Here is a 52,613-nt window from a genome sequence, read left to right on the forward strand (position 1 = left end):
AACTCAGAGCCCAAAATCATGACGATATTTCGATACTGGCAACTGATTCGCATGACCAGTGCAGGTGAGTATCAGGCCCATTTGCTGTCTCAGGTACAAGAGTGGCTTCAGCAAGCCTTCGCCGACTCGCTAAATTACACCGATGCTCAAACGAGCGATCTGCAAAAGGCGTTGCTCGATCGCTGGCGTTCGAAAGCAGCCCAGGCCGATCTGGCTTTGCTCAGTTTGCGCTGCTTTGTCAGCCACCAAATCCGCGATGCCTGCCACCGACTGGCGCAGAAATTTGGCCATCATTACGGCTTTACTACCGCCGAGCTGCTGGCAGTGGTGCTCGATGACGACGGGCGATCGCCCTCTCCCTATCGCCCCTTTACCCAGCAAATTTTAGAGAGCTACGACCCGGATAGGGCTGCCTTGAGCACCTGGAGCAGCCGCCTGACCTGCAACCACCCGGAGCTAGACCAACTGCTGCTCGAAAAAGGGCTTTACCGGATTAGCGATTGGGCAATTCTCAACGACACTAGCCTGGGGCAGGTGGAGAAAATTTTACGCACCTTTCATCTGTGCAGCGAGTACGAGGTGACGGCGGGGGTAGCGCTGTTGGAGCGGTATCAGCGGGTGTACTGTCGCGATCGCCTAGCTCAGCGCCAAAACGGTGGCGCCCGCCGCTGCCAGCCGCCCAAATCCGGGCAGCTGCGAGAAATGAACACGACCCTTGAGCAGCTCAAGCACCTGGCCGACCAGCTGCGCCAGTACCGCATCCATGTGCGAGGGGGCTCGAGTGGCCCCTACCGGCCCGAAGTCCCCGACTGGGATCAATTGCCCGACTTGACTCCTGTGCCCGATGAGCAAGAGGAATTTTTAGGGGCCTTTCGTCAGGCCGTTGAGCAAGGGTTAGAAGGGGCGATCGCCCAGGTGATTGCCGCCAACATTACCCGTCTCAGCCAAAAGAAAACCCCAGAGGACAGCGTTTACGTTCAGGGGCTGCACCGCTTCTACTGCCTCGGTCAAACCATTAGCGCTCTGGCAACGGAGTTGGGTCTCGGCAACTTTGCCAAAGCTCGACGGCTGCTAGACCTCCAGCGCCTGCGCGCCGATGTGCGCCATCGACTGATTCCTACTTTGTATGAACAGGTGCGGCAGGAGGCCGCTGACTACAGTTCCCCCGAGCAGCTCCAGCGGCTCGATCAAACCCTAGAGGCTATTTTGGCTGAGCACATCGACGGCCTGATAGCCGAAGACGCCGCCGTCGCCCAAAGCCCTAACCGCTCTGCACCCACAAGTCTATTTGCCCGCCAGCTCTGCGCCACAATCCACCAGTTCATGCCCGCCTTGGAGTAAGACCGTGCCTTTCCCTACCTTCGATTCACCCGCTAATCTAAACGCCATGAGCCCTTCCCCAGACCCAATCGATTTTGAATTTGAGCCGCAGCGGGCCACCACCGTCACCCTCTCGACCGAAGCTGTGAACTGGGCAGTGCAGCGATGCCAGCAGGTGTCGGATGGGGCACAGCAGTGGCCGACCTTTTTGCGGGCTATGGCGCTGCGAGGATTGCAGCAGTGGCTAGAATCGGGTGCCCTAGATTTAGCTCTCTACTACGATTCTCAGCAGCCCCCCACCCCTGGCGTTAACGGTCGGGTGGGCGACTATCGCCTCTGCCTGGTGGCCCAGGGCAGCCTCAGCGACGATGAGGTGGCCATTCCAGCCGCCACGGTGAACGACACCAACGGATTTGCTCACCTCTATATATTGGCTGAGGTACAGGAAGAGGTAGATCAGGTGACCATTTTGGCCGGGCTGCGGCGCGATCGCCTGCTAGCCCAGCGCCAAACCCTGGGCCTTACCCTCCAGCCCGACGGCACCTACCGCATCCCCATCCGCTGCTTCGACACTACTCCAGAAGACCTGCTGCTCTATCTCACCTGCCTCAACCCAGATCAGATCAGTGGCCCAGAGTCTACTTCAGCAGCTGCGATCGCCGTGCCCCAAACCGTCCCCCAGCCCACACAAACCCGTGACTCGATTAATGTCGGGAGCTGGCTACTCAACCAGCTCGACGCCGTAGCCGACAGTCTGTCCTGGACGCTAATGCCGCCGCTGGCCCCGGCCACCGCTATGCGATCCATGAGAACTCCTGTGGAGCAGCTTGAAGATATTCTGCGAGACTTGCGGCCCACGGGCGTGACTATTCCGCCTAATGCGCGCGGTGCTTACACCGACCTGCAAACCATGGGGCTGCCCTTTCGTCTCTATGCCTTGACCTGGACGTTAGTTGAGCCTCATCCCCCAGAATGGACGCTGTTTTTGTTCTTAGGCCCTGCCCCCGGCGAGCAGCTACCCCCCGGCACCCGTCTGATCGTGCGCGACGCCGCTGCCGTGCTGGCCGAGCAAACCCTGGCCCAGGGCAATGAACGCGGCTTTCTCTACGCCCAGGCGATCGGCACCTGGGATGAAGCGTTCACCGCCACCGTTGAGCTGCCTAACGGCAATACCCTCAACTGGCCTCCGTTTGTGTTTCAGCCTGAGGGGTAGAGGGGTAGGCGGGTGGATGGGTAGGGGGTGATGGAGTTTTGAGTTCTTAGTTTTGAATTTTGAGTTAAAACGCCGAATTCAAAACTCGATACTTAACCTTATCTTCTCCAAAAACGCTACTCGAATAAAACATCCCACCTTCTCCAAAATTCAAATTTTTCTTTTCCTACTCATCTACCCATCCACTCATCTACCCATCCACTCATCCACTCCCATGTCCTACCGCCTTACGGTTCACAAAATTGACCAGAGCTGCCTGTTTGAGCTGGCTTGGGGTCAGGGGCAGCGTCTGACCGCCAGTCTGGCGTTTCCGGCTCAGCTCTTGGATCTGTACGAGAGCTGGCGGCGGACCTATCTGGGTTACTACAAACAGTCGCTGCGGGGGCGGGCTGGGGCTATGGGCCAAGTCGCTGTCTTGGAGGTCGATTGGCACAGCCAGCTGGTGCAGGCCGAGGCGCGGCTGCTGTCGGAGTTTCACACCTGGCTCAAGCACGGCGACCTGTTTGACTTGCGGGAAGAGTTGCAGCGGGCGGCCCAGAGTAAGGGTAAAGGCCAGGCGCTATTTTTGACCTGTACACCGTTGGATTTAGCCCGACTACCTTGGGAAACTTGGGAGTTTGGCCCTCAGATGCAAATTGTACGATCGCCCGCCACTATTCGCTCTGCTACGGGCGATCGCAGTGAATTTCGCCGGGGTAAAGCCCGAGTGCTGGCCATTTTAGGAGATGAAACGGGGTTGAATTTTGCCGCCGAGCGCAGCGCCCTCAATGCCCAAAAGTCTCTAATGGATATTCACTACGTGGGTTGGCAACCGGGCGAAAATGCCGCCGACCTAAAGCAGCGCATTTGCCAAACCATTGCCGACCATCAGGGCTGGGACGTGCTGTTTTTCGCCGGACACAGCAACGAGGAGGCGCTGCTGGATGGACAGATTGCCATTGCGCCCAACACCGCTATTTCCACCAAAGAATTATCCCCTTACCTACAACAGGCCCAGCAGCGGGGACTGCAATGTGCCCTGTTCAACTCGTGTAGCGGCTTGGATATTGCCCAGGGGCTGGTCAATCTTGGCCTCAGCCAAGTAGTAATTATGCGCGAGCCCATTCACAATGAGGTGGCCCAGGCGTTTTTGGTGCAGCTAGTGCAGCGCTTAGCCCGCTACGAAAATGTGCAGGAGGCGGTGAGAGGAACCTGTGAATTTCTCAAGCTGGCGAAGCACCTCACCTACCCTTCGGCCTACCTGTTGCCCTCGCTGTTTTATCATCCCCAGGCGGTGCCCTACCAGCTTCAGCCGACGGGGTGGCGATCGCTGCGGCGACGGTGGCGACCTACGCAACGGGAGGCGATCGCCCTCGGCGCGCTGGCCCTGCTCAGCCTGCTGCCCCTGCCCCAGCAGTGGCTGCTCGATCAGCGAGTAGCGGTGCAGGCCATATATCGCGACCTCACGGGCCAGGTGGCCGATGGTACTACCCCGCCCGTAGTGCTGGTGCAGGTCGATCAGGCTACCTTTGTGCAGCAAGGCATCAGCGACTTCAAACCCATCGATCGCGCTCTGCTGGCCGATATCATCACCCGCTTAAACGAACTCAATGCTCCGGTCATTGGCATCGACTACCTTCTCGACCTGGCCCAAGCCGACCACGACGCCACCCTCAACCAGGCCCTGAGCGAGACCATGGCTAACCAGGCTTGGCCCGTTTTTATCACAACCCAAAACCCTGGCGGTGATTGGACTGAGCTGTACTTTCAGGTGGCTGACCCCTACCGGGTGCTGCACGGCGATGCTTGGGTACCGCAGTGGCACATTCTGCCGCTGCGGGCTTCGCCTGACTTCCGCACCCCTTTTAGCTACCAGCTAGCCTTGGCCTACCGGTTGAGTCAGCGATGGTCGAAGACCGGCCCTCAAGGGCCATCGCGCCCCAACCGTCCCCAACCCGGCCTCCCTGGCCCCCCGCTCGAAGCCCAGGTGCAGGCCTACCTGAGAGAGCACAACGATGTTACCCCATCCCCCTGGGCCAAACTGCACCCCATCACGCACATGTCTTATCGGTTTAGGCAGCGCTGGCTACAACCCCTGCTTGATTTTTCGATTCCCCCCGAACAGATTTACAGGTCAGTGTCCGCCGCCGCGCTGCTGGCAAGCCCAGAGGGTGAGGTGACACAACTCGATGGTGTTCGCCTAGAGGAAGCCGTGGTGATTGTGGCGGCAGGGGGCTACTACGCTGCCGGGGTTGCCGCCGACGGCGATGACAACCTGCCCATGCCACCGGCTCTCGGCTATTGGTTTGGGCAGCAGGGCGACAATCGCATCGACCTAACTGGTGGCGAGGCCCATGCCTACATGACCCACCACCTCTTGACCGACCGGCTAGTGGTGCCCATCCCCGACCTGTGGCTGATTTTGGTCGCCGCCCTGGGGGGCAAGGCCCTGGCTCTGTATCTAAGCGATCGCCCTAAACTAGGCCGGGTCAGGCTGGGGACTGCTCTAGGAACAGCCACAGCGGGCTACGGCTGGCTGAGTCTACAGCTTTACATTGGCGGAGCGGTGCTGTTGCCCTGGCTGCTGCCGTCACTAATGGTTTGGAGTTACGCACTACCGCATTTTAAGGAGGCTAACCGTGAGCAACAATAACTGGATACTGGCCGGATTGATGACAGCGGCAATGGTGAGCAACTTGGGTCTGCCGGTTGCGATCGCCCAGCCAGCTCCCGAGCCATCCCTAGCGTTTGAGCAGGTGTTCGACTTCTTTCGGGGCCAGGTTCAAGACCGCCGCCGGGGCCAGGTCAGCGGCTCTAGACCGGTGAGAGATAGCGCACCTCCCTGTCTCATTAACCCTGGCGATAGCGAAACTCTCTGGCACCAGAAGCCGTTGTTTTTGCTGCGGGGAGACATATCTCAAATTGAGGTACAGCCCCTAGGTGATTCCGCTGCACAGCTTTGGGATGCCGAACCAACTGCAACCGAGTCGGGCCTGTTAACTGCCGCCTACGACGGCCAACCACTGCGGCTGGGCAGCCCCTATCAGATGTTGATCTACGAAGACCAGCCGATTTTTGGGTCAGTGTTAACAGTGCAAATCCCCCTTCAGATTATGGCTGCTGGTGAGGAGCGCGATCGCATTGCCGCCGATCTTGACCAGCTCACCGCTGAGCTGGCTACTGAAAAGGCCGATGCTGAGGCGATCGCCCAAGCCAAAGCCGACTACTTTATCGAAAATGAGCTGCCTGCCGACGCTCTGCAAATTCTTTTCACCATTGCAGATCCCTCCGAAGAACTGATCGCGGCCCGCGAAGCCCTGGCCACCGACATTTGCAGTGAGGAGTTACGGCCCTAGCGCACGCCATCCCTATCATCTGTCCAAACCGCTGGTGTAAGCGGCCTCACCAGTAGCGATAAAGGCTGTTTGCAGAGGTTATGCCGCTGTGACGTTGTTCGATCGTTAAGAGTGAGCCGGACTCAGCTTAGGCCTGTGGTAGGGTTGCCATGAACTATGCTCTAAACCGCATCTATGGCTATTTTTCCTGCTTTGAGCAAAGCCTTGCTGACAAGGTCACTCCCGCTGACTATGACCCTGGTTTTGCTCGCAACAGCAGGAGCAACGCTCACAGCCCAGGCGCAAGTTATACCCGATGCCACCCTGGGAAGTGAAGCGTCTACCGTGACCCCTGATGCGTTGGTGCGTGGCAGCGAAGCCGACCTGATTGAAGGCGGTGCCCTGCGCGGCAGCAACCTGTTCCACAGCTTTCTAGAGTTCAATATTGATGCCGGACAGCGGCTTTACTTCGCCAACCCGGCGGGGGTCGCATCCATTCTCAGCCGCATTACCGGGGGCAACCCCTCAGCAATTTTTGGCACCCTGGGTGTCGATGGCGCAGCCGATTTGTTTTTGATCAACCCCAACGGCCTAGTGTTTGGCGAAACCGCCACCCTCGATATTCAGGGGTCGTTCTACGCCAGCACTGCCGAGGCGATTCCGATGGGCGATGGAGTCTACAGCGCTATCGCCCCAGAGCAGAGCACCCTGCTAACGGTGAACCCCAGTGCCCTCTTTAGCACCTACCTGAGCGAGTCGTCTGGCAATATCGAAAGCCGAGCCCCACTGGCCGCAGGCGAAAACCTCACCCTGGCCGCTAACCGACTGGACTTGCAGCGGCAGGTAGCAGCCGGAGGTGATTTAACCCTGCTAGGCAATACCGTGCAGATTCGCGACGCGGTAAATGCCCCATTTGTAGGATTCGCCGGGGGCGATCTGCTGGTGCAGGGCAACGAGCAGGTCGATATTGTGGCTCTCAGCCACCCCGACAGCGGGCTGTATAGCTATGGCGATATGGTGCTGCGGTCTGCAAACCCCGTCGGCGGCGACGCCCACTACTGGAGCGGCGGCAACTTCACTGTAGAAACCCTAGACGGCAGCGGCGGTAGCTTATTTAGCCCCATTGACCCCATCATCCGTACATTAGGAGATGTGTTTATTGAAGACTACCTAGGTAGTTCGCTTCATGTCTTGGCCGGGGGATCCGTTACGATTGGTACTGCTGAAATTACAGCACCAGATCCTGGCACTTTAGGCATTGATTTTTTGCAAGAAACTATTACCCTTTCAGACAAAACTGTTGTTCAAATAGATGGTGGTGCACAACCCACATTAGATATTAGGGCTGGAATCAGCCCCGACGCATTAGGAATTCCGCCTCTTGAATTTGAAACTGGCTTTGATCCTGCTACGGATAGTTTTTTTGGAGATAGATTTAATACAGAAGCACCTTCAAGTGCAAACATCGTCATTGGCGACGTTCTAATTACTGCCCCCAACGGTTTGGTTCTTTTGACAAATCAATATCAGGCCAACACAAATTTATCCGAGGGCAGTATTACTATTGACGGCAGCGGAATCTACCGCAACGGCATTAATACTAGCAGGCCGAGTGAACAGGGTGGTACGGTTTATCTTGACGCCCGTAGCGATGTCTCTGTTATCAACAGTTTTATTGATACTACTTCAATAGGAAATGTGGGTGATGTAGTGATTAATGCTAATGGCACAGCTCGCATAGATGGCCAAGATGGCAGTCGGGCTACCGGAATCTTTGCCAATATAAGCAGTAGTGATGTAGGAACTGGCGGCAATATTCGCATTAATGCAGCTAATCTTGAAGTGCTCAATGGAGCACAGCTTAACGCTTCAGTCTTTGGCAGTGGGCAGGGAGGTAATGTTGAGCTAATCATCCGCGACACTGCTCGCATCGCTGGCTTTAATCCAATAACTGGGCTACCCAGTCAAGTCGCTAGTACTCTTCAGCCTAGTGGGAGGGGTGCTGGGGGGAATATTCAAATAATGGCCAATGTCCTTGAGGTTTTGGATGGAGCACAGATTGATGCTTCGACTTTTGGAATAGGTAATTCAGGCACCATAGAATTAGGCATTAACGAGAGAATATATGTTGCTGGATTTAATTCCATAGTCAATATTCCAACTGGAGTTTTTAGCGCGATTGCATCTACAAAAAGCAGCACGGGTGGCAATATTGAAATAGCCACTAGAACTCTTGAAGTCTTTGATGGAGCGCAGATTAGCACCTCGGTTTTTGGAACAGGAGATGCAGGTGATGTAATTCTAAACATTACTGAACAAGCTCGTTTTGTCGGTTCTAATCGTACTGATGGCAGTGTTACAGGAGTTGTAAGCAGCATTCAATTGGGAAGTGAAGGCACAGGGGGAGATATTCGGATTAACGCCCGCAATCTAGAAGTTCTTAATGGAGCGGCATTAAGTACAGAAAATTCCGGAAGAGGAAACGCAGGCAACGTAATTTTGACAGTTGCGGAACAAGCTCGCTTTGAAGGTTCTAGTCCTACAGGCTTCGATAGTGGGGCTTTTAGCCTGGTTGGTCCTAATGGAGTAGGAGCTGGTGGAAATATACAGATAACAGCCAGAAATCTTGAAGTGCTCAATGGTGCCATACTTAGTGCCTCTACCTTCGGATTAGGCGATGCTGGCAGTGTAAATTTAAACATTACTGAACTAGTTCGCTTCGTTGGATTCAGCCCTATTGATGGGGACCTTAGTGGAGTCTTCAGTAGTGTTGAACCAGGCGTAGAGGGTGCCGGTGGAAACGTTCAGATAAGAGCTAGAAACCTTGAAGTTCTCGATGGGGCTGTGCTCAACGCCGCGACTTTTGGTCTTGGTGATGCAGGCAGTGTGGTTTTGGACATTTCCGAGCTAGCCCGATTTTCTGGCACAGATGCTATAGGTTCGCCCAGTGGAGCATCCAGCAGTGTTCAACCTACGGGAGAAGGCACAGGCGGAAATATTCAGGTTAGAACTAGAAACTTAGAAATTTCGCAAAATGCAACTCTGGACACGACTAGTTCAGGGGTAGGCAATGCGGGGAGTATCAATTTAGTAACCTTAGAGCAGCTATTAGTTGATGACGGAACTATAGCAACCTTTACGGTAGAAACATCAGGAGGGCAGGTAAATATCCAAGCGGGCCAGGTTATTCTCAGAAATAATGGAGATATTCAAACTTTTGTGGGTCGAGGTGATGGGGGTGGTGGCAATATTACGATCGCATCTAACTTCCTCATTGCCCTCGAAGACAGCGACATTCTGGCCTTTTCTGCCGATGGCCGGGGCGGGGTAATTGACCTCAGCCGCACCGCCTTTTTGGGGCAAAACCCTAGCATTGCTGCACGCAATCTGAGCCGAAATGAGCTGCTAGATTTAGACGGCAACGATCGCGTCGATATCAACGCCACGGGCGGTATCGAGTCGGGCCAAATTTTTGTGGGCGACGCCACCTTCGTCGAAAACGGCCTGACGGCCCTAACCGACGTCATTGTCGATACCAGTGCCCTCACAGCGGGGAGCTGCATTGCCCGCAGCCAAGACAGCCTGGGCTCCTTCGTAGTCACGGGGGGCGATGGGTTGCCTTCCACCCCTGGCGATGGGGGCATCTCGGCTTACCCCACCGGCACGGTGCGTGCCCTAGACGAGCCTACGGCCACCAGCATTCAAGAGCCCGATGGCGTGTACCAACTCCCCGACGGTCGCCTGGTGCTGGGCCGGGCCTGCGACTAGGGCACTACTCCTGCTCGGCCAGATAATTGAGGCGATCGCTAAATAGAGAGATGTCATCGTTGGGGTTTAATGCCTCCTGCTCGGCCAGCCCTGCCAGCAGGTCGCGGCGGTAGGCAGCGGCCTCTGGAGAAACCGGAGCCTCAGACAGTAGGGCGATCGCATCGTACCAAAGCCCCGCTGCGATCGCTTGCTCGGCGCGATCGACCAGATTGCCCTGGCCCGTCGGGTCCTGGTTCGTTGCAGCCACCACCTGTAGGTCGGCTTCATCTAACGCCACCTGGGAGGGTCGGCCTGGGTTGCACTGCAAGATTATCTTCCAGCGGTAGGTGCTGCCCGCCGCTAGCGCGGGTTCATCCTCAGGCAGCGTAAACGACCTGTACCCCAGCTGACTTTCTCCCAGATTAAATGTGTTAACCGGCGTCAGCTCGTCACCCTCGGCAGCCGCATATCGATAGAGCTGAAGCTGCATTTGGTAAGGGGTTTCGTCGGGCACATACCATACTAAAGTGGGGCGAGTCGCCGCCGTCGCGCCGATGTGTGACTGGGGGGCCAGCGCCGTGAGGTTGATGGGAGCACTGCCATCGCAGCCGCCTCGGGTGCCGCCCCCCACCGTGCGACGAGGTGCCCGAGAGGTGGGCGGCGGTTCATAACCACGGCGATTTGAGCTTTGAGCAATTAGAGGTGAGGAATTTAAGGTCACCTCATTGCCCCAGCTGGGGTTGCCCACCGATAGAAAAATGCAGGTCAGGCTGCTGAGGGCCGAAAGTGCCGCCGCGATCGCTGGTTTGTGCATCCCTAGTTACCGTTCTGTAGGTGTGCTCCTAAGATTAAATGAGCGGCTCAGCGAATCAGCAAAATTTTACGCCAGTTCATCGACGCTTAACGGTCAGCGGCCTTGCCGGTTTCGGCAAAGGGAGATTGCCCTGGGTAATTTGACTCCCATTACCTCATCGATTCAGCCTCCTGAACCCCAGACGGCGCTGGGCTACTAAGGGCCACCGCAGCTCGCAACAGGTACCGGCGCTGCTAAACTCGCGCTTAAACTGCCCCTTTAATCGCTGGGCTAGTTGTTTGGCCTGCCGGGTGCCCCAACCCGTGCCCGTCGGTGAGGTGTCAAGGGAGTATGGTCCCTGGCCGTTGTCGATCACCTGAATCAGGTTTTCGGTGTCATTGGCCTGGCAGACTACGGTGAGGCGGGTCACGTTTACCCCGTGTTTACCTACGTTGAGCAGCGCCTCTTCTAAAAACTGACAGAGACCCTGCCGATCGTCGGCCGAGAGGCCCAGGGTGCTGAAAGGTTCAAAGGTGACAACCTTGAGCTTGAGCGATCGCAGCCCCGGAAAGTCTTGCTCGCCCCGTGCCAGAGTCGCCGTGTAGGTGTTCCAAAGCTGTTCGTGCAGCGGAATAGCCTGATCGCTCCCTGGCAGCGCGGCGGGTAGACTCTCGCGAATGTCGCGCAGCTCCTGGTTGAGACGCTCTAGCCTGGGTCGGGTCTCCGCCCAGGAGGTAGGTTCGCTCTCCCGCAGCAGCAGGGCCAGGGTTTGCAGGGGACCGTTGTGAATGGCGCTGTAGGTTTGGTCAATAATTTGCTGGCGCTCTGCAATGCGCGATCGCAGGGTTTGGTCATACACATAAAACCCCGGCAGCACCAGCCCATTAACGCTAAACACCACTAGCGTCGGCACCAGCGGTATCCACCAGCCCCCCAGCCACAGCAGGCCAAAGCTCACCCCCACCAGACCCAAACCAATCAGGCCCATCGTCAACAGGTACCAAGAGGGCGATCTGACTCCCCAGATCAGCACCGTGCCCACCCCGCCCCACAGCACAATCCATAGATACTCCAGGCCGTCGGGACAGGGGCGCAGCAGGGGGCGATCGTCCAACACTGCACTCACCAACTGACTGGTGGCGTGGGCCTGCATCACCACCCCATACACCAGCCCCGGACTGTCCGCCGCCACCGCCGCCGAGTTGAGAAAGTCCTTCGCGCTTGACGAAGTAATGCCCACCAGCACAATGGCATCCTCAATCCAGGTAGGGTCTACGCTGCCATCGAGCACCTGCTGCAATGACGCCCGCCGAAAAGGCTGAGGGCCGCTGCGCCCGTTGAGCAACACCTGGTGCCCCCCCGCATCGGCCCCCACATAACCGCCCGCATGGGGATAAATTTGAGCAAACTCCGTAGCCCCAAAGCGCATAGCCCAGAGGTCGCGCAGGCCATTTTCCAGAGTCAGCCCCTCCGCCTGCAAATAGGTCTCCGCCAGCCGCAGCGCCAGCGAAAACCGAAACTCTCCCACTGCGTTGGGCGACCCCAGCAGAGCCCGGCGCACAAACCCATCGTCATCCTGGGGAAAATCCACAAACCCCACCTGCTCAGGAGGTAGGTAGGCTGGCCCCGCCACCGGCGGGTTGCTCAAAATATTCTCAATGGCGATCGCATAGGGCAGGGTCGTCAGAGTTTCGACCAAGGCCGCATGACCCGGCTCCACCGCCATATCGCGGTAGATGTCGATGCCCACCGCACGGGGCCGATGCACCGCCAGGGTTTGCAGCAGCTCGGCCAGCACCCCATCGGGCACAGGATAGGTACCCAGCCGTTGAATATCAGCTTCGTCAATGCCGACAATCAGCACCCGCTCGTCGGTAGCTTCAGCCGGTCGCCAGCGCAGCAGCTGATCCAGCATCTTCAGCTCCAGACCCTGAAACAGCCCCAGCAGCCGAGCACCTACCACCAGCCCCAACACCACCACACCGGGCACCACCTGCCGCCACGGCAGTTTCCCTGCTGGGGAACGACGCTGCCAACTGTGCCGAAGTTCGTCAAAGGGTTTCATAGGGCTGAGGGATTACGCGACGGTCAGGACGGGTGAAATCACCGCTAAGCCAAGCCTACAAAACCTTAGCGCTAGAACGTTGCAGAGTTACGTTAACCCACTTGCTGAAACCTACGCAATGTCGTCTATGGCAGGGCAAGTTCGTCAGGTTCGCAGATTCAAACCTGCTAAACCATGCGCTGATCTCAAGGTTCGACCGTCTCAAAACTGAGACAGATGCTAAAGTTTGGGTGCTTTTTCTCTGCCCCTGGTTATGCCCTACTCTCCCCTTCCTGTCTGCGGCATGTTGGTGTTAGGGGCGATCGCCACCCTCCCCGCCGCTCCCCCCACCCTGGCGCAGCTGGTGCCCGACGCCACCTTGGGGGTCGAAAGCTCAACGGTGACTCCCAATGCTCCGGTGCAGAATGGTTTCGCCGACCTGATTGGGGGCGGCGCGGTGCAGGGCGGCAACCTGTTCCACAGTTTTCTGGAGTTCAATGTGGATGCCGGGCAGCGGGTCTACTTTGCCAACCCCGCTGGGGTTGAGGCCATCTTTAGCCGCGTCACCGGGGGCAACCCGTCGAATATCTTTGGCACCCTGGGGGTCGATGGCGCAGCTGATTTGTTTTTGATGAACCCCAACGGGCTGGTGTTTGGCCCCGGTGCCCGGCTGGATGTGCAGGGAGCATTTACGGCCACGACGGCCAGCGCCATTCAATTTGGTGAACAGGGCAGCTTTGGCGCTGCCGATCCGAACCCGCTGCCGATTCTCATCGTTGACCCCTCGGCCCTCTGGTTTAATCAACTCAATCAGGGATCTATCACTAGCCAAGGAATCCTAGGGGTCGAGGCTGGACAAAATCTTGTGTTGGCAGGCGGAAATCTTACGCTGGATGGCAGCATTTTAGACGTAGGTTCTGCGGTTGGGGGCCGCATCGAGCTAGCTGCTGTGTCCGGAGACGGTGCCGTAGCATTCGCCCCTAACGGTAGCTTGATTTTTCCAGAAACCTTGGGACGGGCCGATATTCTGATTGGTAATGATTCAGTGCTGGATGTTACTGCTAATGACGGCGGCAGTATTGCCCTAACTGGACGCAACATTACTATTTCTGACAGTCAGCTGAGTGCGGGTATCCCCCCTGGGCTAGGCACTAGCCAAAGCCAAAGCGGCAATATACAGATCAGGGCAACTGAAACTGTACGCATTGAGGACAATAGCTTAGTCAACAATGTTATTTTTACAGACGCGATAGGCAAGCTTGGCAATATTGAAATTGAAGCTGGTACACTCACTGCTCAGCGATCGCAAATTAGCAACAGCGCCATCGGTTCTGGCAATGCCGGTAATATCAACATTCGGGTTGCGGAAAACATTGTTTTAGATGATGCCAATGTGTTTAGCCTCGGGGGCGAAGACGTAGCTGCAAATGGGGGGAATATCACGATTGATACGACCAATCTTTCACTGATTAATGGTGCTCAGATTAGTGCTAGCACATTTGGCATCGGGGTTCCTGGCAATGTGGTGATTAATGCTCGCGATCGCGTTAGCCTAGATGGTTTTCCCAGCGCCATTTTTAGCTCAGTTTTTGGCAGTTCTCAATCCCCAGGAGGTGACATTCAAATCACAGCCAGGGAGCTATCTCTGACAAACAGCGCCAAACTAGATACGAGCGTCAACGGTCAGGGCAGCGGCGGCAACGTCATCATTGATGTTCAAGATGGCCTAATTATTGACGGCATTATTCAAGGCAGGCCCGGCAGTGCCATTTTTAGTACTATTGAGGAAGAAGGTACGGGCACAGCAGGTGATGTTAGAGTTACTGCTGGTTTTGTAGCATTGACCAACAGCGGTACTATTCAATCCCTAACACGTGGTCAGGGCAACGCTGGCAATATCTCTATCCAAGCTCGTGATTTCGTTTTATTGGATGGCTTTGGCATTCGGGGCACTACAACTGTTCCAGGAACTGGCGAGCCTAATTTTCTCATAATTCCAAGTTCGATTCAAAGTATTGTTACTGACGATGAGAATGCCTCAGGCAATGGTGGAGATATCTATGTTCAAGCTGGCAACTACATTTCGCTAAGCAACACCGCAAGAATTGAAAGTAGTATTGATTCGGAAACGGCGATCGGCAATGCTGGCAACATCACGTTGGAGTCCGGTTCAATTCTTATGGATAGGGGTCGGATTAACACGACGACTTTTGCTCAGGGGAATGCGGGAGAAGTTACGATTAATGCTCGCGATCGCATTGCAGCAAATAATAGCTCTCGCATACAGTCCTCTACGTTTGGTGCTGGCAACGCTGGCAGTATTGCAATTTTGGCAATTGGCGAGATTTCATTTGATGATGACTCAACCATCTTTAGCACGGTAGAACGCAGTGGCAGGGGTTCTGCTGGCAATGTTTTCGTAGATTCAGCCTCGCTGTCAATCACCAGAGGCTCTCAGTTCCTTGCCTATACTCTGGGTACAGGAAACGCTGGAGACATCTTGATTTCTGTGGCAGATTCAGCAGTATTCAATGGGAAAAGCCCTGGTAATTTTTCGAGTGGAATTTTTGCATTTGCAGGAGAAGGAAGTGTCGGAGACGGAGGCGATATTCAAATTACGGCTCGATCACTTTCTCTCTCAGAAGGTCAGCTAACAGCTGTGACCTCAGGAAACGGAAACGGAGGAAATATTTTACTCAATATTCAGGAAGAAACAGCTTTAGATAACGAAACGCTTGTTTCAACAGCAGTATACACCGATGCCAGGGGGGATGCGGGCAACATTCAGGTAAATACCGGAACGCTAACCGCTACCAATTTCGGGGCGTTTGAGTCGGATACCGATGGGTTTGGGAACGCAGGTGATATTACGCTTAACGTTCGCGGTGATGCCCAATTTTCTGGTGCAGTTATCGCTAACAATCGCATTCGCTCAAGTGGGGCTAGCAGTTCTGTTAACAGAAACGGAGTCGGTGATGCTGGAACGATTCGATTGACGGCTAATTCAGTGTTGTTGACCGATTTAGCCGCTCTACAAACCAGCACTTTTGGTCAGGGAGACGGCGGCGATATTGTAGTGGAAGCCGCAGGTCGTGTCTTTCTAGATGACGCCCGGCTGGTTGCCATTGTGGGCGACGGAACGGGTCGATCTCGCATAGGCAATGGGGATGGTGGCACCATTCGCATTCAGGCCCAAGATTTATCTTTAGTAAATGGCGCACAGCTTCAAACCAGCACCTTTGGCAACGGCGATGCTGGGAATATTGAAATTGATGCCGCAAATACGGTGTCTTTGAGTGGCGAAATTCTCTTTCAGGATGATGATTTTTTTCGTAGTGCATTCTTTAGCACCGTAGGTATCACCGGCATTGGTGAAGGTGGCGATATTGCGGTGCGAACAGGGACTCTAGCGGTGGCTGAGGGAGCCGTTATTAGCGCCACAACCGTGGGACGTGGGCCAGCAGGCAATATTCAGGTGGAGGCGCGCGATCGCATCACAGTCGATGGCTATAGTACGCGATCGGGCTTTCCCAGCAGTCTCCAATCCTCTACCGAGTTTCCCCTTAGTGGGGCAGGCGGCAACATTGATCTCTCGGCCAGTCAGGTACAGGTGCTCAACGGTGGTCAAGTCTTAGCCAACAGCGAAGGCCGAAGTTCGGCGGGCACCGTGCGGGTTAATGCCACCGACAGTATTTTGGTGTCTGGCAGCAACCCAACCTTTGCGGCCCAAGCCGCTAACAGACCCAGCATCGCCCGCCTTTTTATCCCCCAAAGCACCATTTCGGTGCGCTCTAGTGCAGCGGGCGCGGCGGGCAACTTGATTATTGGCGATCTGGGCAACACTCCGCGCCTGGTGCTCGACGGCGGCCAGCTAATCGCCGAGTCGGCAGCGGTCGATGGCGGCAACATTGTCATCGACCTGAGTCAGGTGCTGCTGTTGCGCAACGGTGGCCTCATTTCGACTACAGCGGGCACCGCTCAGGCTGGGGGCAACGGCGGCAACATCACCGTTCGAGCGCCCTTCATCGTCGCCATTCCCAGCGAAAACAGCGACATTCGCGCCGATGCCTTTGCTGGGGCGGGGGGCAATGTATCTGTCACCGCACGGGGCATTTTTGGCATTGAACCGAGGCGCGATCGCAGCCCCCTCAGCGACATCACCGCCACCTCAGAACTGGGGGTAAGCGGAGTGATCGCCGTAGATACACTCGACACCAGCTTTATCGAAAGCAGCCTGACCCCGCTCGAAGATGCCTTGGTAGATACAGCAGCGCTGACTAGCGGTAGCTGCATTGCCCGCACTGAGCCGGGGCTGGGGGCGTTTACCGTCACGGGCGGTGGCGGGCTGCCGCTTAGCCCTGGGGATGGAGCAATTTCGGCCTACCCCACCGGCACCGTGCGCGTGGTAGAAGAACCCGCCGCGTTCGCTATTCAAGAGCCGGATGGGGTATATCAACTGCCCGATGGACGTCTGGTGCTCAGCCGTCGCTGTGCCGATCGCGCAGCCCCCAGCAGTTAGAGACTGAGGCCGCATAGATGCCAAACTGGCTGGTTTCTACATTGACTCCCCCACCAACATGCTGGATAGTTGGGCAGCCAGGGCGATCGCCGCTCACCCAGAGCCTGCCTCGGGTCGCCGTTGATTCTTTGACAAGAGACGCTACTGCTGTGATGCATCTATTTCGTGCTGGGCTGACTGCCCTGATAGTGGTAATGGCCCTTGATCTGGGGGCTCAGGCCCAAACGCCACCCAGCTTACCGCTGCCAGAACCTACTGAGCCCACCCGGCCTGCCCCACTAAATCCACCCTTGCCAGAGCCAATTCCGCCCGAGGAACCGCTGCTGCGACCCGAGCCCACCCCTGAGGAGACCAGTCCCCCGCCAGGTGAACTTGTGTTTACCGTTAACCGCATCGAGGTGGTGGGCAACACTGTTTTAGAGGATGAGATCGCCGCTCTAGTGGAGCCCTTGGAGGGGAATGCCCTATCGCTGGCCGATTTACTCGGGTTGCGCACCGCCATTACCGAGCTGTACCAGAGCCAGGGCTACGTCACCTCCGGGGCCTTTTTGCCCACCAATCAAGACCTGAGCAGCGGGGTAGTGCAGATTCAGGTGATCGAGGGCGGGGTCGAGACTATTCAGGTGAATGGGTTGGGCCGACTGCGAGAGGGCTACGTGCGCGATCGCATTGCCCTGGCCACCCAGTCGCCCCTGCAAATTGCCCAGATCGAAGACGCCCTGCGCCTGCTGCAAATCGACCCCTTGCTAGAGCGCGTCGATGCCGAACTCACCGCTGGCAGCCGTCCGGGACAAAACATTCTGATTCTCGACGTGGTGGAAGCTGACCCGTTGTCGGCTGCAATCACCCTCGACAACTCCCAGTCATCGAGCATTGGCTCGTGGCAGGCCGAGGCTCAGGTGCAGCACCGCAACGTGCTGGGACTGGGGGATGCGGCCAGCCTGCGCTACGGCCACACCCAGGGGCTAAACCTCTACGAGCTGCGCTACGGCCTGCCCCTCAACGCCCGCGACGGCACCCTGCAACTGCGCTACGAAAACGCCAGCAGCCGTATCGTCACGCCCCAGTTTGTCGATGCGGGCATTCGCAGTACCAGCCAAACGTTGGCGCTGAGCGTTCGTCAACCCCTGAGCCGCTCGATCAGCCAGGAGTTTGCCCTGGGCCTGGCCTTTGACCTGCGTCAAAGCCGCAGCTTTATTCTCAACGACATTCCCTTTTCCTTCTCAATCGGGCCAGAGAATGGGGTGGCGAAGGTGAGCGCCCTGCGATTTTCCCAGGACTGGCTGGCGCGAGATCTGCGGCGGGTGGTGGCGGCGCGATCGCAGTTCAGCCTCGGCCTCGGCCTATTCGATGCCACCGTCAACGACACCGGCACCGATGGCCGCTTTTTTGCCTGGCTGGGACAGTTTCAGTGGGTCGAGCGGGTTTCGCCCAACCTGCTGCTGGTCAGCCGCGTCAACGCTCAGCTCACCCCCGACTCGCTGCTGCCCCTAGAGCGCTTTAGCGTCGGCGGGCAAGACACGGTGCGCGGCTACGCCCAAAACCAGATCGTCACCGACAACGCCGTGGTCGGCTCGGTCGAGCTGCGCATTCCCCTGTCGGCCACCCCCAACCAGCTCTTGCTAATCCCGTTTGTAGACGCGGGCACCGGCTGGAACACGCAGACCGAAAGCCCCACCCCCTCGGTACTGCTGGGCACTGGTCTGGGGGTGCAGTGGCAGCCCATCCCCGCCACCAACCTGGGCTTTACCTACGGCATTCCCCTGATTGGTGTACCGAACCAGGGCAGCTCTTGGCAAGAAAATGGCTTCTACTTCACCTTTACCTATCAACCGCTGTAGAGCGTGGCGTTGCGAAGCTGGCGTTGGTTATGCCACAGCTAAAGGACGTTAGGTTCGATTCTCAACTGGCCACGGAAACGGCGTAGGTTCTAGCGTGAGCGGATCTCGCTTACATCTGAGGGCTGCCCTACAGCTTTAGAACTGGTCGTTAAGGAAAGAAGACCAGATTGCAGAAAAGTGCAAAGTCTCTGGTTGAAAATGCGGTTTAATTCTGGTTGAGTCGCCCTAGAGTATAGAGCAGCTAGGGAATCCATCTCGGCTGGCACAGCGAGGGAGCGCTTGTTTGACAAAGCTTGTTAAGCCCGTTATTGACTCGGCCTGGCTATTGCGCTGGTGGTACCGGCACCAGGCCCAGTGGCTAAACCGGGAAGCCGATGCCATTCGCAACGGTTTGCTGCAAGACCTGTTTGCGGTGCGGCGACAGCTAGAGCTGCTGCCTGGCGATGGTGGCCTGGCCGCCGTCGAGCATCTATACCAGTCGCTCGAAGACCTGGGCAACCGGCTCAGCTCGCCCTACCTGCACGACTCGCTGCCCTTAGCAATTCAGCAGGCGCTGGCCAACTGGCCAACCCAGGTGCCCGCCAGAGCCGAGTTGCCTGGTCAATGGCCGGTCGAACCGGTCGAGCACACCCTCCTGCTGCTAGCGGCGTTAAACCACCTGGGTCAAACTCTAGCGGCCCGGCCCAGCCTGCCTCAGAGCTGCGTTGTGAGTCTCGCCGCAGGCCCCGATCGCAAGCGATTGACGATCTCTATTGACTATGAAAACGCCGTTCCCCCTGCCCTGCTAGATCTAGATCAATCGGAGACCTGGAGGGCTTACCTCACCACCTTTGACCTGTTTAGCCAGGGCCAGGTCAGCGCTACCCACGGGCCAGCGACCCTGCGCTGGGCCTTTGACTGGTAGCGGGCCACCGCGATCGCCCCTTTGATCTGTTACTGCATCTTCTTAAACCTATGACTACTTCCCAACGCCAACAGCTGCTCGTCGTCGATGACCACGACGCTGTGCTCAGCGGCACCGTGAGCGCCTTGCAAAAAGACTATCCCGATGCCGATATTCGCACCGTGCGCACCGCCCAGGAGGCTGCGGCCAGCGTGGCGACGGTGCTGCCCGCTCTGCTGGTCGTCGATCTCTCGATTCCAGAAAAAGCTGGGGCACCCTCGCTGCCCGAGACCGGGATTGGCCTGCTGCGATCGCTCATGCAGCAGCACCCCGACCTCAACATCGTGGTGCAGAGCGCCCACGTTAAATCGTTGGTGCGGCTCAAACCGGCGATCGACGCTCACCAAGGGGGCTTTACCATTGTCGACAAAAGCCTGCCCCTGCACGAAATGCTGACCAAGGTGAGCTGGGCTATGCAGGGGTTAATTTACACCCCCAAAGATATGCGCAGCGGCCTGGAGGTCAAGCCCGAGTGGCTGCACGTGTTGCAGCTCGCCTTTAAAGAAGGGCTACAAGACAAGGCCATTGCCGATCGCATGAATGTCTCAGAACGCACCGTGCGCCACTACTGGAGCAAGGTGCAAGATGCCCTGGGCGTCTACCCCGACCCCGGCAAAAATATTCGCATTCAAACCGAGATTCGCGCCCGCGAGGAAGGGCTGATCGACTGAGCGATCGCACGTTCTTTTCCATCTCTAATCGTCTGAAACAGTAGATGATTTCTATCGGCGGCTCCATAATGGGGCCGCTTTTTTATTGCTGTAGTTTTCGGCAATTTACTTGGCGGGTTCAAACCACTTTGTTGGCATTTATACTCCCTGACTGGAGAGTTTGAAGACTCTAATCTAAGAACCATAGAGAGCCAAGTCGTTCAACAAAACGTCTGAATAAAGCTTCTCTTCATTGTCTTTCATGACCGCATTAAGCCCAGGCAGAGTTGCAAAACTCAACCACAATGCGGCTTAAACGTCTCATTCTTATTCTTTGGAGAAACCTATGGCTATTATCAACGGCAGTGTTTTTGGCGATGTTGTGACTGGCACCATTGGCAATGATTCTATTGCATCATTTGGGGGTAACGACTACATCTACGGCAGCTTTGGCAATGACCTAATCAAGGGTGGCTCCGGCGTTGACACCATCGACTACAGCATGCTTGGCCAGCCCATAACCCTAGAAGCCGGTGGATTCGTCGGTAAGGGAACCGCCGGAGTTGACAAAATTGTGTCTGTCGATAACGTGATTGGCGCAATTGGACAATTTAATACTATTGATGCGTCTTCTGGCAACAGCGGTATTGTATCAATCAACGTCGATCTTTCTATTAATAGCTTAGTGGTCAATGATATTCCCGGCATTGGCACTATTGGGCTAGGAGTCCAAAATTTCATTGATGTTGTTGGCACAACTCAAAACGATTTTATTGCTGGTGATTTTCAAAACAATATTCTTAACGGCAACAGCGGTGATGACTTTTTATTCGGCAACTCCGGCAATGATTGGATGATTGGCGGCAAGGGCAGCGACATCGTCCTGGGGGGCAGCGGCAGCGATGCGCTGAGCGGGGGTTCTGGCAACGACTTCCTCAATGGCTTCGGCTTTACCTTCGGCGAGTTTGATGTGCTTGAGGGCGGTTCGGGGGCCGATGTATTCGCCCTCGGCGATGCCAACAGCCTCTACTACCTCGACAATGGTTATGCCACTATTACCGACTTCAACTATTTGGAGGGAGACAAAATTCAGGTTACGGGTAGCGCTAGCAATTACGGCATTGCGTTCCAGGATCTCTCTGGAGGGCTAGCTACCGATACTCTGATCTTCTTTGGCGGCGATCTGATTGGCGTTGTGCAAGATACAACAAATGTGGTGCCTACGTTTGATTTCATCGCCGCCTAGGGCTAAGCGATCGCGCTGATTTTCGCTGATGCTTTCCTCTCTAGCAATGCGGTCGTGCCGCGTTGCTAGAGTTTTTTAGGGTCATAGCTGCAGTACTGACGACTCTCTACGCCACTCTCAAGAAGAACGGGCTGGTATCCTGCCTAAGATCCTCTGGTAACCTGGGGCTTAGCTGTTGCCAGGCTTCGGTAAAACCAGCCTAACAGGCGACTTTGCCATGTAAATAGGGGTGTGTCTCGATGCCAAACTATCTGCGTCGTCGCCTAAGGGGCCTGTGGGGCGTACTGTTTTTGGTGGGGCTGGTGCTGGCGATCTGGGGCGGCCACGGGTGGTGGTTACTGGGGCTGGCGAACGATGCGATCGCGCCTCAGGCTGGTACCCCAGAGCAGCTGGTGCAGACAGGGGTTTCCTTTTACCAAGCTGGCGACTATCAGAGCGCCATCGATCGCTGGCAACGGGCGCTGCAGAGCTATGGCCCTGGCGTTGAGTCATCGCAGCGAGCGCTGGTTTACGAAAATCTGGCCAGAGCCCATCAGCAGGTGGGGCAACCCGCTGAGGCACTAGACGCCTGGACTGCGGCGGTGACTCTCTACCGCGAGCTGGGCGACTCGCTGCACCTGGGGCGCACCTTGACCGAGCAAGCCCAGGTGCATTTGAGTTTGGGGCAGCACCGACGGGCGATCGCTCTGCTCTGCCTACCCCAGACCGAAGCTCCCACAGACTCTTGCACCCCCGGTTCAGCCCTGGCCCTGGCCACCGCCACCGACGACGCCCTGGGGGAAGTAGCGGCCCTGGGCAGTTTGGGCGAAGCCTATCGCCTGCAGGGCGACTACCCAGAAGCCGAGGCCATTTTGCAGCAAGGGCTAAAGCTCGCTCAGGCGTCGGGCTATGGTCAGTTTGAGGGAGCCTTACTCAACAGCCTGGGCAGCATTTTTCAGCGGCGATCGCGCCTTGACTACCGCCGAGCCGAGGCGGCCAGCCAGCTAGGACTGACCGGCATTGCCAACACCTTTAGCAGCCAGGCCCAAGGGCAATCGCAGCAGGCCCAGCAATTCTTAGAGCAAGCTCTTGAGAGTGCTCAGCAGCAGGCCAACCTGGCCGCAGAGTGGCAAACCCGACTCAACCTGCTGCCCCTCTATCGCCAGCAAGACGACCCAACCGCTGCGAATACGACCCGCCAGCGGCTGAGCGAGTTGGTGGCTCAGCTGCCCGCCAGTCGAATCCTGGCTTACGGAGCGATCGCCGTCGGTCGGTCGTATCAACCAGTGGGCACCACCTTTCGCTGTGCCCTACCCAGCGACGAGGCCCAGGCCCAGATCTGGTTAGACCAGGGCGCGGCGATCGCTACCCAAATCGGCGACCACCGCGCCCAATCCTTCGCCCTGGGAGAGCTGGGCCACCTGCGAGAGTGCCAGGGCCAGCTGGCTGCCGCTATGGCTCTGACCCAGCAGGCCCAGGTGGCCGCCACTCAGGGGTTGTCCGCCGCTGATAGCCTCTACCTGTGGCAGTGGCAAGCGGGCCGCATCGCTCGCCTCCAGGGCAACCCTGAGGCAGCGATCGCCGCTTATGCCCAAGCTGTCACCACCCTAGAGAGCATTCGTACCGAAATTTTGGTGGCCGATCGCGACGTGCAATTCGACTTTCGAGATACCGTCGAACCCCTCTACCGCGAGCTAATTGAACTCCAGCTCTCAGAGGTGGCAAGCCTTCAGGCGGCAGCCAAGCAAACCCTGCCCCCATCAGCCTCGGCCTTAGAGTCGGCCCTGGTCACTGCCGATGCCTTGCGGCTGGCTGAATTGCAAAATTACTTTGGCAACGACTGCATTCTCAACCCCGTCGCCCAAGCCCGAGTCGATCTGCTGGCCCAAAGCACCAATACCGCCGTCATCAGCTCGGTCGTACTGCCCCAGCGCACGGCCCTAATCGTCAATTTGCCCAACCAACCTCCACAGCTCGTCTGGATTGACAACAGCTCCCAGTTGCGAGACACCGTTGTGCAGTTTCGCCTAGGGTTGGAGGCCTTCTACACCGAGCCCTACGACACCACCGTGGCCGAACAGCTCTACGGTCAGCTGATCAAGCCCTTAGAACCGGCTCTACAAGCAGGCAACATTACCACCCTGGTGTTTATCCACGACAGCTTTTTGCGCAGCGTGCCCATGGCAGCGCTCTACAACGGTGACCAGTTTTTAATCGAGAAATACGCCATAGCCACCACCCCCGCCCTCACCCTGACCACCGCTGCACCCTCGCGTCCTGAGAATTTGCAGGCTCTGGTATTGGGCAGCAGCCAGGCGGTGATCGCGGCGGGGCGGCGGTTTCCGCCCATTCCGGCGGTGCCGACGGAGGTGGCCTCAGTCTTGGCAGCGCTGCCGGGCAGCCAGGCGCTGCTCGATGAGGCCTTTAGTCAGGCCCAGCTGGAGCAGGCCCTGCAAAAAACGCCTTTTTCCATTCTGCACTTTGCCACCCACGGGCAGTTCAGCCCCGATCCTGCGGAAAACTTCATCATCACCGGGCAGGGGGAAACCGTCACCTTTGGCCAGCTAGAGGCGTTCATTCAAGCGGGAAACCCCAAAAACCCACAAATTGACCTGGTCATGCTCACAGCTTGCGACACCGCCGCCGGGGATGATCGCGCTACCTTAGGTCTGGCCGGAGTGGCGATTCGAGCCGGGGCTAGAAGTGCGATCGCCTCCCTCTGGCAGGCCGATGACGCCACCACAGCCCAAATCAGCCAGGACTTTTATCGGTTTTTGAAAGAACCTGATCTCAACAAGGCCCAAGCGCTCCAGCAGGCCCAAATTCAAGCCATTCGGCGGGGCTCTAGTGTTACCCCAGGTAAGTGGGCACCGCTAATCTTGGTGGGAAACTGGCTTTGAACCCAAGAATTGTCGGCTTATAGAGTAGCAACTATGAAAACGAAGTTTTAATGCAGCGACTCTCATTGCCGGAGAATGAAGAGCATCTGTACTACCCTCCATTCCACTCACCAGGGCTATTGTCCGGATATTTCCCCAAACCCTTCAACGAAAGAATGCGAGCTTCAGCCTCTAAAAACGATAAATACGTGCATTGTACTACTCAGTTTTGAAGAAAATTAGTTCATGGCTAGTCCAAGTGGCGTACTACCTGAATCCCTTGCTGCTTAAAGAATTGAGAGGTAAGTTGCCCCAAATCGCAGCTTCGCCAGTTTTAGGCCTAAATGGATTGGGCTTTGACCTACGTTTGCTGTTTTAGGTACACCGCTACCAACGTAGCAATCCCCACCAGCCAGAGCAGATCAAAGCCCAGACCATTGTTACTACAATAAACTACCCTGGTGGAGCTGAACTTTGCAGTTCAGCAGTTGTTTGATGGCATGTATAACTTGTTAGATATAAATGTTTTAGATGCGTATAAGTTGTTGAAAATTACTAAAGAGTCTGCCGTTTGGTTGTGCCTTCTCAATAACTAAGAGTATTATTTGCTATATGGAGAGAACCAACTGAGTGCAGCACTAAGAAGAATGGCAAATGATGAAGAACGAATTTTGCATTTTGGTAGAGGCATACACTCAAGCTTCGAGTGACGGGGATACGGGTACTGCTGAAACACTGCTGAAAGAACTAGATGGCATAGTCGTGTTATCCCAACACGCTCGCGTGAATGCAGAAAAAAGTAAGGGATGAACAGTGGGGTAGTGCCTGTTGAGATTCGCCACCCCAAAGCAGACAACCACGCCAGCGAGGCATCAAAAATGAACACTGACATTCAGACCTTAGAGCAAATTCTCAACCGCATTCTGAACACCAAACCCGCCGACAAAGCCCAGGACGAACTACTCAGCAAAGCCTACTCGTGCCTCCTAAGCGCGATCGCAGCTCTGGAGAAATACCAAGCCCAGTAGTCTATGCCGCTGCTGACAGTACGAAATAATTGCCCGCCTAGAGCGTATTGAATCGCAGCAGCGTGAGATCCTCCAACGACTGCGCCATGGTGTGACCCCACCAGAGTGTGTCAACGGCGAGGCGTTGGCAATGTCTCCAGGTATCAAGCCTCGCGCCGTGGATGGTGAACTGCGAGCGCGTCTCCTAGCCAGCTGTGTCGGTATTGTTCGTTTTACCAGATAATACCGGCGCAGCTGCCGAGTTTTGAGCAGTATTTGTCTTTCTAGTAGATTTACTCCCAGCTAAATCAGTGCGAGGATGTGGACGCTCCCTGTCTCCATTTCGCCCAACCCACCCCATGCCACAACTCTTTCCCCTGGCGCTGTCTGCCGCCCTGCTGACAACTGGCACGATTGCTCGTACTGCCCTCGCCCAACCCTCCCTAGATGTCGTAGCTGAATTACAGCAAGCCCCCGGCAACCTGACCGTCACCCCCAGCGGGCAGCTAATTCTGTCGCTGCACCAGTTCTACAACCCGCCTTACCCCGTCGCCGAGTACAGCAATGGTGCGATCGCGCCGTTGCTACCCCAATCAGAAAATAGCCCCGTTACCGCCAGCGTACTTGGCCTTTTAAGCGACAGCACCGGCATTGTTTGGCTCCTAGACAACGCCATGGGGACTGACAGCCCCCCGCAGCTAGTGGGGTGGAATACCCAGCAAGGCGCTCTCCACAAAACCATTTCACTCGCCGATGTCACCCCTGCTGGCTCGTTCATTAACGACCTGCGCATTGACGAGACGACCCAGACCGCTTTCATCACCGACCCAGCCGGTGGCGACAACGCCGCCCTGATCGTGGTGGACCTAGAAGCAGGCACAGCCCAACGAGTATTAGAGGGCCACTACAGCGTTACCCCAGAACCCATTGACCTGTTTGTGGAGGGCAATCCATTACTGAGGCGTCAAGATCGCACTTACCAGCGCCCGCACGTCGGCGTAGATGCCATTGCCCTGGATGCCAACCGCGAATGGCTTTACTACGGCGCTCTGCACGGCACCAGCCTCTATCGAATTCGCACCGCTGACTTGAGGGATAGGTCTCTGAGCGCGGCAGAATTGGCAAGTCGAGTCGAGAAGTATGCCGACAAGCCAATTTGTGACGGCATTTTGATGGATGGGGCTGGCAACATCTACTTAGGAGAACTCGCAGCCAATGCGATCGGTGTGATCACTCCCGAGCGGGAGTACCGCCGTTTGATTGAAGATCCTCGCCTTAGCTGGGTTGATGACTTTGAGTTCTCTGCCGATGGTCAAACCATCTATGCGGTTACCAATCGACTGCACCTATCGGCCCCGCTAAATGCAGGGGTAGAATCGGGCACACCGCCGTTCTATATTTTTGCATTTGAACCCCTTGCTCCCAGAACCCAGTGGTAGGCATTTGCTGCCTAGGGGTGCCCCTCGTTAGCGACGCTGCACTAGAATTTGAATGTCGCTCCGCTTGATCGGGTCAGGAATGTAGAGTCCATCGTAGAAAAACGCCGGGCGCTTCACAGCCAAGGATTGCTTCGAACATCCCCAGAAGGTTGTAGCTGAATTTCTGTCCATCCTGTATAAACAGCAACGTAGCGCAGAATCCAAAACACACTACGCTCAGTCCTACTAAGTACTAAATCCATTGACGTGATTAGGTTTCAGCGGTTTTTATACTACTGCCCTTGGCTCAGTACCGAGGGCTTTTTGCTGCCTACGCCTATTGACGCTTGAGAAAACAGGGCAGGCGCGCGATCGTCAAAGCAGTCGGCACCAATAGTAGGACTTCCTGGGAAATCAGTCGTTCGATTCATGAATCCTAGTAGCGGCGAGGTAACACTCATAGATGGAGGAATCAACCTGACGCAGCACTAAGAGGGTTGGCAAATTATGAACACTGACATTCAGACCTTAAAGCAAATTCTCAACCACATCCTACGCACCGAGCCCGCCGACAAAGCCCATGCCGCGCTCCTAAATCAATCCTACGCGAGCATCAAAAGCGCTGTTGATACCCTGGAGAAATACCAGGCACAATAGCCCCAGCAGAATTTCACCTGAGCCCCTGGCCTTACCGCTGGGGGTTTCTTTGCATCTCTTCTTAACAGATCAGTGCCTCTAGCAGTGAAAATAAGGGAGTCCTCATAGCAATTGCAAATGGTTTGAGGTCTTCAGCCATCGAACATTAATTTCAAATGTACATTTAGAGCCAAATTAATCCAACTTTAGATTGATAAACAAATAGAGCGTTAGAGTAAGCATAAACATAAGAATTTAGTGGTACTAAAAATGGAAAATAAAAATTTGGGTAATGACAGTCAAAAGCCTTTGGGGCTCGAAAGTGTCATGCGGCCTCCAACTCCAAGCCAGACTCGTCAACCTCTGGGTGACGAAACCTTAAACAAGATGCAGCAGGAGGACTCATCTCAAACTTCGGCAGATGCCAGAGTAGAAAACATCGATGAACTTGTGCGGGAAGATCAAGACAAGCCAGATGTGGTAAGAGGTGAGTTTGATCTGCTGACTAATCGGACTCCAGACTGATCTTTATCCCCAGAAAGCGCCCTCTAACCTGAGTGGTACTAAATTAACGCTAGTGGACCATCGTAAGCTGAAGTTGTGCGATCGCGTCTCTATTCACTTAGAAGTGGGCGGTAGGTCGATTGAGCATTGCACCGTCCGGCTTCCTGACATTTGCTAACTCAACGATTACCTTTGGCCGCGCACAACTTGCTCTTCTGGTGGCGCACCTAGGAAGACGACGCGCACCTGTTGCGGCTGAAAGATTCCAGGGACGCTAACTTGCGCAGTCGCTTGCGGGATGGCGATACAACGGGTAAGGGCAGATTCAGGATTGTTGGCATTCAGTGCAGTCACATAGATGGTGGCGCGGCGTCCGAGCACTTCGCTGTACGACACAACGGGCAGCAGTGAGTCGAGGCAGCCATTCAGGGTGAACTGAAGCGAAACCCGCGTTTCTGACCCCGTGACGTTATCGGCAACGGGAATCCGGACAGCTTGGATTTCGGTAATTCGACCTCCGATCGCCGTCAAGCTTTCGGTGCGAGCCGGAACCGGAATTGCTTGAGCAGTAGTGGTCGCGATCGTGGTTAAGGCTGCTGTGATGGGAAAAAGTCGAGCTAACCTAAGTACCAGACAAAAACTGTAAGACGTGGAGAAACTCATCGGTTTTTTGTTCAAGATTAAGCACAATGTTTCTAGGATAGTCAAAGCCGTAGCGAAACGTGCTCTTTACTGTGCGCCCATGCTTTCTGAGCTTCAGCGGCTTGAGGTAATGGAGCCACTCGCCCATCAAGATTATCCAACACAACGCCAGCGAGAGCAAGGCTAAGAGCTTACTTAAGCGCTCACCATCAAAAAGCGGTGAGTTATGCGGGGATTTAGAAACGGGTCGGATGTCACGTTGCGCCACAGTTTTGCTATCCATCCATAACATCTCGTCTAGTAAAAAAACAACGCGGGAAAGGCTTTTCGAGTGTTGAGTCGTGCGGTCGGCTTACGTCTTACCTGAGACAGCCGGGAAGCCTTGATTTCCCATTGCATTGTCTCAGGATTGGAATAATGAGACAGCAAAGGTCCAAAGAGATCAGCCAATTACCACTGCAACGCAGGATCGGGGTTAGGGCTGAGGGGTACAGGTTTGCAAATAAACGCCAGGATGTAGATTTGGTCAGCAGCCGTGGAGGTGGTTTTCGTTTGGCTGGGTTCCTGCGAAACCTTGCTTGCTTGGGGCAAGGTAGGGCGCATAACGGCTTCCTGCTGAAGTCGCGAAAACGCCTTTGACGCAGCGGCCTGAGAAATTCCAGGGTTCCTATCTACTGGCTGTAGCGGTTGCTTCAAGGGTAGATCCGTCGGTTCGATAGTCCGTATCGGCCGGAGTTGAGCCGCATTCAACGAGTTGACCTTAAGCGACTGAGAGAGGTTCCCTGAGGCTAAGTTGGGTTGTGCCGTTTGAGCCAGGATGGGATAGGCCAGGTCCAGCGAGGTGACGGGGCTAGCGACTATCTTCATCATGACAGAGGGGCGATCCCAGTAACGTTTGCCCTTAGGAAAATCAGTTGGGTCAATGAAAATATCAGGGCTAGGCCGTCTAGGGCGAATAACAACGGGCGTGGTCGGGGTTGCGGGCGCAGGTGGTTGAACCCGGCGCTTCACTGTAATGTTGCGCGCAAACACCACTGCACTGACATAGGCAGGACATTGACCAGCAGGGGGTGTATTGCCGTTGGAGAGCTGTCGAGAGCGATCCATAAACCGCCAAAAACGAGCTTTAAACAAGTCAGAATCGAGCCAAGTTCGCACGATCGCAGCAGAGCTAAATTCCAGTGAGATTGACTCAATATCGGAGGTTTGGAGGTCGGCGGCGAGGCGCGATCGCAACTCTGCCGGAGCTGTTTTGACCATCGCATCCACTTCATCCCGGGTCAGGTTAAAGGTTTGCCAAGAACCCGATGCCAACGCATTCATCGGCGAAAAACTGCTGGGATAAAATTCCACTCCGTCTACATCGGTTAAAGCATTGATGTTGGGGTCAAATTTACTGTTCCATTCTCCCCAGGTTCTATGGGGGTTTTTGGCCCCCAAGCGACTGCGTATCTCTTGAGATTGCTCTACCTCCTGCTTAAATCCTTCATTCAGCCAGCGGTTTTCTAAATCACGAAGCTGTTGCCGAAGTCGAGGTTCTTCTATCCTAATCCAGTGCTCTTTGAGGGCAAGGTCAGTTGTGGTCTCGCCAGTCATTTTGGCTGAGTTGTAATGCTCTTGAAGCACAAACCACTGATCACGAAATTGATTATAGGCTTTCACCGCTGGGCTCTGCTCTGGCCAGCCGTCAGCACCAGCAACACTTAAAAACTGTACGACTCGTTGGTATTGGGCTTCTTCTTGAGCCGTGCGGGTAGACTGGGCTAATTCAGTATCATGCCCACCTAAAACGTCGCCATAAACATCCCAAAGATAGTGGGCTTCTACCGGCTGCCACGCCTGCCCAGCAGGGATTAAGTTGACCAGTAACGAAAATTCTTTTAGTCGAGACACATTGAAATTTTGCACGAAACTCAGGTCATCCTGGGTATATTGCAGCGGTGTGAGGGGAAAACTGAGAAACGTGTTGTCACCCCCAAAAACACTTTGGGCCTTTTGCGTAAGGGCCAATTGAGCGATCGCGTCCATAATTCTTCCTTAAATAGTCGCGCTTAAGATCTAAATTTTGGCAGAAAGAAGGGTATTGCAAAAGAGATAAAAGGCTTGAGAAAGATTGAGATTTGAATTAAATTATTCACTCAAATCTCAATCTTAATACTCAAAGTCTGTCTACTCTTTCATCTCATCACTCCGCACAAATTAGATCCACTTCTCGATGTTGGGCAATGGATTGGGTGACTTGGGCAAAACATGGCACTTAAAGCCAATTACCTGCATCCCTGGCACCTTCATAGTTTGGCCATCAAAGGAATAGCCGTGCTTAGAAGTAGTTTCACCGAGGCTGGTGCTGCGCTTGTGGGAACCGCCCAGATTAATGGGACCGAGGGAGAGAGCACCGCCGCCATTGGCCGACGACCGCTCATACTCAGAGAGGTAGTCCGAGAAGCCGCTGCTTTGGCCGAGGGAAAGTTCTAAATCCTTAATCACCACCATCGACGTGGGGTAAGCCGGAATCAACCCCTTGGCCGGGTTGCCGCCATCGCTCACCATTTGCGCTTTGGAATCGGGGTTATTTTGATCGAAACGCCAAGTTTTGCTGTTGAGGAAGGCCGTCTTGAACCAGGGCCGAGTCACCATCACCTGAGCAATCTTGAACGAAAGCCGGAAGCGAGTACTATCAAACTTCACTTTCGATTCGTAGGAGGAACTAGTGTTGCTACCACCACCGCCACCACCCACGGTGAGGAAGCCGAGGCTGAAGCCACCACCGGCTTTGGTACTGGAGGATTGGGACGCATACTTAGAGTTGCGATAGCGGTTGTAGCGGGAGGAGTTGAAGGTAAACTGTGTCCAGCCGGAGGCACGGGTGAAGTTACCAGGAACGACTGACGTGAAGTAGAAGTCACTGCCTGATGCCAAACTGGTGAGCTTCGCTTTCAACAAGTCATCGCGATATTGATCTTTCAGCAACGACATATCTCGCTGCATTACTTGATCGATAAAGGCGTTGATTTGCTCGTAGTCATTCTTGTAGCCGTTGGAGACCCAATCGGCCAGCGCTGCCCGCACCCGATTACGTAGAATATTGGCGTTCATCGCCCAGTAATGCACATCTTCAGGGCGGCTAGCCGCTAGAGCGGCGATGCGGCGGCTGTTGTACTCCAGAGCAGCGGCTTCGTAATTAGCCATTTTCTCCTGGTAGAGTTTCACAATTGGGCCATCTTCGGTAATTTCCCGCTCGCGGCCAAACAGATCTGTCTCTGTGCGGGTTACGTTTAGAAGACTTCGAAATTGTTCAATGCGTTGCTTAATATCAGTGGGTAGTTCCGACTGCATTACCTGGCTCATTCGCAGAACGTATTCGTAGCGTTCAGAGAGCGTACCCTCATTGTTCATTACGCTCAGGCGGGTGAATTGCTCGTTGTTAAGCTTGGCTAGGTCGGGGACAAAATCGACCATACGGGCAAAGCTTTCAGCCTGCATATAGAGCCGAGCGGTATCGGTTGCCCTTAATTGATCGAGAAGCTCTGGGGTAATTTCTGGAGTTTCAGTTTCAGTACCCAGATCTTCAATAGCAGATTTATTGACAATGCCAGTTAAGCCTTGGCTAAGAAAGTCAAAATCATCGGCCTCAATGGGCATACCAGGTGTTGTCCAGCTAAAGAAGTTATCTTCTGAAGCAGGAACATTATTATCACCACTGGTTAGCACATCGTATAGGCTAGCCATAATTGAATTGGCTAAAGCACTCGGAGTCTCGAAGGACATAATCAGGTCTCCTAATTTTAAGGCACAGCTTTGGCAGCCTAATCTTTTCAAATTCGTAAATCCATCCTGGGTCTACCCATTCAGGAATTTATAGTTTCAGTCGCTCAGGAATTGAGAAGCGAAAATGCTGCCGGTTGACTATGTTTCTAAGTATGGAAGCCCAATACTCTTTTGACATGACCCACGTGGGTACTTCTTACTGACGTCCGATAAGATCCATTGGCATGAAACGGCTTAACCGTTACAATTTTTCTCGGTTTCGGTGGCCCACTATTGGCTCCGTTTTCGTTTTTCGGTAGTACTAGAGAGGTGATGATGCGTTGTAGTAGTGAACAAAATTCCACAGAAAGCCAATGTGATTACGCAGACTCTTCGAGAAGGCTAAGCTGCGTCTGACGAAGCGTAAAACTCGCTCCAGTGTGAATATGGCCATTCTTGACGGTTCGCTCAGAGGTGCAATCAGGGCAGGGAGGCATAAGCATCGTTGCGTAGCTTTACTATCACCCTAACCAATCCGTCATTACCTCTAGAGTTCTACCCCGATCGCTTTGGCTACTGCTGGAGTCGCGATCGCACGCAGAGCCATTAATGAGATGAAGCAATCGAACACCTCAGGGAATACTTGGACTATCTACCCCTCAAGGACAAGCTCGCACTGCTGACCATCCTCCAAATCCAGAATCCTACTTAGCCATGATCCGGAAGACGCTCAATGTATTTTTCCCGCTAGCGCTCGGAGTCATCTTGTTCTTGATGGCAAAAGAAGCTTTCAATGCTGCCTTTCCTTTGGCCCTGCCAGCCTCAGTAATCCTGGGGCTGGCAGGCACACTCTCTGTCCTTTACGCTTTGGCGCAAATCAAATGAAGACCAAGACCCTTGGAATCTCGATCGTTCTCTCTGCCACTCTTCTCGGCGGTTGCGCTACCGTCCCTCCTGGCAATGTTGGGGTAAAGGTTTATCAGGCGGGCGGCAAGCGTGGTCAGATGGAAACCCTTGAGGTGGGGCGCTACGGTGTCAACCCGGTGACCGAGGACATCTACAACTTCCCCACCTACCGCCAGAACTTGGTTTGGGAGCGCAGCGACAACCCTGACCAGAATGAGCAGATTACCCTCAACTCATCCGAGGGCGCTAGCTTCACGGCAGACGTGGCTATCTCCTACAGCTTCGCCCCCGACAAGGCCGAGCAAATCTTTTCTGAGTTTCGCCAGTCCCCTGAAATGATTGCAGATGTCTACGTTCGACGCATGGTGCAGGACTCCTTTAACCGAGTTGGCTCCACCATGAAAGCAATCGAAATCTACGGAGAGCAGAAAAGCCTGTTCCTCGACACCGTCCTCAAGGAGATTCAGTCCGACCTAGATCCCCTCGGTTTCCAGGTCCACTCCATCAGCTTTGTCTCCCTCCGTCCAGACGCAGAGCTACAGGCTGCCATCAACTCTGTCATCACCGCTAAGCAGGAGGCGGAGCGGGCGCGACAGGAAGTAGAAAAGGCGAAGGCCAACGGTGAGGCAACGGTCGCCACCGCCCGTGCCCAGGCAGAAGCTAACCGCCTTCAGCAAGAGTCTATCTCTGCCGAACTACTCCAGCAACGTGCAATCGAAAAGTGGAACGGGGTTCTCCCTCAAGTGACGGGCGAAACCGTCCCATTTATTAACCTTCAGCAACCCGCTCCGCCCGCCCAGTAGCTTAGCCACGCGATCGCTAAGCACTTCACTTGGCGATCGCCCTAGTTCAGGCTGATTTAATCTGCAACTTGAATTAGCCCACAAAGAAAATAGTTCGTTGTTAGCGATGTGTCCCTTATCGGACGCATGACAGAGCGCACATGCTGCGGAAGACCCAAGGTCTGAACGTTCTGGCAAAGGAACTAGGCGTTGAGCCGGAGACGGGGAAGAGCATTGAGCCCTGACACAGGCCAACCGGTACAGCGATCATCGAGTGCTTTTTATAAGTGAATAGGTGCGCCGAAAAGCAATCACCTGGAACTAGCCAATATTGCCCCACTTCAGCACAGCCCAAACGAAACCCCCACAGGCACCGCTGGCCTGTGGGGGTTTCGTTCTTAAGGTGCATCTACGATTCAGGACGTCCTACCCGTTGCCTACTTATGGTGCCCTCGTCAGTGATGGCGGTAGCAGGGGTAAGCTGTTTGGCGTAAATGGAATTTCACATCTGCCCCTGGCTATCGCCGGGGGCTTTGTTTTGAGAACCTTCAGTCGGAAGTCAGGGGGTAAGCATGTGTATCTCGGAGCCATTGGTACTTAGGGGTAGTTGTGCAAGTAAATGAGCCGTGATGTTTAGCGAAATACTTCCTCAACAATGTTTTTTCGCTTTTCACCGTTTGTCTTGCCTGAATAACTTTCTTTGTTCTCACTTACAGGCGACACATCTTCTGCTCTGACTTCTTGCACCTGACCAACGATGAAAATGAGTGTGAAGGGTTGTTTCATTTCGCGCTCGACAAAGGCTTGCAGCAAAGACACTTGCTTGGGCGTAATCGGGTCTTGAGCGCGCACATCTAAATATACTTCTGGTGGATCCGTTAACCAATTAGTTCGAATTTTTAACAACCCCAAGCGCTGAAAGGTCACGGTGCGATTGAGCAGTGCTTGCTTCAAGCTCGTTTCTAACTGTGCCTGTCGCACAAGGCGAAAAAAACCAATACCCAGTGGGACAAACAGCATGGCGGTTAATGCGAGTGTCCAGAGCAATGCCCGATGAGCACGGCGCAGCGAGGCATAGCCAGCGAACAAGAACGCAAGCATACAAGCAAGCGTAATGCCCAGCAGGTTTGTGAGGTAGAGCAGCATTGCCCCCCAACTCAGCGACCAGTTCGCCTGCGACAGCCCCAAACCAACGACACAAATGGGCGGCATTAGAGCGACCGCGACCGCAGTTCCGGCTAAACTCCCCGAAATCTTAGGCTGTACCTTGGCATAGCCGCTAATGCCGCCTGCTACTATCGCAATGCCTAGATCCAACAGCGTAGGCGCTGAGCGGGCAAGCACTTCGCTATCATAGCTAGGAATACCGACCAGTTTCCCAAGACTAAACGCGATCGCGACCGCTAATAAAGTGCCAACAATGATGGCAATTATGCCTTTGCGAAACAGAGGGATTTCTCCCTGCAGAGCACCAAAGGCCAGTCCGCGAATTGGCAGCATCAGCGGGGCAATGATCATTGCCCCAATAATCACAGCAGCACTGTTTGCCAGTAAGCCAAAGGTAGCGATTGCACAGGAACCAACAACTAAAGCTAGGTAAGACGAGTCCACTGTAGCTTCTGCTAGCAAGTCTGCCTGAAGCTGCTGTAATTGGACTAGTTCTGCCTCTTTACGTTGAAAGTGCCGGAAACGTCTACGCAGGTCGTTCAGCAAACTCTTCTCCTTCTCAGCTTCAAGTTCCCGTTTGTCCTCAACATCCTACCCGCAATTCTAACGGTCATATAGAATCAGAGGTCATGTAAAAATAGACTATAGGTAAACGCAATTTCTCTATGAAATAAGTCGTTTTCGGACCGATAGCAGTTGAACTCCTATTGGGTGAAGGCGCGATCTAAGCTAATCTAAAGCAGTTTCTATTAGTGCTCTCGGTTTCGTTAAGTGTGGCAACCTTACCTCAAGTTTTTAGCTAATTTCGCCACATTCCTCACACGCTGCTACCAGTAATTATCAGGTTAGGGTTAGCCTTTGTAGATGTGCGTCCGGTTCAACCTTTGATCGGGACTGATGAGGCAATTGCTCGTCAGGCTACCTCCAGCGAGTAATACAATACCTGGAAAATATTGAAACTCGTCCGGGCATTAGTCCAGAGTTTTATCGATATCAAGCAGCACTGGTGCAAGGTGAATTACTCTCTCTCCGAACAGAACTTGATCAACTTCTGAATGAATATCCCAATCCGCAAGATTTTATCGCAGCTAAATGCGATCGAAACTGCAAGCAATTGGAGCAGAAACCTACGTTAATTTTGTTCGGGTAGGGCAACTTACCCGAGAACTTTCATCTTTTTTTGCAACAAACGGCAGAGGGTGAAGATAGATAGATAAGCGAGGCAAAACGGCATCAACTACTTATGACTCTAAAGGCAGAGAAAGCGTAAATACAGCCCCTTGGCCGGGTTTGCTATTGGCTGTAATGCTGCCGCCATGGGCTTCAATAATGCGTTTGGCGATCGCCAGCCCCAGACCGACCCCACTTTGCTTAGTAGAGTGGCTTGTGGTGTAAAACTGTTCAAAAATGCGAGGTAAATTGGTTTCAGGAATGCCACTTCCCTGGTCCCGAATTGAAATTAGGGCTTGTTGCTTGTTACGAGAGGCCGTAATGAAAATACAAGCATTGGGGGTAGAGTACTTAATTGCATTGTCTAGAAGATTTAGAAACGCCTGTAATAAGCGTTCCGAATCGCCCATCACTCGAAGATCCTCAACATCGACTTGTACAGCCACGTTTTTAGCCTGCAGGCGAACTTCCATGGCTCTAATCGCACGGCTAATGACACCTTTTAAGGCAATAGCTTGAATTTCTAATAGTGTGATGCCCGCTTCTAAGCGTCCCAGGTCTAGCAAATCATGAATCAAGCCCGAAAGCCGCTTCGTCTCCTCTTTTATGGTTTGGAAGAAGCGATCGCGCAGTTCTAGCTCATCTACAGCGCCACGCTCCAGCGCCTCAATGGTGACTTGAACATTGCTGACAGGGGTTCGCAGTTCATGGGAAACATTGGCGAGAAAGACTCTGCGTTCCTCATCCAATGATTTCAATCGTGCACTCATGCGATTCAGTTCTGTCGCGAGTTGGTCTAATTCATTGCTTTGACGAATCGTGAGTCTGTCATCAAACTGACCGCCACCCACGCGAATCGCAAAGCTTCGCATCACCTCAATAGGTTTAGAGAGGCTCCGAGCTAAACGATCGCTGACTAAGGCACAGAGAAAAATGGTAAGAGCAAGGGCGGCTAAAATTGTCCAGGTCACGCTGGCAAACTGTTTCTGAAACTGTTCTAAAGTAATCGAGATGCGCAATATTCCTAATAACTGACCGTTGCGAACCATCGGTTTGGCAATATAGATGCGATCGCTCGTTGATAAAACTCCTTTAGCAACGCCTTGCGCCTCATGACCACGTAGCGCTTCTGAAACGCCAGGTATCGGTAGCCAATTAGTGATTTGTCGATCCGTTTGAGGGTCAGAGGTAGCTAGCAACGAACCTTGGGCATCAAAGACGCGGAGTGTGATGTTGGCGGGTGCCCCGTAGCGCTGCACAATGAGCTGTACCCCTTGCGTATCTTTTGCTTCGAGGACATCTGTAACGCTCTCGCTCAGTGCCGTTGACCAGTTTTCTAAATCTGTCTGACGGGACTGCATGAAAAAGGCATAAAACGTCCATAGGATGTAACCAGACATGAGCGAGGTTCCCGAGACGATCAGGAGCAGGTAGGTAGACAAGAGCTTCATGTGGATGGAATTCCACCGAAGGGACGCTAACCATCTGCTCGTGAAGGAATCTTGGAAAAACAGTTTCATCAGTTCAAATATGGTTGGGTGAATGGCACGTCTGTCGCAAGTGATCTAATCTGACGCAACAGTTTTTATGACTTAAGCCAATTGAGTCATCACCCCCTGCATAATGCTTTAACCGCCTTTATGCAGATTCCCCATGATGGCGGCGCAGCACAGCTTTAATGCGTGCGAGCAACTCACTCGTATTGAAAGGTTTGGTCACATAATCATCTGCCCCTGCCTCTAAGCCCCGAACCTTGTCTATGTCTTGGTCTTTAGCCGTTAGCATCAGAATAGGGACATCAGAGAAAGCTCGAATACGCCAACAAACTTCCATTCCATCAACTTCTGGCATCATCAGATCGAGCAGAATGACATCGGGTACTTGTTTATGAAATTGTTTGATTGCGCTTTGTCCATCTGGTGCTGTAGTGACCTCATAACCTTCTTTTCTCAGTGAGTAAGCAAGGCTTTCACAAAGTGGGGCTTCGTCGTCGATCAGCAAAAGATGTGGCACTAGTATAAACAGTTACACTGCACATCCAGAGTCTCAGGGTTAGGATTCACCAACATCTACCTTGAGAGGTAAATCGTTTTCCGCTCAGGGTTTACTGCTGACAAACACTAAGCTCAAAACGATTAGCAGGCTCGGATCCGAGCGGCGACTGCAGTGATGCAACACTGCCGCAAATTGCTTCTAAAAGCTTGCAGTCTGCTTATCTAACGGGAAGGCGCTATCGGGAGATAAGGAGTCATCTGGAGGTAGTCAGGCTAGACCGCTCTAAAATTGAAATTAAGTGCTCGCGCATCCCTTTACAGCTACAGCCTGCTGAAATCACAACAACATCTAAATGATTTACTGGTTGTAGCCAGAATTGAGCGCTGCTATCTGAGCGTGATTGCACTAAATACCCTGTTTGATCGTCTAAATCGTAAGGAAAAATCTGCCCTTTAAAGTGGGTATTCTGCTCAACAAATTGCTGCAACTCAAGATTCTCGGAATTGTTGACTGAGCGAACAATGATGGAAGTATATCCCCGTCCTAATGCCCGCCCACCTTGGGCAACACAGGTAAGAACTTGATAAGTTCCAGGATTCACAATCTCAACTTCGCCGTCATTGCGAAGAATTGCTCTGAAGTTGGAAGGAATTGTGAGTGTCATGCCGAACTGGGGTAGCTCCAATTCCCGGGTAGTTTCAGCCGCTGGAATCGGACCCGGATCAGGGCAGTAGTCAGATTGAGCGACTGCTGGCGAACTTGGCAACAGACCAAATACATTAATTAGCACAGCAGTCAAAAAAATAGAAAATGTGTATTTCATAGTTTTCTCTCAACAGTATTAACGTTAATCACAAAGTGACCATCAAATCAGTGTTTATGATGACCCAGATAATCTTTTATTGCCTCTTCCCCTACACTTAAATCTGTCCACTTTTGCAATGTCAAAAGGCTGATAATGGCTGCTAATCCTGATCCTAATGTGTCGATGATCATGTCAGCAACTGCATCATCGACGTTGCCAATCACATTGGCTAACAAAATCCTACCTGCTAACCATTCAGCAATTTCCCACAACGCTCCAATTGCAATACAAAAGCTAGTGATCGTTGCTAGATATAGCCGTGTGTGACGATTAGAAAAAGAGCTAGGGCGATCGCATCTTGCCATTTGCCCTAAATAGCAGTGGCAAGAATAGCGACCACAAGTAGCGTTTGCCCAATCCAGGCAGCAAAGCGGCACCCTTTCCAGTTGCTAGACACCATCTTTTCTCCTTAAATCAAGCTTGGCCGATCGCTTTCACGGCGGCTAGATAACGCTCTTTGACATCCTGGCGATCTAATTCTTCGGGGCTTCCTTCCTGGCTGCCGTGCTCAATCATATTGGCATGACGCAACAGTGCAGCTCGGTCAGCTTTGGTATAGGTAAAAGGGGCGATGACAGCGATCGCTTCTAGCAACCGCATCGTAACTGCCACGCTTGTTTGCCCATACTGCCGAATCTGATTAAAAGCAGCATCCGTAACATCTGCAAACGTTACGGGTGCTGCTATGACGCGTAGCTTATCTTGGTCATCATAACGATAGGCAGAGGGAATCTCTTTTTGTGCTAAGTGACAAAGCGCTGCGCTGAGTTGATCAATACAGCGAATGGCTGTGAACGGGTCATTGATGCCGGGTGAGAGGGCACGGACTGCAATCTCAACCAGTTGATTAATCGAAAATTCGACATCCTGCTGATCCGTGCGCTGCGAACCTAAGACAAAGGCATCATTAATTTGTTTAACCAGCTTTTTGCTACCCGATTCTGCTGGATAGGCGAGTGCCAGTAGACTTCCTTTAATCACAAAGTCTCCAGGACGACGCTGAAGCTGAAGCAGGATATTGGTTTCTGTTGCAATTTGCATTAGCTGCTTTGTATCGATTGCTTGAATATAGTTACTGCTAGTCGATTGAATAGCGGCTGCCTCGTGATCAAAATTGGCTGGAATCTCTGAGGCAAACGGTTCTGCTCGATGCTCCGATGCGCCGCGTCCTACCTGTTTGGGAAAGAGCCGATCGATTACTTCATCTAGCTCACATCCCACTCTAGAAATGACGTGATCCACCTGAATGGAAGTGGCGGAATGGTGAATAAAATAGATTAAAACACCAATACTAGCGATCGCCAATCCAATCCCGCAGGTGACCGCAATATGTGGCACAAACTCATTCTCGGCAACACCATTGATGGTTCGTAGCACCATCAGACTGTAAACAAAGGTAGAAATAAAGGTTCCTAGTACAATTTGGTTACCGGTATCTTGCATAAAGTTACGCAGTAGGCGCGGACCAAACTGTGAAGACGCAAGCTGAAGCGCCACGATAGTAATAGAGAATGCAGTCGTGGCAACGGTTACCATTGAGCCTGCGATCGCAGAGAGAATGGCTCGTGAACCATTAGGACCCAGTGCATACGCCCAACCTAAATTACCAATAATGTCGGCTTCTAGCTGTTGGTCAATGCCAATAGTGATAAATGAAAGCCCAATCGCTAGCACAACCATTAGGGTCGGAATGAACCAGAAGCTAGAGTGCAGTGAGTCCAAAAGCTTGCCAAACTTGGTTCCCATTTGCTATTCCTCTGCTGCTGGAGTAGGCTTCATGCTGCCTGACCCATTTCCCTGAACCTTGATCTCGGCAAGGCGATTGAGCGAACGACTGATGCTGCGTGACTGCGGCACTTTACCTTTCCCAGCGGGCCAACCTTCGCGTTGACGAGTGCGATCGCCATCCGTTGCTTCAGTCTGGTCATGAAATAGGATTTGCTGCGTCGGAAAGGGCAAATCGATGCCACTTACTGTTAACTTATTTTTAATGTTAGTCAACACTCGGTCTTGCAGATCTAGCACATCTGCGCGACGAGGGGGTTGCACCCACCAGCGAGCACGAATATTAACAGTGCTGTCTGCCAATTCAACTACAATCGCATCAGGAGCAGGAGTTTTCAAGGCTCCGTCTGTTTCATGTATTGCCTCTAGAATGAGCCGTCGTGCTTCGTCAATATCGTCACCGTAACCAATGCCAATATCGTACTCTAGGCGGCGATTCTCAAACGCGGTATTAACCGTGACAGAATTTGTAAATAACTCAGAATTTGGGATTACAATTCGCCGTCCATCATAAGTTCTAATGGTCGTTGCTCGAGTTTCAATATTTTCTACAGTGCCTTCAAAATCCTTAAACACGATTTGATCGTCAATTTGAAAGGGCTCAGTGAGCAATATTAAAATACCCGCTAAAAAGTTCTGTAAAATATCTCGAAACGCAAAGCCAATCGCGACACCACTGATTCCAAGTAGCTGCACAAGGTCATTAGCTTTAAGCGACGGAATCACGATAGTCAGCGCAATGAACAAGCCCACTAAAATAGTTGTGCCTTGTGCCAATCGTCCCAGCACCATTCCCAAGTTGCGAGCTTGCCGGCGATTACGCGTTAAGTTTCTAACTATTTTCTTGATCGCTCTAGCAACGAAGAAAAAGATCACAAAGACAATCAACGCCAGCACCACGTTTGGCAACAAAATAATGATGCCATTCACCATTGCCTGCATCCTGTCTAGGAGACTTGACATTTCTTCACTCATCGCTCAACTGTCATAGAAAGCACCTGTATACTAGTAGAATCCGGGAGAACCAACTTCTCTCTAAGGTTGTTGATTCTCCTGCCTCAAGCTTTGAATCTCAGTTCGCAGGGCTGTAATTTCGTTTCGCAGGGCGTCAATCGATTTTGCTCCGACAATCTCGGCTTCGTCGTCGTCAGCATCTTGTCCGATAAAGAATGTGGCTAACGTTGCTGTTACATAACCGAATACGGCAAACGCATACAGCGCTAGCAGAAAACAGAGGATGCGACCTTCTGCTGTTTTGGGAAAGTAGTCTGATCCCATTGTGGTCATCAGCATTGCTGTCCACCAAAGCGCAGTGCTGTAGCTATCAAATCCGGGCAAATCTGGAGCATCTTGCTCAAAAGCATACATTCCCGCAGCTCCAACCAGTGTAATAATTGCTGTCATCATCACCACATAGCCAAAACCACGCCGCGCAAAGGTGGCTGAGAGTGATCGCATACTGCGATTGGTGCGAGTCATTACACGCAACAGCCGTAAGCCTCGAACTGCTCGCGTAGTTTGTAAAATTCGCATTACACGCATGAACCGCAACACGCGCAAGGCGGGTAGAAGTAGTGCAATGGCTGGAATCCAATTTGTTTTAAGATAAGCAGCCTTGCGGGGGGCAAGCGATAGTCTAAGAATAAATTCCAGGATAAATGCGCCCCAAATGAGGAAGCTAGTTGCATCTAAAAGAGGAGCGAGTCCCCAAATTAGTTCCACTACAAAAAGACCGAGCCAAGCAAAACTCAACACGAGCATTGGCATTTCCAGCCAATCCTCAAGCTGCTGCAAGATTTGCTGTTGCTCGTGTTCTACTGCTTGCTTTTCGGCTCGTTCCAAAGGTTGCATCACGATAATTCAATGTCATAGTTCAGGCGGCGTTTCTAGCACAATCACGTTGACTAGGGGCGTCGCATTGAAACCTTGGGCTAACAGGTGAGCTTGAATGGCTTGAGTCAAATCAGCGCGGATTTGTTCAGTCGATCGAGCCGCGTTTGGCTGGCGCTGAACATAGACCACGCACAGCAAGGTATTTTGCCCCTGAATATTGGCTCTGGTAAAACGCACATTGGATTCGACCAGTTGAGCAGAATCACTCTGCTGCACAACCTGCTGCAATTCAGCATTTACCCGCTGAGCACGACTGGAACGTTCTAAATTTGGATGACTAGAAAATTGCCAACTCAGCAAACCGGCCAGCACGATCGCGCTTAGCCCCACTGAGATGGGAAACACACCACGTTGCCCACGCCGATAACGCGCCCCTTGAGTGGATAATCCTCCAAACAAGCGAAACAACAGGGCGGCAGAGAAATTGATACCACCTAGTTGTAGTAGTAGTAAAAAGAGTCCATTGGTGACTAAATCCCAACGCCCGATCGCCCCTGCCATGCCGACAATGCCTGCGGGTGGAGCCAGTGATGCTGCAACGAGCATTCCAGTAGCGGCTCCCGACACCAAACTACTGCGATCGGACTGGATCAAAGTCAACGCTCCCGCTGCTCCCGCTGCCAGCGGAATCAAAACCGAAACGGTGGAAATTTGGCTGCTGTCGATCATCAAATTAGATGGAATCTGCTGCTGGAGTATCCAACTGAGCAAAGCAGTGGTCGCGATCGTCACGCCTAAGGCGGCAAAATATCGGACAATGCTGCGCCGGAGCAGTTGGCGATCCCCCCTTGCGGTTGCCAGAGCGGTATTCATCGCGGGACCAGCAAATGGAGCCAGCAACATTGCGGCTACCAAGAGGTAACTTGTGCTGGTATACAAGCCTATCCACACGATGACTCCGGCTATTGCTGCGTAGCTGATAAAGCCTTTCCAAGACCCAGTACTTTGCAGACCTGAAAGAAAGATTTCAATCGGGCTACGCTCTTCAACATTTGTCACCTGAGTAGCAGCAGCATCGGCAGGTGGATGGAGCGCCATAATCCCAGTAGGCAGCAGCGTAAAGCTTAAATCCGGTAGATCTTGCAGTTTCTCAAGCAGCTTTTCAAGCTTGCCGTTAGAAACATGAACAAATACCAAGTCCAACGGTTGCTGCACTCCCGTCGCTTCAATTTTTGCCAGGTTAGTGCCGTCACAGACTTTCGCGATCTCTAAAACAGTTTTTCCATATCCCTGCGGCACTTGTACAAGAAGCTGTCGCATTGCTTTTTTTCATCCTCTGACAGAAGCGTTGTTTTAATTCTTTAGCATCAAGCTATTAGCTCCGTTGAAGCTGAGCTGATGAATTGGCGATACTGACAAGTGCTGATGAATTAATGCCACGACTTCGCCGCAATTTGCAGGACGGGTTGGGTTCAACACTCATCGATCGGCATAGTCAACAACAATTCCGGCCATAGTTCTTACAGCAACACCCTCCATTGCATACTGAGGAATCGGCGGTGCAACTTATTGACAGTAGTCCTGACTGCTGCAGAGGCTAGGCGTCGCGAAGCATTGCTGCTTGCTAAAGCAGAACCGAAACGAGGTTTCATCACTGGTCTCCTAAATCTTTCGTTTCACCCAGACCCTAATCGTTAATGGGATCAAAGTCGTGTACCTTTTGGGCCAGATAAGCGATTAAACGGTTGCTGCATTTACTTTTTATACTGATATCCCTCATGACCCTTCAAATCTAGCTGCGATCGCGCGGGCCAAAACGAGCCCAAACTTAACCCGACCCGATCGCGCCAAAGCTACAGAGTGACGCGTCACAACTGTTCCCTTAAACAGAGGCAGGACCAGCTCAAACCGCTTACTATCGGGCCAGGTGAGAAATAATTTGGGATGGCAGTAATTCGTCATCTGGAGTAGCTCACAAGCATTATCTTGGACGACTGGAGACAGACCTATGCAGCTAGGAAAATGGGTCGGCCTGCTGGCACTAGGGGTCTCTATCTATTTTCTTTGGGAAATTCGTCAGGTGCTGCTGCTATTGTTTGCGGCAGTGGTGATAGCGACCGTGCTAAACCGGGTGGTGCGAGTCTTACGGCGGCTGCGGATTAAACGGGGACTGGCGATCGCAATCACCATTGCCCTGCTGCTGCTGATTGTCTTTGGCCTCTTTGCCATCATTTTGCCCCGATTTATTGACCAACTTCAAAATTTAAGTGGGTTACTGCCAGCGGCGCTCGAACGCCTAAGTACCAGTTACGAATGGTTTCAGGGCCGCATTCCCGGCATGGCCCTGGGAGAAAACCAGGGGGTAGACCGCCTGCTAGACCAAGCCCAAGCGCTGATATCTAGCACATTTGGCAACTTTTTCCTCATCCTTAACTCGTCGATCAACGCGGTAGTCAACCTATTTCTCGTGCTAGCGGCTACCGTCATGTTGCTGGTCAATCCGGGCTCCTACCGGCGCACTGTCATCGCCGCCTTTCCCGCTTTCTACCGCGATCGCGTAAACGAAATTTTAAACAAGTGCGAACATTCCCTGGTGGGCTGGTTTCAAGGCACCCTGGCAGGCATGGTTACGATCGGTACCCTGAGCTATATTGGGCTGCTAATTTTGGGTGTACCGCTGCCTCTGGTCAACGCTATTCTCGCTGGGCTGCTAGAGATTATTCCTAACGTCGGCCCCATTATTAGTGCTGTTCCACCGATCCTATTAGCCCTGCTAGATGCTCCCTGGAAAGGGTTTGCCGTGCTGATCCTGTACTTCTTGATCCAGCAGTTTGAAAGCCTGGCTTTAATGCCCATACTCATGAAACGGGCTGTATCACTTATGCCCCTGTTCACGCTGCTTTCGGTCGTCATATTTGCAGCCTTGTTTGGGTTGCTGGGGCTATTTTTGGCTGTTCCACTGCTGATCGTGGTGCAAATTTGGCTGCAAGAAGTGCTGGTCAAAGATGTGATGGATTCTTGGCAAACCCCCCGTACCCCAAGCCGAGATCAGCTGCACCAGCAATAGGCATAAGTCGCTGGGCCAAGAGCGCGATGTCGCCACCGCTGAATTCCACCGCGTAGTGAGCAACCATATCAAAACCGAAGGCGATGAACCCATGCAACATAGACAACGTACCACCGGGCTACCTAGCTCAGTTCGCCAAGTTTTGGCCGGACCTCTATAGCTACGATCAGCATCAGGATCGAAAGCAGGCTGCGGAAGAGGGGTCGTAGAAGCTTTCATAGACGCTTTCGAGTTGGGTGGGCAGGCCGAGGGCAGAACCCTGGAGACGTTCCGACAGGGTTCCCATATGATTTGCAGTCGTTAGTCCGTCGCCTCTTGCATGCGGCTCATCAGTCTGACTACCGACTTCGTCGTCTTCAACGTCTTGCAAGCAGGGGAAATACAGCTACTAAAAAGCCGGGGCATGACCCCGGCTTTTTAGGTTTGCGTTGTTTCAATTTAACAGCCGTCTGGCCCACAGAAACTGTGCCCGTACAGTACCTCCGCGTCGCAGATATAGGCAATGCCCGCATAATCGTTGAAAAATTGCACTGCGACCCTGTCTGCAATTTTCTCGGCCATATCCTGATTTTCAGTAAGCACCTCGAACTTTATATTTGACTCGGTGTCAGAAACGCTGGGTTGTCCCGACGAGCGCACGTTGCGACTGCCTTTACCGCCAGTCTCTAACACCGTATAACCAGTTGCCCCGGCTTCGTCGATGATCTGGGCGATCTTCTTCAGCAGCAATTTCTCGGTGATGAGAACGAGCTTTTTAGCCGACTTGGCCATGTAGGTTACCTCCTTACAAATATATTCATTGAACCACTAGGTCACCGGGCCAGGGAAGCACCGGCAGACCAACCCGCTTGAGATTAGCCACCCGCCATTGCCTGGGCGAGCCCGACGAAGAGTGGTATGCACAATGCGATCGCAACCGGCGTGCCGATGGCTGTGGACGCGCCAATATAGGCGGACGGATTGGCCGACGGGATACCAGCCCGTAACGTGGGCGGCCCTGAGATATCTGAACTGGAGGCGGCAATGACGGCTAGGAGCGCGACGCCGCCAGCGCTGAATCCCGTTGCATAGTGGGCAATCATGCCAAGGCCGAAGGCAATAAACCCATGCACAAAGGGTGCCACAAAGGCATATAGGGCGTACCACTGGGCCACCTGGCGCAGCTCGTTGAGTCTTGCCCAGGCCTCCATGCCCATGATCAGCATCAAAATCGAAAGTAGGCCACGGAAGAGCGGATCGTAGAAGCTCTCATAGACACTTTCCGGCCGGGTTAGGATGCCTAAAGCGAGACCGAGCAGCAATGCTGACAGGGCAGATCCCTGGATGCTTTCCTTCACGATGGGCCAAATCTTGACTCGATTGCTTGGGGTGTTGGCCGACCCGGTGGAATATCCGCCTGCTCTACTGCCCGACTCGCCAGGATATTCACTTGTAGTGCTGCGCTGGTCGATGGGATATCCACCTGCGGCAACTGCGGGAATGGGCTGATTGATGGGAGCCCCGCCTGCGGCAACCGGCTGCTTGCCGATGTACTCCTCATTTTTGAGATACTTCTCATTTTTGAGATACTTGTCGCGCTTCTGCTTGTTGGTATAGATGCTAGCTATGACGATCGCTGTCACGAGCGCTGGGATGTCCATAAAGGGATAGAGTGCGCCGGCCCAGGCCTCATATTCGATGCCTTGCCCTTCCAGTACCGTGATGCCAGCGACCATGGTAGAACCACTCACAGCACCGAACAAGCCCCCGGTTGCAACGGCATCCACGACTTTGATGCCAGGTAACTTGGCGAACGTGTAACGCCCGATGAGCACGATCAAGACCCCCGTTACCACAGCGAACAGTGCGGGTAACAGCATCTCCGTCAGGTTGGCATTGCGAACGGCCATACCGCCGGTCAGACCGACTTTGATGAGCAGCATGAAAACGATGAACTTATAGATCGCATCTGGAATTTGCAGTTCGCTACCGAGAGCGGCAATGACGATACCGCCAATCAGAAAGCCAAGCGTCGGGGACTGCAACTGCGCCACGAAGTCTGTAAAGAAAAGGGACAAAAACTCCACTAAAACCTCCTTCCGCCTCCTCAACGAGGGGGTAATTATTGTGATGAGTGAGCTTTAACAAGTAAGAGTGAATCGTTGCACCCCTACAGCACAGGTGTTACGCGAGAACCTGCCGACAAGGTGTTCAGAGATTGCCACTCTCTGAATGGGGCCGGAAGGTGTTGCTGTCCCGCAGCACCTTGAATAGATTTGAATCTATCAAGAGTCAAATCTCTATGTGACTAAGTCTATACTGAAGTCACAGACTTTTGCGCAACAGAGACATGGATTTGAAACGCAATATCCAATCCAAACCATAAGTTTTTCTTTTATGTAACGCTCTCTGGCATATACCTGGATGATGTAAATTGCAGTCACAGAGTTTTCTCAATGCGACCTGTTACTGGCCATAACCGCATCTGCGACCCGCCCTTAGCCGATTTGAGACGGCTCTAGAGTTTATTTGTAGTCGGGTTAAGACATTTGCTACGCATGGAGGCGATGCGAGCTAGGTTGATGGCCTATTGCAGCAGTTGACCGATCACCATTGCCGTAAGCGAACTAGCCAAAGTTATACCTAGCCATCGGATTGTCGATGTCGCACCGCTGCAACCTTTGACAAAGCTGCGATCGCTCTTATTGGGCAACAATCCGATCACAGATATTGCATCACGAACTCGAAGACCTACTGCTAATCAACCCATATTTGGGGGGAGTTGTTGCCGGCATAGGAGTCGTGGACGGACCGTAACTGGCGAGGTTAAACTACTCCACCACCAATAGAAGACCGAACCCACAAAGTATCTTAAGAAGAGAGACTGGGTCGCTCAAACCTGACATAGATGCCAACCTCAAGAGCACGGTGGAGTGGAAGGCTGTAGTCTCTAGCGCCTAGAGTAGCCCCTGATCTGGCCGCAGAGTTGTCCCGAGCCACAAAACAGCATCAGTAATCCAGATCGGCTAATTGCGCGCACAGGCAACTACTCAACCCACCCTGCCCTAAACTACCCAAGGCCTCTGCCCTCGGTCGAAAGCAAGGGGTGAGCATGTGCAAGTAGCACAACGGTTACAGAACGCAAAAATGACTGATTGCGTTCTGTAACTCTTATTCCACTGAGGAGATAGACTGAGTCGCTTGTAGAGCTTGCACCAACACCTCGGCTGCTCGTTCACGGTCGGAGGTGCCAAACAGCCCAACAATCCTATCCTGCGTCCGCGTCACGAACCGCCGTATTCCTTGTGCCTCAGCCGGTGACTCAGTATAAGCACGAGCGATCGTAAGGAGTGCCTGTGCGCGGTCGACCGGATCGGATATGGATTGAGCCGTTTGCAGAGCAGCATCAAACTGCCCCTGCTGAGCAAATTCTTGCACTACTGAGGGCAGGAGCCACAGGTTTTCCTCACTTTGAGCCAGCTCCATAGCCTGCTCCGGTTGCCCAGATTCAGCATAGCCCTGCACGATATCTGGCGTAAATCCTTCCACGTTACCGGTTTGAACAAGTTGCAATGCCTGCTCAGGCTGCTCTACGTCGAGATACCCAACTGCCACTTCTGACAAAATGCCTTTGACCTGCTGGGCTTGGACAACCTGCCACGCCTGATCCGGCTGCTTTTCTTGCAAATAGTGTCTGACGATGCCGATCATCGCACTGTTACGGTTGGGGTTAGACTCCGCCAGCTTGACGGCTGCTTCCAGATTACCTGCTGCGGCATAGGCGATCGCAATATCTCCCAATGCCCCCTGCCGCTCGCTGACCGGCTGGATTTCCTCGACGATCTGCATGGCTCGCTCGAAGTCGCCAAGTTTGGCATAGCCAACGGCTACTTGACCTAGCGCATCCGCATCGGCTCGACCGCGAAGGGCATTATCGGGGGCAATGGCTCTCCCAACCTGATAGGCTTCCGCCAGTATCGCCACGGCTTTGTCATTCAAACCTAGCTGCTGGTAAAGGAGCGCCGCCTTGACAAACTGAGTCACTTTATCGAGGGGGAACGGCTCTGTGGAACGGTTGCGAATTTTGGGAACGGTTTGATCGAGAAGCGCGATCGCCCGGTCATTTGCGCCTAACTCCACAAACTGTTGAGCCGTCCAGAGGAAAGCACTTCCCTGTAATGAATCCCTTTCAAGGGTTTTGGTATCTATGGTTGCCGCACTCAGAATCGCCTGTTCCAGTAACGCCTTTGCCGGTTCAGGGTGCCCTGCTAGAGCCAGATTCATGCTCATATTGCTTAACGTTTGCGTCTGATAGTAGGCATCGTCAATCTTTTGCGTCTGAGCGATCGCTTCTTTCAATAGCTCGTCCGCTCGCTGGGATTGTCCTACGTCCAACAAATCAGCTGCAATTTCCGACAGGGCGAGTGGGTCTCCCATCCCGCTGCCTAGCGCGATCGCTAACTCAAACTGTCCCTCATCGGCAAATTCCCTAGCCCGATACATCAACGATTCGGTCGGAGAGGTGCCGCTGCTGCTACATCCAGTTGCCGCTTGAGCCTCGGCGGTTTCAATCGCCTCTGTAACCCGTCGCTGGCCCTCTGCCTCCTGCCCGATTAGCCAATAGCTACCTGCTACTCTTGCTAGAGTATTGGCTTTGAAGCAGGGTTCCGTTTCCGCTGTTGCCTCTAGGGCCTGCTCGGAAATAGCGACGGCCTGTTGCGAATCACCCAGCTTTGCATATTGAAACGCGATGTCTGACAACAATCTGGCTTGCAGATCGGGAGCGGGTAGGGCGATCGCTTGTTTTGGGGTGAGCATTCCAAGAGCGGGCAGGGCGGCCAGGAGGAGAAGTTTGGCACAGAGCAGGTTGGATTTCATAGTGACTCTATAGAAATAAGGATTTGAGTAAGGGAGTACTGTCTAGCAATGCACCCTTGATGCTGAATTAGGCTTGAAACGACGAAAAAAGCCCTTTAAGCAACCTTTGAAACAGCCATAGGGTGAGACTGTAAAGGGCAACATTGAGGGCGAATGCCCCAAGACTTACATAGAGATAATCCTCCGGCCCGACCTTACCCCAACCAGTTGTAGGGGAATCGGTTTCCTTATCTTGAACAAACGGCAGGGGAAAGCCCGCCCTTTGCTCACCAAACCTGCACTGTCCAATCTGGCAGGATTGAGCATCCGTGCAAAGTGTTTCACAATGAGCCGGTTGCTTGTAGCGCAAAGAGGTAACCGTTAACCCGACTGATATCAAGATGATCAGGGTAGTCTTAATTCCTATATGAGCTAAAGAATTACTGCTTGTCATTAGGAACTGGCTGAGGATGCAATCCCAATATGGATAGCCTAGGGCTACGAAACCTAAGCGAACCTAATCTAATCCCAACTCTGGATGAGTTTTTATTTTGGATGATTAATTTAAAAAGTTTTGCTGAGCAAGGGATGGAACCATTGACGACAGCGGCATGCATCGGTTCCCATTGTTCCTCTCCAGGAACCTAATCGCTTCCCACTGCAATAATGCACTTGCCACCAAATCCCATAAGCTCAAACCTAGAAGCTTATGGGTTTCTGCTGCACCGCTGTGTTGGAGGTGCTACCCTACGCGGACGTTCCCTAAAAGTCTGTGAACAAAACCTTTTGTTCAAGTGTCACACGCCCAACGGGTACTACACGGCGGGAGGGGTTAAGAGGAGACCACATAAGCCGTATCGCATGTAACTCGATTTGCTCTCCTGTAAGCTGCTGAGCAAGGTGATTAAGAGCGACACCACGCTCTTGTCCACGGTTGATGTAGTAGATACGGTCATCACCTTCGAGGGTGATCACTACATCATTGACACCGCCACCCATAACTTGACTGACTCGACCAGAAACTACATCAGTGTTGTTAACTGTGGGTTGTGGAACAACGCTAACGACAAGGACGTAAGCTACGAGTGCAAATGATGTCAGCGCAGTCGCTAAACCTAATTTTCGAAGTCGAAGAGTAGTTTCCATAAACGATATTCTTCTCCAAGCCTATAGACTACCGATACTGTAGACAAGCCGTGAAAGGGATTGTTCCTCTACAGATAAGCTCATCCTCAAATTTTCATAATTGAATTCATACCCTGCTTTAAAGCAGGTTACCGATACCGTTCCTTGAATAACTTAGTCACCAGAATCACTCATATAAGCAAATCGATGTGTTGCAGAATACATAGGTGGCCCTAAATAAACATAGTCCTGCTAGGTCGTCAGAAATCTAGATTAATTTTGACGATACGAGTCAAGATTAAAGCCTTTGAGGGCATAGCCTGCTTTAGCACCTCGGTGGTTCAATCCAGCCATCATGCCCATCGCTAGGTCATAAGTATGCTCAAACATCGCGCCTCAAATCTCATGGGCTTTGAGTTGATGCCATTCGGTCTCGATAAGTTCATCTCCGAACAGTACGGGGGTAGCAGAATCATGAATCGGTTGCAGAGGCACCCAATGAATTAAGGTAGTACTAGAGAGGTAACGATGCGTTGTAGTGGTGAATAAAATTCCATAACAGGCCAATGTGATTACGTAGACTCTTCGAGAAGGCTAAGCTGCGTCTGACAAAGCGTGAAACCCGCTGTCTGAGGGTATT

36 protein-coding genes and 2 pseudogenes are annotated in these 52,613 nt (G+C 53.2%); 17 read left to right on the forward strand and 21 right to left on the reverse strand.

Translation table 11 applies throughout. The features are described from left to right. Positions 1–18 precede the first annotated feature (18 nt). From H6F75_RS15920 to H6F75_RS15940, 5 genes are all read left to right on the forward strand, one after another. Positions 19–1,341, forward strand: coding sequence for a hypothetical protein (locus H6F75_RS15920; protein ID WP_199303966.1), 1,323 nt, complete (start codon positions 19–21; stop codon positions 1,339–1,341). A gap of 46 nt (positions 1,342–1,387) precedes the next feature. Further along, positions 1,388–2,533, forward strand: coding sequence for a DUF1822 family protein (locus H6F75_RS15925; RefSeq protein WP_190753444.1), 1,146 nt, complete (start codon positions 1,388–1,390; stop codon positions 2,531–2,533). A gap of 214 nt (positions 2,534–2,747) precedes the next feature. After that, positions 2,748–5,165, forward strand: coding sequence for a CHASE2 domain-containing protein (locus H6F75_RS15930; protein ID WP_190753445.1), 2,418 nt, complete (start codon positions 2,748–2,750; stop codon positions 5,163–5,165). Further along, positions 5,152–5,868 (forward strand): hypothetical protein, encoded by a 717-nt coding sequence (locus H6F75_RS15935; protein ID WP_190753446.1) that lies wholly within the window; start codon positions 5,152–5,154, stop codon positions 5,866–5,868. The genes H6F75_RS15930 and H6F75_RS15935 overlap by 14 nt, the downstream gene beginning before the upstream one ends. A 231-nt stretch (positions 5,869–6,099) precedes the next feature. Further along, positions 6,100–9,615, forward strand: a complete 3,516-nt coding sequence (locus H6F75_RS15940; RefSeq protein ID WP_190753447.1) for a filamentous hemagglutinin N-terminal domain-containing protein — start codon at positions 6,100–6,102, stop codon at positions 9,613–9,615. A gap of 4 nt (positions 9,616–9,619) precedes the next feature. On the opposite strand, the gene H6F75_RS15945 is transcribed toward H6F75_RS15940, so the two are convergent. Further along, positions 9,620–10,408 carry a DUF928 domain-containing protein gene (locus H6F75_RS15945; protein WP_190753448.1) on the reverse strand — a complete coding sequence of 263 codons (789 nt, stop codon included), beginning with the start codon at positions 10,406–10,408 and terminating at the stop codon, positions 9,620–9,622. 154 nt (positions 10,409–10,562) lie between these two features. After that, entirely contained in the window at positions 10,563–12,452 is a 1,890-nt protein-coding gene (locus H6F75_RS15950; RefSeq protein ID WP_190753449.1) for a CHASE2 domain-containing protein, read from the reverse strand. 253 nt (positions 12,453–12,705) lie between these two features. On the opposite strand from H6F75_RS15950, the gene H6F75_RS15955 reads away from it, so the two are divergent. From H6F75_RS15955 to H6F75_RS16000, 10 genes are all read left to right on the forward strand, one after another. Next, the gene (locus H6F75_RS15955; protein ID WP_190753450.1) at positions 12,706–16,950 is read left to right on the forward strand and encodes a filamentous hemagglutinin N-terminal domain-containing protein; all 4,245 of its coding nucleotides are present in this window, start codon (positions 12,706–12,708) and stop codon (positions 16,948–16,950) included. Positions 16,951–16,967: 17 nt separating this feature from the next. Next, positions 16,968–18,791, forward strand: coding sequence for a ShlB/FhaC/HecB family hemolysin secretion/activation protein (locus H6F75_RS15960; protein WP_242020043.1), 1,824 nt, complete (start codon positions 16,968–16,970; stop codon positions 18,789–18,791). A gap of 283 nt (positions 18,792–19,074) precedes the next feature. After that, positions 19,075–19,695: a hypothetical protein gene (locus H6F75_RS15965; RefSeq protein ID WP_190753451.1), complete on the forward strand. Its 621-nt coding sequence runs from the start codon at positions 19,075–19,077 to the stop codon at positions 19,693–19,695. Between the two features lie 50 nt (positions 19,696–19,745). Beyond that, positions 19,746–20,405 (forward strand): response regulator transcription factor, encoded by a 660-nt coding sequence (locus H6F75_RS15970; protein ID WP_190753452.1) that lies wholly within the window; start codon positions 19,746–19,748, stop codon positions 20,403–20,405. Positions 20,406–20,730: 325 nt separating this feature from the next. Continuing rightward, the gene (locus H6F75_RS15975; protein ID WP_190753453.1) at positions 20,731–21,630 is read left to right on the forward strand and encodes a calcium-binding protein; all 900 of its coding nucleotides are present in this window, start codon (positions 20,731–20,733) and stop codon (positions 21,628–21,630) included. 239 nt (positions 21,631–21,869) lie between these two features. Continuing rightward, positions 21,870–24,509: a CHAT domain-containing protein gene (locus H6F75_RS15980; protein WP_190753454.1), complete on the forward strand. Its 2,640-nt coding sequence runs from the start codon at positions 21,870–21,872 to the stop codon at positions 24,507–24,509. Positions 24,510–25,294: 785 nt separating this feature from the next. Further along, on the forward strand, positions 25,295–25,516 hold the full coding sequence (locus H6F75_RS15985; RefSeq protein WP_206754686.1) for a hypothetical protein: 222 nt from the start codon (positions 25,295–25,297) through the stop codon (positions 25,514–25,516). A gap of 338 nt (positions 25,517–25,854) precedes the next feature. Continuing rightward, a complete protein-coding gene (locus H6F75_RS15990) occupies positions 25,855–26,934 on the forward strand; it encodes an L-dopachrome tautomerase-related protein (RefSeq protein WP_190753456.1) in 1,080 nt (359 codons plus the stop codon). A 486-nt stretch (positions 26,935–27,420) separates the two neighbouring features. Beyond that, positions 27,421–27,570, forward strand: a complete 150-nt coding sequence (locus H6F75_RS15995) for a hypothetical protein (protein ID WP_190753457.1) — start codon at positions 27,421–27,423, stop codon at positions 27,568–27,570. Positions 27,571–27,819: 249 nt separating this feature from the next. After that, a complete protein-coding gene (locus H6F75_RS16000) occupies positions 27,820–28,074 on the forward strand; it encodes a hypothetical protein (RefSeq protein ID WP_190753458.1) in 255 nt (84 codons plus the stop codon). A 165-nt stretch (positions 28,075–28,239) separates the two neighbouring features. On the opposite strand, the gene H6F75_RS16005 is transcribed toward H6F75_RS16000, so the two are convergent. The 4 genes from H6F75_RS16005 to H6F75_RS16020 form a co-directional block, all read right to left on the reverse strand. Further along, positions 28,240–28,716, reverse strand: coding sequence for a hypothetical protein (locus tag H6F75_RS16005; protein ID WP_190753459.1), 477 nt, complete (start codon positions 28,714–28,716; stop codon positions 28,240–28,242). Beyond that, positions 28,676–28,978, reverse strand: coding sequence for a hypothetical protein (locus H6F75_RS16010; RefSeq protein ID WP_190753460.1), 303 nt, complete (start codon positions 28,976–28,978; stop codon positions 28,676–28,678). The genes H6F75_RS16005 and H6F75_RS16010 overlap by 41 nt, the downstream gene beginning before the upstream one ends. Positions 28,979–29,145: 167 nt before the next feature. Next, positions 29,146–30,723 carry a hypothetical protein gene (locus tag H6F75_RS16015; RefSeq protein ID WP_190753461.1) on the reverse strand — a complete coding sequence of 526 codons (1,578 nt, stop codon included), beginning with the start codon at positions 30,721–30,723 and terminating at the stop codon, positions 29,146–29,148. A 171-nt stretch (positions 30,724–30,894) separates the two neighbouring features. Then, a complete protein-coding gene (locus tag H6F75_RS16020; RefSeq protein ID WP_190753462.1) occupies positions 30,895–32,424 on the reverse strand; it encodes a hypothetical protein in 1,530 nt (509 codons plus the stop codon). An 899-nt stretch (positions 32,425–33,323) separates the two neighbouring features. Between H6F75_RS16020 and H6F75_RS16025 the strand changes: the two genes are divergently transcribed. Next, the gene (locus H6F75_RS16025; protein WP_190703253.1) at positions 33,324–34,151 is read left to right on the forward strand and encodes an SPFH domain-containing protein; all 828 of its coding nucleotides are present in this window, start codon (positions 33,324–33,326) and stop codon (positions 34,149–34,151) included. Positions 34,152–34,763: 612 nt separating this feature from the next. Here H6F75_RS16025 and H6F75_RS16030 read toward each other — a convergent pair. The 9 genes from H6F75_RS16030 to H6F75_RS16070 form a co-directional block, all read right to left on the reverse strand. Further along, on the reverse strand, positions 34,764–35,843 hold the full coding sequence (locus H6F75_RS16030) for a DUF389 domain-containing protein (protein WP_190753463.1): 1,080 nt from the start codon (positions 35,841–35,843) through the stop codon (positions 34,764–34,766). Between the two features lie 695 nt (positions 35,844–36,538). Continuing rightward, complete coding sequence (locus H6F75_RS16035; protein ID WP_242020044.1) at positions 36,539–37,918, reverse strand: HAMP domain-containing sensor histidine kinase; 1,380 nt, start codon at positions 37,916–37,918, stop codon at positions 36,539–36,541. A 187-nt stretch (positions 37,919–38,105) separates the two neighbouring features. Beyond that, positions 38,106–38,480, reverse strand: a complete 375-nt coding sequence (locus tag H6F75_RS16040) for a response regulator (protein ID WP_190753464.1) — start codon at positions 38,478–38,480, stop codon at positions 38,106–38,108. A gap of 235 nt (positions 38,481–38,715) precedes the next feature. Continuing rightward, entirely contained in the window at positions 38,716–39,285 is a 570-nt protein-coding gene (locus tag H6F75_RS16045; protein WP_190753465.1) for a hypothetical protein, read from the reverse strand. 47 nt (positions 39,286–39,332) lie between these two features. After that, positions 39,333–39,632, reverse strand: coding sequence for a hypothetical protein (locus H6F75_RS16050; RefSeq protein ID WP_199303968.1), 300 nt, complete (start codon positions 39,630–39,632; stop codon positions 39,333–39,335). A gap of 109 nt (positions 39,633–39,741) precedes the next feature. Continuing rightward, positions 39,742–41,073, reverse strand: a complete 1,332-nt coding sequence (locus H6F75_RS16055; protein ID WP_190753466.1) for a DUF2254 domain-containing protein — start codon at positions 41,071–41,073, stop codon at positions 39,742–39,744. A gap of 3 nt (positions 41,074–41,076) precedes the next feature. Continuing rightward, on the reverse strand, positions 41,077–42,087 hold the full coding sequence (locus tag H6F75_RS16060) for a mechanosensitive ion channel family protein (RefSeq protein ID WP_190753467.1): 1,011 nt from the start codon (positions 42,085–42,087) through the stop codon (positions 41,077–41,079). Positions 42,088–42,147: 60 nt separating this feature from the next. After that, on the reverse strand, positions 42,148–42,963 hold the full coding sequence (locus H6F75_RS16065) for a potassium channel family protein (RefSeq protein WP_190753468.1): 816 nt from the start codon (positions 42,961–42,963) through the stop codon (positions 42,148–42,150). A 15-nt stretch (positions 42,964–42,978) separates the two neighbouring features. Beyond that, positions 42,979–44,265 carry a DUF389 domain-containing protein gene (locus H6F75_RS16070; protein WP_190753469.1) on the reverse strand — a complete coding sequence of 429 codons (1,287 nt, stop codon included), beginning with the start codon at positions 44,263–44,265 and terminating at the stop codon, positions 42,979–42,981. A 688-nt stretch (positions 44,266–44,953) separates the two neighbouring features. On the opposite strand from H6F75_RS16070, the gene H6F75_RS16075 reads away from it, so the two are divergent. After that, complete coding sequence (locus H6F75_RS16075; RefSeq protein WP_190753470.1) at positions 44,954–46,012, forward strand: AI-2E family transporter; 1,059 nt, start codon at positions 44,954–44,956, stop codon at positions 46,010–46,012. Between the two features lie 25 nt (positions 46,013–46,037). On the opposite strand, the pseudogene H6F75_RS28840 reads toward H6F75_RS16075, so the two are convergent. From H6F75_RS28840 to H6F75_RS16105, 6 genes and pseudogenes are all read right to left on the reverse strand, one after another. Further along, positions 46,038–46,289: pseudogene (locus H6F75_RS28840) on the reverse strand (sodium-dependent bicarbonate transport family permease); the annotation flags it as partial. A gap of 161 nt (positions 46,290–46,450) precedes the next feature. Next, positions 46,451–46,783, reverse strand: coding sequence for a hypothetical protein (locus tag H6F75_RS16080; protein WP_190753471.1), 333 nt, complete (start codon positions 46,781–46,783; stop codon positions 46,451–46,453). An 83-nt stretch (positions 46,784–46,866) separates the two neighbouring features. Next, entirely contained in the window at positions 46,867–48,078 is a 1,212-nt protein-coding gene (locus tag H6F75_RS16085) for a sodium-dependent bicarbonate transport family permease (protein WP_190753472.1), read from the reverse strand. A gap of 1,084 nt (positions 48,079–49,162) precedes the next feature. After that, the gene (locus H6F75_RS16090) at positions 49,163–50,869 is read right to left on the reverse strand and encodes a hypothetical protein (protein ID WP_190753473.1); all 1,707 of its coding nucleotides are present in this window, start codon (positions 50,867–50,869) and stop codon (positions 49,163–49,165) included. 741 nt (positions 50,870–51,610) lie between these two features. Further along, entirely contained in the window at positions 51,611–51,994 is a 384-nt protein-coding gene (locus H6F75_RS16100; RefSeq protein WP_190753475.1) for a hypothetical protein, read from the reverse strand. A 493-nt stretch (positions 51,995–52,487) separates the two neighbouring features. Continuing rightward, positions 52,488–52,613, reverse strand: a pseudogene (locus tag H6F75_RS16105) (IS1 family transposase); the annotation flags it as partial.

It is taken from the genome of Nodosilinea sp. FACHB-131, assembly GCF_014695395.1.
In the GTDB taxonomy this organism is placed as follows: Bacteria; Cyanobacteriota; Cyanobacteriia; order Phormidesmidales; family Phormidesmidaceae; genus Nodosilinea.

Bases quoted from the DNA above. Each gene is read 5' to 3' on its own strand.
- H6F75_RS15920 (WP_199303966.1), top strand. From the start codon at position 19: ATGACGATATTTCGATACTGGCAACTGATTCGCATGACCAGTGCAGGT.
- H6F75_RS15925 (WP_190753444.1), top strand. From the start codon at position 1,388: ATGAGCCCTTCCCCAGACCCAATCGATTTTGAATTTGAGCCGCAGCGG.
- H6F75_RS15930 (WP_190753445.1), top strand. From the start codon at position 2,748: ATGTCCTACCGCCTTACGGTTCACAAAATTGACCAGAGCTGCCTGTTT.
- H6F75_RS15940 (WP_190753447.1), top strand. From the start codon at position 6,100: ATGACCCTGGTTTTGCTCGCAACAGCAGGAGCAACGCTCACAGCCCAG.
- H6F75_RS15945 (WP_190753448.1), bottom strand. From the start codon at position 10,408: ATGCACAAACCAGCGATCGCGGCGGCACTTTCGGCCCTCAGCAGCCTG.
- H6F75_RS15950 (WP_190753449.1), bottom strand. From the start codon at position 12,452: ATGAAACCCTTTGACGAACTTCGGCACAGTTGGCAGCGTCGTTCCCCA.
- H6F75_RS15955 (WP_190753450.1), top strand. From the start codon at position 12,706: ATGCCCTACTCTCCCCTTCCTGTCTGCGGCATGTTGGTGTTAGGGGCG.
- H6F75_RS15960 (WP_242020043.1), top strand. From the start codon at position 16,968: ATGCCAAACTGGCTGGTTTCTACATTGACTCCCCCACCAACATGCTGG.
- H6F75_RS15970 (WP_190753452.1), top strand. From the start codon at position 19,746: ATGACTACTTCCCAACGCCAACAGCTGCTCGTCGTCGATGACCACGAC.
- H6F75_RS15975 (WP_190753453.1), top strand. From the start codon at position 20,731: ATGGCTATTATCAACGGCAGTGTTTTTGGCGATGTTGTGACTGGCACC.
- H6F75_RS15980 (WP_190753454.1), top strand. From the start codon at position 21,870: ATGCCAAACTATCTGCGTCGTCGCCTAAGGGGCCTGTGGGGCGTACTG.
- H6F75_RS15985 (WP_206754686.1), top strand. From the start codon at position 25,295: ATGAACAGTGGGGTAGTGCCTGTTGAGATTCGCCACCCCAAAGCAGAC.
- H6F75_RS15990 (WP_190753456.1), top strand. From the start codon at position 25,855: ATGCCACAACTCTTTCCCCTGGCGCTGTCTGCCGCCCTGCTGACAACT.
- H6F75_RS15995 (WP_190753457.1), top strand. From the start codon at position 27,421: ATGAACACTGACATTCAGACCTTAAAGCAAATTCTCAACCACATCCTA.
- H6F75_RS16000 (WP_190753458.1), top strand. From the start codon at position 27,820: ATGGAAAATAAAAATTTGGGTAATGACAGTCAAAAGCCTTTGGGGCTC.
- H6F75_RS16005 (WP_190753459.1), bottom strand. From the start codon at position 28,716: ATGAGTTTCTCCACGTCTTACAGTTTTTGTCTGGTACTTAGGTTAGCT.
- H6F75_RS16010 (WP_190753460.1), bottom strand. From the start codon at position 28,978: ATGGATAGCAAAACTGTGGCGCAACGTGACATCCGACCCGTTTCTAAA.
- H6F75_RS16015 (WP_190753461.1), bottom strand. From the start codon at position 30,723: ATGGACGCGATCGCTCAATTGGCCCTTACGCAAAAGGCCCAAAGTGTT.
- H6F75_RS16020 (WP_190753462.1), bottom strand. From the start codon at position 32,424: ATGGCTAGCCTATACGATGTGCTAACCAGTGGTGATAATAATGTTCCT.
- H6F75_RS16025 (WP_190703253.1), top strand. From the start codon at position 33,324: ATGAAGACCAAGACCCTTGGAATCTCGATCGTTCTCTCTGCCACTCTT.
- H6F75_RS16035 (WP_242020044.1), bottom strand. From the start codon at position 37,918: ATGAAGCTCTTGTCTACCTACCTGCTCCTGATCGTCTCGGGAACCTCG.
- H6F75_RS16045 (WP_190753465.1), bottom strand. From the start codon at position 39,285: ATGAAATACACATTTTCTATTTTTTTGACTGCTGTGCTAATTAATGTA.
- H6F75_RS16050 (WP_199303968.1), bottom strand. From the start codon at position 39,632: ATGGCAAGATGCGATCGCCCTAGCTCTTTTTCTAATCGTCACACACGG.
- H6F75_RS16055 (WP_190753466.1), bottom strand. From the start codon at position 41,073: ATGGGAACCAAGTTTGGCAAGCTTTTGGACTCACTGCACTCTAGCTTC.
- H6F75_RS16060 (WP_190753467.1), bottom strand. From the start codon at position 42,087: ATGAGTGAAGAAATGTCAAGTCTCCTAGACAGGATGCAGGCAATGGTG.
- H6F75_RS16065 (WP_190753468.1), bottom strand. From the start codon at position 42,963: ATGCAACCTTTGGAACGAGCCGAAAAGCAAGCAGTAGAACACGAGCAA.
- H6F75_RS16070 (WP_190753469.1), bottom strand. From the start codon at position 44,265: ATGCGACAGCTTCTTGTACAAGTGCCGCAGGGATATGGAAAAACTGTT.
- H6F75_RS16075 (WP_190753470.1), top strand. From the start codon at position 44,954: ATGCAGCTAGGAAAATGGGTCGGCCTGCTGGCACTAGGGGTCTCTATC.
- H6F75_RS16080 (WP_190753471.1), bottom strand. From the start codon at position 46,783: ATGGCCAAGTCGGCTAAAAAGCTCGTTCTCATCACCGAGAAATTGCTG.
- H6F75_RS16090 (WP_190753473.1), bottom strand. From the start codon at position 50,869: ATGAAATCCAACCTGCTCTGTGCCAAACTTCTCCTCCTGGCCGCCCTG.
- H6F75_RS16100 (WP_190753475.1), bottom strand. From the start codon at position 51,994: ATGGAAACTACTCTTCGACTTCGAAAATTAGGTTTAGCGACTGCGCTG.